The organism is Flavobacterium sp. ARAG 55.4, assembly GCF_051846875.1.
Lineage (GTDB): Bacteria > Bacteroidota > Bacteroidia > Flavobacteriales > Flavobacteriaceae > Flavobacterium > Flavobacterium plantiphilum.
In genome coordinates, this window is record NZ_JBPYCT010000008.1 from 33297 (window position 1) to 90967 (window position 57671).

The following is a 57671-nucleotide window of genomic DNA, read 5'->3' on the forward strand; positions in this document are numbered from 1 at the left end:
GAAAAGAGAAAAGAGAAAAGAGAAAAGAGAAAAGAGAAAAGAGAAAAGAGAAAAGAGAAAAGAGAAAAGAGAAAAGACGAATGACCTAATTATAATTAGTTTGTTCGTTTTTTTATTGCGATAAAGTCTGGGTAAAAAAGAAGATAGGATAAAGGGAAGGAGAAAAGAAAGAGCAAAAAAATAGACAAACCAGCTTTTTCAGTGATTTGTCTATTTTCTATATTCTTTTATTTTAAAAAAGATTATTTTTCAGAAGCAAATCTTCTGGCAACTTCAGTCCAGTTAATTACATTGAAAAAAGCTTCGATATAATCAGGTCTTCTATTTTGGTAGTTTAAGTAATAAGCATGTTCCCAAACATCCATTCCTAAAATAGGAGTTCCACCGCAACCTACACCCGGCATTAATGGGTTGTCCTGATTTGGAGTACCGCATACTTCTAATTTTCCACCTTCCTGAACACATAACCAAGCCCATCCTGAACCAAACTGAGTAGCTCCGGCTTTAGCAAACTTAGCTTTGAATTCTTCAAATGATCCAAAAGCGTCTTCGATAGCAGCAAGTAGCTCGCCAGTTGGTTGTCCTCCTCCATTTGGGCCCATAACTGTCCAGAAAAGGTTGTGATTGTAAAAACCTCCACCATTATTACGTACAGCACCATTTGACATATCAAGATTAATTAATATGTTTTCAATAGTTTTGCCTTCCATATCAGTACCGGCAATTGCAGCATTCAGGTTAGTAGTGTAAGCATTGTGATGCTTTGAATGGTGAATTTCCATTGTACGGGCATCAATATGTGGTTCTAGTGCATCATATGCATAAGGTAATTTTGGTAATTCAAAAGCCATGATATTTTTGTTTAAGATTTATAAAATAATTTATCCAAAATTAAACATTTATGTTTGGAATTGGAAATACTTGTTCGTTAAATAAATTAAATAATAGATTTTTTTGTTATTTTAATGAGTAAATAATTTTTTTTCTAAAAATTAGTGGCTTGTTTTTTTAAATATTTCTGACCCGGTAAAATTTAAGACTGAGCCATTGCCATGCAAATAATACTAATTTTAGCTCCAGGAATTTTTAGTAACGCCCTTGCAGCTGCTTCAAGTGTGGCGCCTGTTGTAATTACATCATCAATAATAATAAAGTGTTTATCATGGTCTTTCGAAGTGTAATGAACATCAAAAATGGTTTCAATGCCTTCTGTTCTTCCTAGTAAGTTTTTTTTAGATTGCGTTTTTGAATAGGTTTTTCTAAAAAGAATTTCGTCATTGTATTTTAAATTTAATTTTTCCGAAAGTGTCTGACCAAAAGTGCTTACCTGATTATAACCTCTTTTTTTTAATTTTTTCCGGTGTAATGGTACGGGAATAATTTCATCTGCATTCAGAGTCAGAATGATTTCTTTTAATTCGTCTGAATACCAGTGGCCTAAAATAATTCCAATGTCTTCATGTCCTTTGTATTTTAAATTGTGAATCAGTTTTTGAACAATTCCTTTTTTGTGAAAATATAAAAATGCGGAGGCATATTCTACAGGAATCCGACCATAAAATTTCTTGTAAGCTTCATTTTCTATTAATAAATGGTGATTTGTAAGCGGAATATTGTGCCGGCAAGGAGTGCAAACTACGCTTTCATTTGCCATTAAAATAGTATCGCAACCTGAGCAGCATTTAGGGAAAAACAGATTTAGAATACTTTGAAACATATAATAGTGTTTATTATTTCTAAAATTATAAAAATCAAGGCTTCAAACTTTAATTTTTTTCTTTTTTTTAAATTCACTTTTTATATTTTTGCACCACTATGGCAAAACAAGAAGATATATTTAAAAATGTAGTTTCGCATGCAAAAGAGTACGGATTTATTTTTCCGTCAAGCGAAGTATACGATGGTTTAAGTGCAGTATATGATTATGCACAAAACGGTGTGGAATTAAAAAAGAACATTCGTGAATACTGGTGGAAGGCGATGGTTCAGATGAATGAAAATATTGTAGGTTTAGACGCTGCAATATTAATGCATCCTACCACCTGGAAAGCTTCAGGACACGTAGATGCTTTTAATGATCCGTTAATTGATAATAAAGATTCTAAAAAAAGATACAGAGCCGATGTTTTGATTGAAGATTATGCCGAAAAGCTAAATCAAAAAGCAATCAAAGAAATTGAAAAAGCACGTACCCGTTTTGGAGATGCTTTCAATGAGCAGGAATTTGTTTCTACAAATGCCCGTGTTGTTGAGTACAAAGCCAAAGAGAGAGAAATTCTGGAAAGAATGGGGCGTTCTTTAGGGAATGAAGATTTAGGAGATGTAAAAGCATTAATTGAAGAGTTAGAAATTGCCTGTCCTGAATCAGGATCCAGAAACTGGACAGAAGTAAAACAATTTAACTTAATGTTTGGTACCAAATTAGGGGCTTCGGCTGATTCGGCAATGGATTTGTATTTGCGTCCCGAAACGGCTCAGGGAATTTTTGTGAACTTCCTGAATGTACAAAAATCAGGAAGAATGAAAGTTCCTTTTGGAATTGCACAAACAGGTAAGGCGTTTAGAAACGAAATTGTTGCAAGACAGTTTATTTTCCGTATGCGTGAGTTTGAACAAATGGAAATGCAATTTTTTGTACGTCCGGGAGAAGAGATGAAACACTATGAATTCTGGAAGGAAGCCCGTTTAAAATGGCACTTATCTTTAGGGTTAGGAAAAGAGAATTACCGTTTTCATGATCATGAAAAATTAGCGCATTATGCTAATGCAGCGGCTGATATCGAATTCAATTTTCCATTTGGGTTTAAAGAATTAGAAGGAATTCACTCTCGTACAGATTTTGATTTAAAAGCTCACGAACAATATTCCGGCAGAAAACTACAATATTTTGATGCTGAATTAAATCAGAATTATGTGCCTTATGTTGTGGAAACTTCAGTAGGTTTAGACAGAATGTTCCTGGCTGTTTTTGCTACTTCTCTGAAAGAAGAAGTTTTAGAAGATGGTTCATCAAGAACAGTTTTAAAATTACCATCAGTTTTAGCACCTACAAAAGCAGCGGTTTTACCATTAGTTAAAAAAGACGGATTACCGGAAATTGCACATCAGATTATTGCTGATTTGAAATGGGATTTCAATGTAGCTTATGATGAGAAGGATGCAGTAGGCCGTCGTTACAGAAGACAGGATGCATTAGGAACACCTTTTTGCATTACTGTAGATCATCAGACAATCGAAGATGAGACCGTTACAATTCGTCACCGAGATTCGATGAAACAGGATCGTGTTAAAATTTCAGACTTAAAATCGATTATTGAGAATGAAGTTTCGATGAAAAACTGGTTAATGAAAATGTAATTTTTTTTACAGCAAATAGCACAAGGCTCTCCAAAACGGGGAGCCTTTTTTAATTTTACACCAATCTGCGTAAGAAATGATTGTAAAATTTATACAGGTAAAAATAATGGTTTCTGTCCTTAGTCGGATTTATTTACACTTAATCAATTAGTATTTACACTTCATCGATTTATCGGCTTAACTCATGTGAAAAATAAGTTAAATGTTTATTTTTAGCTTTCAGAATGTTGATTTTTTTAAACTAAATATTCAGTACGTTTTCCCAAAACTACCTCATTAATTTTTTTGATAAATAGTTGAAGCGTGTATGTTTCGAGTGTTATAGTTGTTTATGCCTAATCATAGGGAATTGCCATATATGAATTATTCATACATTATAATTGATGATAATAAAGAAAGTGCTCAAAAGACGAAAAGCATCACAGATGGTTTTTCAGAACTTATATTTTTGGGTATTGCCAGTAATTATGATGAGGGGCTTAATTTAATTCTTGAACACAAGCCAAAATTAATTTTTCTTGAAATTGAACCAGCTGATAAAAAAAGTAATTTATCATTGGCACTTATAAGTGAATTGTATAGATATTTAAATGTAGTTCCTAAAATTATTGTAACAACTTCTAAAAAAGAATTAGCATTTGAAGCTATCCAATATGAGGTATCGGACTATTTTATCAAGCCCGTTACCCGTACTAATATGGTAAAATCACTGTTAAAAATAGGGAAATCTAATAAAACGGATCAGATAGCGCCTGTAACAATTAATCCTCAAGAAGTTGCTCCGGAGTCCGAAGAAATAATTGTTCCGAATATTGTTAGATCTGAACCTCTGGAAATTCAGGAAGAACCTCTTATACTTTGTGTTAAATCATATGGTGATTACCGGTATATAGATACCAGAGATATTGCCTATTTTCAAGCGGATAATAATTCTACTGATATACATTTAACCAATGGTGAAATAGTTACAGCGTTTAAAACTCTTAAACTTTTTGAAGGGGTTTTGCCATATCCTTTTGTTCGCATTCATAATAGTTATATTGTTAATAGCAATTGTATCTCCCGAATACACACCGGTAATGCATCGTGTTATATTAAAAACACCACAATAAAATTACCTTTCTCTAAATCCTATAAATCCAATATTGACTTAATAATTTCGGAAATTTCTAATGGAAATTATCTTGAAATATAAAAATGGGCCATTTACCCAAATTTGAGGTTCATTCACTAACAAACCACTACAATCTACCATAAACACCTGAAAACACGATAGAAACACGGGTTGAGTATGTAATTTTACTCCAAGGAAAAGCAATAAAGCATCCTTGAAAAGCAAGTAAAAAAACACAAAAATATAAAAACCCAAATTATGAAAAAATCTATCGTAACAATCGGATTATTCTCTTTAATGATGATATTAACATCTTTCACTTCTTCAACTGAAAATATTGATGGAGGAAGCAGACAAATCAAGACTGACAATATTTCTAACATAGATGGAGGAAGCAGACAAATCAAAACTGATAACATTGCTAACATAGATGGAGGAAGCAGACAAATTAAGACTGACAATATTTCCAACATAGATGGAGGAAGTAGACAAATCAAGACAGATAACTAATTATCATAAAAATATATATCTATAAAGGCTACCAATTTTGGTAGCCTTTTTTTATGCTGTTAACTTAAAATTAGTATTTTTGGCAAACAGAAAAGACTATTGGAAAAAAAGACACTTAAATTGATTCTTTCGGTTATGGTATTTGTCTATTTTGGGTGTACTCAAAAACAGACAGATAATAAATCGGTTTTAAATATTTCAAATGTTTCGAAAGATAGCCTTCCATTATATTTTTCATTAGCGAATGATTTTAATCTTTCAAGACAAAAAAGATTAGAATATATCTACAAAGCAAATGTAATAGTTACCAATAGTGAGAATGATTCACTAAACAGGGTAAACCTTTTTAAGGTAGCTAATAGATATTACAATATTAATCTTATGAAAGAATATTGTAAAACGGTAAATTTAGTTTTAGAAAATTCTGAGAAAGTAAGTGATACTGTTAGTATGGCTAAGGCTTTTACTTATCTAGGTGATTATTATCGAATAAAATTAGTTTCTGATTCTTCTTTTTTATTTTATTATAAAGCAGAAAAAATGTATGAAAAACTCAATAATAAATTTGATTTGGCTAAAACATTAATAAACAAGTCTGATTTATTATTTAGAGTTGGGGATTTTATTAGTAGTGAAAAAGAAGTCTTTAAAGCATTACGTATCATTAAAGACTATAAGAATCAAGAAGCTGTTAATGAGGTAAATTATGATGCCTATAATATATTAGGAATGGTGTATAATGGTATGAATGAATATGATAATTCGATTTCCTATCATAATAAAGCATTGAAAACACTGGAAAAGATGCAGATAATTGGAAAAAGTCAGACTATGGCAATTTCTTATCTGAATTTAGGAATGGTCTATTCTAGTTTAAATAATTATGAAATGGCTAAGGATTACTTTGAAAAAGGTATTGAACAGCAAAGGATTGATAATCAAGATTTAAAAATTGAGGCTTCATTATTAGATAATTTTGCATATGCTAAATTAAAATCCAATGATAAGGAAGGATTGCCAAATTTATTTTATGAGTCTTTAGAAATAAGAGATGGTTTAAAATCAGCATCAGGGATATTTATCAGTAAAATTCATTTATCCGAATATTATAGTGTATATCATGATACTATAAAAGCATTACAATTTTCTAAAGAAGCACTTTCTTTAGCCAGAAGTACAAATGTTACCCGGGATCTTATGAAAGCCTTAAATCAAATGGCTGTTTTAGATCCTCAAAATGCTTCTGTATATACAAAAGAATATATACGAATTAACGAACAATTACAAAGAGAAGAGCGAAAGATAGGAGAAAAATTTTCACGTATAGAATATGAGACCGATCAGATAAAAGGAGAAAACTCTGATTTAGAAGCTAAAAACAGGAAATTAGTTTATTTTTTCAGTGGTTTGACAATCTTAGGTCTTTTTATATATATTATAAAAGCACAAAAAGCTAAAAACAGAGAGCTATTGTATAAGCAACAGCAACAAAAAGCAAATGAAGATATCTATAACCTGATGATTTCTCAGCAAAATACAATAGAAGCTAACAGAGTTCAGGAAAAAAAGCGGGTTGCTCAGGAATTGCATGACGGTGTTTTAGGGAGAATGTTCGGTGTGAGAATGAACTTAGAAGGTCTGAACCGGTTTAACGACGACTTAGCCGTTACCCAACGACATGATTATTTAGCAGAATTAAAAAATATTGAACAGGATATTCGTGAAATTTCCCATGATTTGAATAGGGAAAAATCAGAATTAATTAATAACTTCGTTGCTATTGTAGATAATCTTTTTGAGGAGCAGAGAAAAACCTTTGCCTGTAAATTGATTACTAATATCGATTCAAACATAAAATGGGACTTAGCTGTCAATGCTATAAAGATTAATTTGTACCGTATTATTCAGGAATCTTTGCAAAATATTAATAAGTATGCTAATGCGACTACGGTAAAAGTGGAGTTAAAAAAGCAAGAAAATAATATTGTACTGACAATAAGTGATGATGGTGTAGGTTTCAATGTTAATTTGAAAAAGAAAGGAATTGGTCTGCAAAATATGATTTCCCGCGCTAAGGATTGTAATGGAGATTTTAATGTAAAATCTAAAAAAGGAGAAGGGACAACAATCACAGTGAGCATTCCGTTAGAATAAAACAACCAAATACCACATAATAATGACTGCTGAAACAGCTTCCACCAGGCTAAAAAAAAACATTTTAATTGTTGATGATCATCCTTTTATAATTCAGGGATATAAAAATGCTATTGCAAGATACAGCCCCGATAATTACGATTTTGAAATTTTTGAGGCTAAGGATTGTGAGTCAGCCTATCATTTGATAACTAATACCGATTCTTTATTTTTTGATATTGCCTTTTTAGATATCAGTATGCCTGCTTATGAAGAGAAAGGTCTTTTTTCCGGAGAGGATTTAGCCAAATTAATTTTAGAAAAAATGCCGGATTGCCGGATTATTTTGCTGACCATGTTCACCGAGTTTTTAAAGATAAAAACCATCATAAGTAAAATCAATCCAAATGGCTTAATCATCAAAAATGATTTGACTTTTGATGAGCTTTTATTAGCCTTTGATTGCGTAATAAAAAACGAAATATATTATAGTAAGTCGGTTAAAGAAATGCTTGAATCACATGAAAATGATATTGAGATAGATTTGTTTGACAAACAAATTCTGTTTCATTTGTCCAAAGGAACTGCTTTACAAGATATGCCCCAATATATTCCTATTTCTTTGAATGCTATTGAAGTCAGGAAATCTAATTTAAAAGAATTACTCAAGGTAAAAAGTGGTGACGACTCTGACTTGGTAATTGGAGCAAAAAAAATGGGATTGATTTTCTAAAACGGTATTTGTTTTCACAACAAAGCCAATTCAAAATATTTTGAATTGGCTTTGTTGTGAAATATTATTCACTTTCACTTAATGCATTCCAGCCTCTGGCTTTTAGTGGAATTTTTGTGTTGGCACGTGTGACTAAATGGATTCCTTCACTTTCTTCAGTCATGTGTCCTATAATGGAGAAATTCGGATTGCCTTTTATTTTATCAAAATCTTCAATCGGGATAGTGAATAATAATTCATAGTCTTCGCCACCATTGATGGCAACAGTGGTGCTGTCGATATCAAATTCCTCGCATACGTTGATAAATTGTGGATCAAGAGGCAATTTGTCTTCATATAAATTACAACCTACTTTAGATTGTTTGCACAAATGAAAAATTTCTGATGATAATCCGTCCGAAATATCAATCATCGAAGTTGGTTTTATTTCTAAAGCATGTAATAAAGTACGAACATCTTTTCGAGCCTCGGGTTTTAACTGACGTTCAATTAAGTAAGTATATAATTCTAAATCCGGTTGCGAATTTGGATTTACCTGAAAGACCTGTTTCTCTCTTTCTAAAACCTGTAACCCCATGTAAGCTGCGCCAATATCTCCTGTAACCACTAATAAATTTGTAGCTTTTGCTCCGTTTCGATACACGATTTCATCTGCATCAGCTTCTCCTAAAACTGTAATACTGATGATTAATCCTTTTTGTGAAGAAGTTGTGTCGCCTCCAATAACATCTACTTTGTACTCATTGGCAGCCAGCGTAATTCCTTGGAATAATTCTTCTAAGGCTTCCAACGGGAAACGATTAGAAACAGCGATTGAAACTGTGATTTGAGTGGCTTTGGCATTCATCGCACAAATGTCGGATACATTTGTAACAACAGCTTTGTAACCCAGATGTTTCAACGGCATATAAGCCAGGTCAAAATGAACGCCTTCAACCATAATATCAGTAGAAATAACCACTTTTTTGTCTTTGAAATCCAAAACAGCAGCGTCGTCTCCAATCCCTTTTAAGGTAGAAGCCTGATTGATTTCAAAATTTTTAGTCAAATGGTCTATCAATCCAAATTCACCCAATTGGGCTATGCTGGTACGTTGTGGGTTTTTATCTTCAATCATAGTGTGTAAGTTTCAAAGAAGCAAAGATACAATCCCAAAGCTTCGGGAGCAAAGGTTTTCATTAATTAAAAAATCAGGCATTAGAATCGCTTTAAATGGTGAATAATAAGCTATTTTTTTGCATCTTTAAGTTCAATTAAAAAGCAATAAAAATGAAATCATTAGATATAGTTACCCTGACAGTCAATCCGGCAATTGATAAAAGTACGCATTTGAAAGGTTTAGTTCCGGAGCAGAAGATAAGATGTGAAGTACCAAGATATGATGCCGGGGGAGGTGGAATAAACGTTTCGAAAGCTATTGCAAGATTGGGCGGAACTTCTCTGGCACTCTTTACAGCCGGTGGCTTTACTGGTAAATTACTTGAAGAACTGATTACTAAAGAAGGAATTGTGTCTAAATCTATAGAAGTCGAAGCCTGGACCAGAGAGAACTTTATAGCTGTTGATGATAATACAAATTCACAATACCGTTTTGGTTTTCCCGGTGGTAAAATTTTGTCTCAGGAAGCGCAAAAAATTTTGGATTTAGTTTCCAATTTAGATACTCAGTATCTAGTCTTAAGTGGAAGTTTAAATGAAGGTTTGTCTGATGATTTCTATCCTGAAATTGCTAAGACTACCACGGCTAAATTAATTGTTGACACTTCTGGCGAAGCCTTAAAAAAAGTTTTAAAAACAGGTGTTTATTTAATTAAACCAAATGTGGGCGAATTAGCCCGACTAATAGGACGGGAACTATTAGAATTAAATGAAATTGATGATGCCGCAAAACAAATCATTGCTGATGGCGGTGCCGAAATTGTAGTGGTTTCATTAGGTCCGCAAGGAGCTGCATTAATTACAAAAGACAGTTACGAACATGTTCCTGCACCCAATGTGGCCAAGAAAAGTACGGTAGGAGCCGGAGATAGTATGGTAGGAGGAATGGTTTGGGCTTTGTCTCAAAACAAAAGTTTAAAAGACGTACTTCGTTGGGGTGTGGCTTGTGGTTCGGCAGCTACGATGAATGAAGGGACGCAATTGTTTAAACAAGCCGATGCCGAACGATTATTTGAGTGGTTACAAAAAAAATAAAATACTACTGACAAACTGTTGTCACCAGCCGTATCTAATTTTGAAGAAGTAAAAAATTAAAACTTTAAAATTATGAAAACATTAGCTGCACAAGTAATTACTCCTGAAGATTTATTGCAACATTGGCAAGGACACCGCGCTTTAACACGTAGGGTGATTGAATTGTTTCCGGAGAAAGATTTCTTCGAATTTTCAATTGGAGGAATGCGCCCTTTTTCAAAATTAGCAGAAGAACTTTTAGCCATTGGTGCACCCGCTATGAAAGGAATTGTAAATCGTGATATTCAACCGTATACGGAAGGGACAGAAAAATTAATTTTCAAAGCGCAATACCTTGAAAAATGGGATGAAGCGACTGCTGAAATTAATACTTATTGGAATCAGTTGTCGATTGAAGATTTCAATGAAACCTTTAATTTGTTTGGTCAATATGAATTTCCAATAATTCAGAACATTCTCTATTTTATAGATAATGAAGTACATCACCGTGGTCAGGGCTATGTTTATTTGAGAGCATTAGGTATAGAACCTCCTTTTTTCTGGGAAAGATAAAATGATTAAAACTCCTGAAATGAATTTTTGTTTCAGGAGTTTTTATAACAGCCGTTTCTTGTTCGTTTCCAGTAATTCTAAAATTTTGGTTTTTAATCTTTCCGGTTCCAGTATCGTGGCATAATCACCAAACATTAAGTACCAGCGTGAAAATCCTTCTAAAGAATCACAGGACATGAAAGTCATTTCTATTTGATCTCCTGTTTTTTGTTCCTCAACAAATCCATAATATTTCCGTTCATGGCTTAGATACGGAGCAATTTTTTTCTCTACCCGAATTCTGATTTTGGTAGTTGAAACATCTTTGCTTTTATCTAAATAAGTTTCTAAAGCATTGTGTTCTATTGAAAAAGGGATTTCTGTTTTTTGGATTCCGTGAACCCTGTCAGCCCGAAACTGACGATAATCTTTTCGCAAATGACAATAACCTAACATATACCAATTGTTGTTGTCGTGAAAAACACCAACAGGCTCAATATGTCGCACCGTAATTCCATCTGATTGAATCGCTTCATACGAAAGAATAACTTGGGTCTTTTCGGCAATACTTTCAAAAAGAATTGCTAAAGTATCCGGCGATTTATCGTTAAAAAGCTTTTCTTCCGATTGCATTAAAACGTTTGATTCAATGCTGGAAACCCAGTCTTTATCATCACTTCTCAGTACTGCTTTGAGTTTATACATTGCCGAAATATAATGATTTCCTAAGGTTTCATCAGTGAATTTTTGCATTAGTTTTTCGGCAGCAATAAAACTGCTGGCTTCTTCCCGTGTAAACATAACAGGTGGCAATCGGTACCCTTCCATTAAAGCATAACCCACTCCGGCTTCACTGTAAATAGGAACTCCCGAAGCTTCCAGCGTGCGAATGTCCCGATAAATAGTACGTAAACTCACCTCAAAACGATTTGCCAATTCCTGTGCTTTTACAATTTTTTTAGATTGCAACTGAATCAAAATAGCAACAATGCGGTCAAATCGTTTTGGGGTTTCGTCCATTTTTTGGAGGTTCTAAGTTTGAAAGCGACTAAGTTACTAAGTTTTATCCTCCGTTTACTCCAAATTTTCTAAATGCTTGAATGGTTTGGTAAATTCCATAGGAGACAAATATTTTTGAAAGATTTAAAAATAATAAAGGAAAAAAATAACTTTCAGCTTCTTCAATCGGTGTTTTTAGAAATGAAACAGGGTTTAGAAATTTAATATAGATCACTAGAAATTCTTCGCAACTTTGAGGCAAATAACTACTATCTTTAATTCCTATGATAAATGAGATTAAATACAAAAGGTAAAACATCAAGCTCGTTTTTAATATAAAGCATATTCCTTTTGTCCAATCTAATCCAAAATAATTGGAGTTCTCGTTTAAAAATAAAATTAAGTTGTCTTTCCAGTTTTTACCTTTTTCTTTTTTATAAGCATTTAATTCATAGGCTTTAAAACGTAAATAATCAATTTGATTATGAGTATTAACTAATTCTCGTTTAATAGCTCTTAAGGTTTTTCTATCCCAATTTTCAATAACTTTTTCATTTGATTTATTTAAGTCATCAAAATAGGCAGCTTCTGCAAAAGTCACTTGATGGATTTTGAAATAGTTTGTTTCAAAATTTTCAAATGAAGCTTTTTCTTTAAATTTTGAATGGAGAATTTCAATTCTATTAAATTTGGAGTTGTCGAACAATGAATATTTTTCAAATTTACAAGCAACAAATCTTAATTCAGAATCATTTATATTATTACATTCTTCAAACCAAGATGTACTCAGAAAATCACAATTTTCAAATTGAAGTTTACACTTAAAGTTAGATTGCGAAAATGAAATTTTTTCAAAGCTGGTTTTATAAAAGCCCGGAAATTCAAAGGCAGACCCCCTTGGTTTTGAGTATTCTCTTGTGGATTTAAAAGTAACTCTTTTAAAGTGTGTAAAATTGAAAAAGGAATTGTTGCCAAATAATACATTTGTTATTGTTGAATTTTGAAATGAAGAAGCACCGTTTTTTTCTCCAAATTTATTTCCCAAAAAAAGAAGTTTTCCTTGAATGTGATTTAATTTTTCAAATAATAGAAAGTTTATGTTCGATTTTCGTATTGTGAATTCAGAAGTTAATTGAGGTTTTTCAATATCTAAATCATTAGAAAAAACTAAGTCATGTAATTCTAAGTTATTTATCTCTAAAGAATTTAGGACTTTAGTGTTTTTAAATGATAGACTTTCAAAAGTGCAATCTGAAAAGCTAATATTGCAATTAAAAGTGCAATTCTGAAATTTTAAAGTTAAATTGTTATCTGTTAGCTTTTTAAATTCTAACGTTTTACAATTAAAAGTGCAATCTTTTAAGATAATCCATCCGGACATCAAACGGTTTATGCTTACTGTTTGATCATTTAAATCAAAAGTTTCATCTTCAAAAATATTTTCATTTAATAATCTATTTTTAAAATTTGTTACTGTTGTAATCATATTGAAGCATTTCTCTCCCAAAAATAAACAAAAAAACCTGACAATTTTCATCGTCAGGTTTTCTCTTTATTCTTGTTTCTTTCTTCTTTTTTCTAAAAAAAAACTAGTCATTCAACTTCAAAACAGCCATAAACGCTTCTTGAGGAATTTCAACGTTTCCAACTTGTCTCATACGTTTTTTACCTTTTTTCTGTTTTTCTAAAAGTTTACGTTTACGGGAAATATCTCCACCATAACATTTGGCAGTAACGTCTTTCCTAAGTGCTTTAATCGTTTCACGAGCGATGATTTTTGCTCCAATTGCTGCCTGAATCGGAATGTCAAATTGCTGTCTTGGGATTAATTCACGCAATTTTTCAGTCATTTTTTTACCAATGTTGTACGCATTGTCTTCGTGAATCAAAGCAGAAAGGGCATCTACATTTTGCCCATTCAATAAAACATCCAGTTTAACCAATTTAGAAGTTCGCATTCCTATTGGTGAATAATCAAAAGAAGCGTAGCCTTTAGAAACGGTTTTCAAACGATCATAGAAATCAAATACAATTTCAGCCAGTGGCATGTCAAAATTCAATTCCACACGCTCGGTTGTTAGATAGGTTTGATTGGTAATCAATCCGCGTTTTTCAATACACAAACTCATTACGTTTCCTACGAAATCAGCTTTGGTAATAATGGTGGCTTTGATATAAGGTTCTTCCACTCTGTCCAGTTTTGATGGTTCCGGCAAGTCCGAAGGATTGTTTACAATTAAAATAGTATCCGGTTCTTTTTTAGTAAACGCATGATACGAAACGTTAGGAACCGTTGTGATTACTGTCATGTCAAATTCACGCTCTAAACGTTCCTGGATGATTTCCATATGTAACATTCCTAAGAATCCGCAACGGAAACCAAAACCTAAAGCTGCTGAACTCTCTGGTGTAAATACAAGCGAAGCATCGTTCAGTTGTAATTTTTCCATAGATGAACGTAAATCTTCATAGTCTTCAGTGTCAACAGGATATATTCCGGCAAAAACCATTGGTTTTACATCCTCAAAACCGGTAATCATATTAGTGGTAGGCACTTTGGCATCGGTAATCGTGTCACCCACTTTTACTTCTTTGGCTTCTTTAATACCAGAAATTAAATAGCCCACATCACCTGTAGAAATTACATTTTTAGGGACCTGGTTTAATTTCAATGTTCCTACTTCGTCAGCAAAATATTCATTGCCGGTAGCCATGAATTTGATTTTTTGCCCTTTTTTAATTTCTCCGTTTACCACACGGAATATAACCTCAATTCCACGGAATGGATTGTAGTGAGAGTCAAAAATCAAAGCTTGTAACGGTTCTTCTTTATTTCCTTTTGGTGGCGGAATTTTCTCGATAATAGCTGATAAAATATTTTCAACGCCAAAACCTGTTTTACCGGAAGCATGAATAATATCTTCCAGTTTGCAACCCAGCAAATCAATAATATCATCGCTAACTTCTTCCGGATTAGCCGATGGTAAGTCTACTTTATTTAAAACAGGAATAATTTCCAGATCATTTTCTAAAGCCAGATATAAATTAGAAATGGTTTGCGCCTGAATACTTTGTGCAGCATCTACAATTAAAAGTGCACCTTCACAAGCTGCAATAGAACGGGAAACTTCATAAGAGAAATCCACGTGCCCGGGAGTATCAATCAGGTTCAGAATGTATTCTTCACCTTTATATTTGTATTCCATCTGAATCGCATGGCTCTTAATTGTAATTCCACGTTCGCGTTCCAGATCCATGTTGTCCAGCAACTGTGCTTTTTCTTCACGGGCAGTAACGGTTTGAGTCGCTCCTAATAATCGGTCTGCCAATGTGCTTTTTCCGTGGTCAATATGAGCAATAATGCAAAAATTTCTTATGTGTTTCATCTTCGTAAATCCATCAATTTATAGCCAATATACATCAGCATTTCAATATGCAAATATAGTTCAAAGTTTTTAACATTTTAATTAATATTTTAAGTCATAAATAGTAAAGATTAAACAAATCATAAATGTTTGTTACTGTAAAAGATAATCTGTTTTTATTGTTAAATTTGTTACCCCATAAATGTAAAATAAGTGAATTACGATAAACTGAAAAATAAACTGGAAATTCTTGCAGATGCTGCTAAATATGATGTGTCCTGCTCTTCCAGTGGAGGGAATCGTAAAAATAAGAATAAAGGTCTCGGAGATTCCTCCGCTTCCGGAATTTGTCATACGTATACTGAAGACGGACGTTGTGTTTCACTTCTTAAAATTTTGCTGACTAATTTCTGTATTTATGATTGTGCTTATTGTGTTACAAGAAAAAGTAACGACATTGAGCGGGCTGCTTTTACCGTGGAAGAAGTGGTCGATTTAACCATCAATTTTTACAGAAGAAATTATATTGAAGGTTTATTTTTAAGTTCCGGAATTTTCAAAAATGCCGATTATACCATGGAACGTTTGGTGCGTGTTGCCAAAAAACTACGTTTGGAACATAACTTTAACGGATACATTCATCTGAAAAGTATTCCCGGAGCTTCTGATGATTTAATGCGCGAAGCCGGATTATATGCCGATAGACTGAGTATGAATCTGGAAATTCCAACAGAATCAGGTTTGAAATTACTGGCACCGGATAAAAATCATCAGGACATGATTAAGCCAATGCATTTTGTTAAAAATGAGTTGATTCAGTACAAAGAAGAAAAGAAAAAATTTAAAAGTACTCCAAAATTTGCACCGGCGGGGCAAAGCACACAAGTAATTGTGGGCGCCACACAGGAAAATGATTTTCAAATCATACATGTTGCCAATCATTTTTATACTAATTTCAATATGAAACGGGTGTATTATTCCGGTTATGTTCCCATTTCTAATGATACCCGATTGCCGGCAATAGGCACACAGGTTCCGTTAATTAGGGAAAACAGATTGTATCAGGCCGACTGGATGATGCGTTTTTATGGTTTTAAAGCCAATGAAATTCTGGAGAAAGACAATCCGTTTCTGGATTTAGATGTCGACCCAAAAATGGGTTGGGCTTTACGAAATATCACTCAGTTTCCGGTAATTATTCAAAATGCGCCTTTGGAAATGATCCTTCGGGTGCCGGGAATCGGAGTGAAATCAGCACATAAAATTGTTCATGCAAGACGATTCCAAAATCTGACAATGGAACATCTAAAAAAGATTGGAGTAGCTGTAAACAGAGCCAGATATTTTATTTCGGTCAGCAATGAAAATACGCATTTAAAATTCCTGAATGCATTGAATTTAAAGGAAATTATTCTGACGGATATGAAATCCAAATTTGAAAAACCGTTTGATAACCAATTATTGCTACTCAATGACGCTACTTTCTTACGATAGTACTTTTGAAGGTTTTTTGACAGCGGTTTTTGAAATTTATGAATTCAAATATCCGAATCCAAAAATTATTAAAAAAGACGATACGCAGCAAAATCTCTTTGCCGATGCTATTGAAATTATTACTGATAATTCAAAATCCGATCGTGTAATAAAAAAACTCAATACCCAATTAGAAAGCGATGGTGTCAGAACTCTGATTTATGCATTTCTATCTGAAAAACCAGGAATCGAAGACGTGCTTTTTAATGTGATTCATTATTCGGTAGAAAATCCTAAGCTCAATATTCTGAAAGATTTTGCTAATGATAATGTGTTGCAAGTTGTTCAGCTTACTAAAAGTGTTGGTCGCGAAAAACACCGAATGGAAGCATTTGTAAGATTCGAGCAATTAAAAGACGGAATTTATTTTGCTAAAATTGATCCCGATTTTGATGTGCTGACCTTGATAATCCGGCATTTTAAAAACCGTTATCAGGATCAAAAATGGCTCATTTATGATTTACGCAGAAAATACGGAGTGTATTATGATTTGAAAGATATTGAAATTGTTTCAATGGATTTGAATATAAAATCATTAGACGCTAAAAACAGTCAGGTATTTTCAGAAACTGAACTCAACTACCAGAAACTTTGGTGGGAATATTTTGACCATACTAATATTAAGGAAAGAAAAAACACTAAGCTTCACGTTCAGCACGTTCCAAAACGCTACTGGAAATACCTTACCGAAAAGAAAATGTTTTAGACTTGAGAACATTTCCGTAATTTTGCAGCAAATTTCAGAAGATGATAAAGATAGGCAACATAGAATTACCCGATTTTCCATTATTACTGGCTCCAATGGAGGACGTAAGTGATCCGCCATTTCGCCGTTTATGCAAAATGCACGGAGCGGATATGATGTATTCCGAGTTTATTTCTTCTGAAGGTCTAATTCGTGATGCTATCAAAAGCCGAATGAAACTGGATATTTTTGATTACGAAAGACCAGTGGGAATTCAGATTTTTGGTGGAGATGAAGAAGCAATGGCACTTTCATCTAAAATTGTTTCGACGGTAAATCCGGATTTAATTGATATTAATTTTGGTTGTCCTGTAAAGAAAGTGGTTTGCAAAGGAGCTGGAGCAGGAGTTTTAAAAGATGTCGATTTGATGATTCGTTTAACGAAGGCAGTTATTGATAGTACACATTTACCGGTAACTGTAAAAACCCGTTTGGGATGGGATGACAATTCGATTAACATCGATGAGGTTGCCGAGCGTTTGCAGGATATTGGTGTTGCTGCATTGAGCATTCATGCCCGGACTCGTGCGCAAATGTACAAAGGTCATTCGGACTGGTCACACATTGCCCGAGTAAAGAATAACCCCAGAATTACAATGCCTGTTTTTGGAAACGGAGATATTGATTCTCCTGAAAAAGCATTGCAGTATAAAAATGAATACGGTATTGACGGAATCATGATTGGTCGTGCCGCTATTGGCTATCCATGGATTTTTAACGAAATCAAACATTATTTTAAAACAGGGGAACATCTGGCAAAACCTACTGTGACCGACAGAGTAGAAGCAGTGCGTAATCACTTAATTTGGGCTATGGACTGGAAAGGCGAACGATTAGGAATTGTTGAAACCAGACCGCATTATACTAATTATTTTAAAGGAATTCATTCTTTTAAACCATATAAGCAAAAACTGGTGACTCTGGACCATCCGGAAGAATTGTTCGCCGTTTTGGATGAGATTCAGGATGCTTATTCAGGGTATGAAGTAGTATAAAAAAATGATAAAATAGTATTTGAGATTTACTCCAACAACCTTTTACTCACACGGCTACTGGCAATTAATGAAGCGATAAAGCCAAGAAAAACGATAGTTGCCATTACAATCACCACATTTTCTATCGAAAAAACTACGGGATAGGCTAATGTTGGTGTAATCATAATAAGCTGAAATTGTTGTTGTATGAGTACAATTATAATTCCTAATGTGAGTCCTATAAGTCCGCCAAAAAAGCTTAATAAAGTACCTTGAAGCAAAAATATTTTACGCAGGTTTTTAATTTCGACACCTAAATTAAATAAGGTTTTCAAATTGCTTTTTTTGTCTAAAACCATCATAATTAAGGCGCCAATTAAGTTAAAAAGAGCCACTACAATAACTAAAGTAAATATCAGATAAACCGCAATATTTTCTGTATTGAGCATTTTGTAGAGCGATTCATTAAGTTGCGCTCTGTTTTTTATTGTTACTTTTCCTTTGAAAATACTGTTCAGTTTTTGAATAATAACATTTTCGTCGGCATTGGGTTTTTCTTTTAATTCAATACCTGAAATCTGATTGCTTTTGTATTCTAATAATTCTTGCGCCAAACCTAAGTCGGCAAAAACATATTTAGAATCTAAATCCTCATTGATGGCGTAAATCCCTACGGGAAAAATTTCCTGTTTATTAAAAGCTTGTTCTGCATTTTCAATAGTGCCTTTTCCTGCTTTTGGAACTAAAACTTCCAAATGCTTATTGAAATCCATCAGACCTAAAGATAATTTTTGAACCAGACCAAAGCCTACAACCACCTGATAGGTATTTTCTTCAAGCCATTGTCCGTTGTAAATGATTTTTTTGGTGTTGTTTACCTTGCTGTAGTTCGGGTCAACACCTTTTAAGTAGGTTACTTCCTGTTTGTCGTCAAAAGTAAATAAAACACGTTCTTCAATAACTTTTGAATAAGAAACTATACCTTCAATTTTCTTAATCTGAGCCTCTTGCTCAGGAGTTATAAAAAAAGACTTTCCTATAGTGCCCGAAATTTTTAAATCGGGGTCGATGTCATTACTAAATGAAAGACTAAAAACCTTTAGTCCGCTAAAAACCGACAGTACCACAAACAATGCTAGGGCACCCACAATAATTCCCATACTCGCAATGCGATTAATAATGTTGATGGCATTATTTTTACTATTGCTACGAATGTAACGTTTGGCTATGTATAGCGGAAAATTCAAATGCTTAAAATTGTCTTCTTTTGTCTAATAAATCTCTGTTTTCAATTGGATTTTCCTGATTTTTCAAGGCATTATCTATTTTTTCTATATAATCCAATGAGTCATCTATGAAGAAAACTAAATTAGGAACTCTGCGCAATTGCTTACGTACTCTTTGTGCTAAGTCATGCTTAATCAATGGAGTATTCGATTTTATTCCTTCTAATGTTTCCTGTGCTTTTTCCTGTGGAAAAATACTCAAATATACTGTAGCCACAGATAAATCGGATGTTACCGATACTTTGGATACCGAAATAACCAAATTGCTAACGCCATTTTTTCTCACTTCACCTTGCAGAATATCCACCAAATCTTTTTGGATAACTCCGCCTATTTTTTTCTGTCTGTTTGTTTCCATAGTGCAAAAATACTACTTTTAAAGATTAAATAAGCAATTTTATAATTTCTGATTTTCAGGAGCTGTTTCCCGCTATTCGTTTCAATCTTTTCCTGTCTCAAAAAAAAGAGACAGGAAAAGGATTTCCACTGCTATCGGGGCTAGGGCATATTTAAAGTTAGTAGTTTCATTCTAAAATTAAAAAATCGTTAATCAGCAACCAAAATCCAAAATGCAAAGACACTCTTTTTCAATTTACGACGCATCAGCAGGTTCCGGTAAAACCTATACTCTGGTCAAAGAATATTTAAAAATCATTCTTACTTCTCCAAAAAATGATGCCTATCGTAATATTTTAGCTATCACTTTTACCAATAAAGCGGTGCACGAAATGAAAAGCCGGATTGTGGGGAGTTTGTCTGAATTTGCTAAGGATGAGCCTTCTAAAAAAGCACTGGATTTAATGCTGGATTTAGTTCATGATACTAAAGATTGGGAAACTAAATTATCTCTTGTTCAAATTAAAATCAAATCGCAGCAAATTATCAAGCATATTATTCATAATTATGCCGCTTTTGATATTTCAACCATTGATAAGTTTACGCATAAAGTGATTCGTGCTTTTGCTCACGATTTAAATTTACCCATGACTTTCGAAGTCACTCTGGATACCGAAAATTTATTAACAGAAGCCATTGATGCAATTATTGCTCAGGCTGGTGAAGATGAAACCCTGACCAGATTACTCATTGATTTTACAATGGAAAAAACCGATGATGATAAATCCTGGGATATTTCCAGAGAAATTCTGGAAACCGGAAAATTGGTTCTAAATGAAAATAATCGAAATGAAATTATACAATTTCATGATAAATCCATCACTGAATTTGTTGAAATAAAAAAGAAGTTAATTGCAGTTTCTAAAGAATTAGAAAAAGAAAATGCGACTTTGGCTGAAAATGCTTTATTACAAATTGAAAATAACGGAATCGATTTAAAATCGTTTCCTTATGGAACATTTCCAAAGCATTTAGATTTTATTGCTAAAAATGATGTGAAGCAAAGTAATCATAAATTTGAAACTTTTGAATCAATAAAAATTAAAAAGGGGGCTAAAGATCAGTTTTTAATTGAACAAATTATTCCTGAGTTACTTTTGTTACTTGAAAAAGTTTATGTGAATAATGAAAAAGTAAATTTCTATAAAGCTTTTCTAAAAAATATTACCCCGCTTTCGTTACTGAATACCGTAAGTAATGAATTGGCTAAAATTCAGGAAGAGCAAAATGTGCTTTCTATTTCGGAATTTAATGCCATAATTCATCGCGAAATTCAAAATCAGCCTGCTCCTTTTATATATGAACGATTGGGAGAAAGATACCGTCACTTTTTTATTGACGAATTTCAGGATACTTCAGAGATGCAATGGCAAAACCTGATTCCGCTTATTGATAATGCACTTTCCGGTCAGGACGATTATGGAAACAAAGGAACATTAATGATTGTGGGCGATCCCAAACAATCTATTTATCGATGGCGTGGAGGAAAAGCAGAGCAGTTTATCGAACTAAGTAAAGACAAGAATCCGTTTAATAATCCGGATAAAAATATTGAGCATTTAGATACCAATTATCGTTCGTATTCCGAAGTAATCGAATTCAATAATGATTTTTTTAAATTAATTTCAGCTGAATTCGAAAATGCAGATTACAAAGATTTATATGAAAATCACAGTCACCAACATTTCAATTCCAAAAAAGGAGGTTATGTAAATATTTCTTTTATCCCTAAAATAGAAGCTGCAGAAGCAGACAAAGAAGCATTGGATAAAACGGAATTGTATGTTTTAGCCACTTTAAATACCATTCAGAAAGTTTTACAAGAAGGTTTTGAATACAAAGATATTGTGATTCTGACACGTAAAAGAGATCAGGGAATTGCAGTGGCTAATTATTTGACTGAGCAGGGAATTCCTTTGTTGTCATCAGAAACATTAATGATTCAAAACGCAACCGAAGTTCGCCTAATCATTTGTCTTTTGAAATACCTTAAAAACAATGCCGATTTAGAATCAAAAGCTTATTTCTTGTATTATGTTGCGGTAAATGTTCAGGATCAATTAGCTGTTCATGATTTTATAGCCCAAGGAATGGAGCAAAAACAAGAAAAAGATTTTGAACAGTGGTTGTTGAGTTTTGACATTTCGCTGTCGTTTCAGAACATTCGAAAAAAGTCTTTATACGAAGCGGTGGAGATTATTGTGTCTAAATTCCTTTCGGATACTAGTCAAATAGGTAATGCGTATGTTCAGTATTTCTTAGATATAGTACTGGAACGTGACGTGCGAAATCAGGCAGGAATAGCTGACTTTCTTGATTTTTGGGATAAAAATGGTGCTAAATACAGTATTCCGTCGCCTGAAGGAAATAATGCAGTGCGAATTATGACCATACATAAATCAAAAGGTTTGGAGTTTCCGGTGGTAATTATGCCTTTTGCAGAAGAAGATTACAGCAGAAAACCAAAAGACAAACTTTGGCTGGATGCTCAGGAAATGGACTTAGGGATGCCTAAAGCTTTGATTGATAATAGTAGTGCTGTGGAGGGTTTTGGTAAAGAAGCAAAATCGGTATACAGTCAGAAAAAACAAGAAGAATTATTAGATAATATAAATGTGTTGTATGTGGCATTGACACGTGCCGAGGAGCAATTGTTTGTAATCTCAAATAAAAACCTGACAGCCAAAGGAGAAGTAAAATCTAATGATATGTCTGCTTTTTTTATTAATTATTTAGAAAATAAAGGGCTGTTTCAGGAAGAAATATCGGAGTATGAGTTTGGAGATAAAAAGAAAATTTCTTCAGAATCCAAATATGCTGATACTTCGAAAACAATAAAAAATGTTATGCATACATTGAATCCTAAAAATATAAAAATTGCTCAGAGAGAAGCTCTTATGTGGGGAACACATCAGCAGGAATCAATAGAATATGGTAATGTGATACATGAAATTTTGTCATTTATAAAAACAAAAAAAGATATTGATCTGGCTATTGATAAGGCAGTTGAAAACGGCTTAATTAATTTTTCTCAAAGAGAATTAGTGTGTAATACAATCCGCAATATTGTTCATCAGGAAAGATTAGCATTGTTCTTTGCTGAAGGGAATGAAGTCTTAAATGAGCAGACTGTTATTCAGAAAGAAGGAAGAATAATAAAGCCAGACCGAATGGTAATTAATAAAGATAAAGAAGTTTTTTTACTGGATTATAAGACCGGAATTCATAATGTAGAGTATCAGAAGCAATTAGAAGATTATCAAATTGCCATTGAGGGCATGGGATTAAAAGTCAGTAAGAAAGCTTTAGTCTATATCAGTGAAAAAATTGAGATAGTCTATTTTTAATGTAAGCATAATGCCACTTTGTTTTTTGAAATTTATTGATTTGTAAAATTTCCGTCCTTTTTTTATGTAATGTGTATGCGTTTGAGGTAGTTAATAGCCTGAATAATTGCTTTTTTTTAACATTCTATTTTGTAGTTAAAGAATTACGCGTTACTTTTGTTTATAATTAACTAAATTGTAATTAAAAATTTTAAGTATGAAACATCTTAGCAAACTTTTTGTTGCTGTTATAATGTTGATGGGAATTAGTTCTCACGCACAGGACATCAACAACCCATGGGCAATAGAATTTGGGGTAAATGCCGTTGATACAAGAACAAGCGCCGGGCCGGAACATGTTGGTTGGTTCCAACAACATTTTTCTCAGCCATTTGACGTGAAAGACAACTGGAATATCCTTCCTTCTGTGTCGTATTTAAGTGTGTCCCGTTACCTTGGTAGTGGTTTTTCTTTTGGACTTCAGGGGTCAGTTAACAAAATTGACAAACTTGTTGTTTTTGATCCAATGGATCCAATGAGTGATTCAAGAGGGATGGTTGTTACCAATCCTGGTGATTTAATGTATTATGGAATTGATGGAAAAGTGAAATACAGTTTCATGGAGTTAATCAATTCTAAAGTAATTGATCCAAGCTTACACGTAGGCGGAGGGTATACTTTCTTAGGAGACAGCAGTTTTGGTACTGTAAATGCAGGTGCAGGTTTAACTTTTTGGTTTACTGAAAATGTTGGTTTAGCACTTGGGTCTTCATACAAAAAAGCATTTGATGGAAGTTCTGATTTAGTTCGTTCTCACTTTCAGCATACAGCAGGTATCGTTTTCAAATTTGGTGGAAAAGATACAGACGGTGATGGAGTATACGATAAAGATGATGCTTGTCCTGAAGTTGCAGGTTTGAAAGAATTCAATGGTTGTCCTGATACTGACGGAGACGGAATCATCGACTCAGAAGATGCTTGTCCTGAAGTTGCAGGTATTGCTTCTTTAAAAGGTTGTCCTGATGCTGACGGTGACGGAGTTACTGATGCAGAAGACGAATGTCCTAATGTTGCTGGATTAGCTTCTTTAAAAGGTTGTCCGGATGCTGATAAAGACGGTGTAGCTGATAAAGATGACAAATGTCCGGATGTTGCAGGTCCAAAAGAAAATGCAGGTTGTCCTTGGCCGGATACTGATAAAGACGGTGTAGCTGATAAAGATGATAAATGTCCTGAAGTTGCTGGTCCTGCTAGTAACAATGGTTGTCCGGAAGTTTCAGAAGAGGTTATTAAAACTTTAAATAACTATGGTAAAACAATCTTGTTTGATTCTGGTAAATCTACTTTCAAAAAAGGTACATACACAGTTTTACAATCAATAACTTCAATCTTAAAAGAATATCCTAATTCAAGATTTATGATCGAAGGTCATTGTGATAGTGATGGTAGTAATGAAATGAACCAGACTTTATCTGAAAACAGAGCTGCTGCAGTTAAAAATTATTTAATTGAAAATGGAATTGCTGCTGATAGACTTAGATCTTCAGGTTTTGGAGAAACTATGCCAATTGCAACTAATAAAACTGCTGCTGGTAAAGCATTAAACAGAAGAACAGAAGTGAAATTAATCAAATAATTTCTTTCTAAATATTTATAGGAAACGCCTCGATTTATCGGGGCGTTTTTTTATTTTTATCAAATGATAAATAATACTTTCTTAGATAAAATTGCTCAGGTTTTAATAGAAAAATATGCTGATAAACTAGTCAACACTGTAGTTGTACTGCCTAATAAAAGAGCGAAGATTTTTTTAATTGAAGCATTAAAAAAACAAGTTGCAAATAACATTCTTGCTCCTCAGATTATTAGTATTGAAGATTTTATTCAGGATATTGCAGGAGTTCGTGCCGTTGACCCAATAGAATTATTATTTGAATTCTATGAAGTTTATTTATCTGTTACTGATAAGTCCAATCAACAATCGTTTGAATTGTTTGCAAATTGGGCGAAAACATTATTGCAGGATTTTAATGAGATTGATCGTTATTTATTAGATGCAAACCATGTTTTATCTTATTTAAAAGACATTGAAGATATTAAAAAGTGGGGGATAGAAGTAGAAAATAAAACTCCTTTACTGGAAAAATATATTGATTTCTGGAAATTACTTCCATTATATTATCAGTCTTTATATGCTCATTTACTTCAAAAAGGAATTGGTTATCAGGGATTAATTTACCGTGAAGCTGTGGAGAATTTAAATCATTTTTCGAATTCTATTCATCAAAAACAATTTGTTTTCGCCGGATTTAATGCGTTGAATGCTTCCGAAGAAAAAATTATCCAGCATCTTATCTCTTTGGATAAAGGCAAAATTTATTGGGATGCCGATATAACTTTTTTAAATGACCCTTATCATGATGCAGGATTGTTTCTTCGTCGGTTTAAAGAGAGCTGGAAGCATTATAAAACACATCCTTTTGAATGGATAGTGGATGATTTTTCTCAGTCAAAAAACATTCAGATTATAGGAACTCCAAAAAGCATTGGTCAGGCTAAAATTTCAGGAAGTATTATTGAGGAGATTATTGAGCAGAATCCAACAGCAACTCTGGATAAAGTAGCTGTCGTTTTAGGAGAAGAAAATTTATTAGTTCCGCTTTTATATTCTTTGCCTTCCACTGTAGGTGCTTTGAATATCACGATGGGATATTCCGGTAAAAATAATCCTGCACAAATTCTGATTGCTAAGTTATTTAAAATGCATACTAATGCATTGTCCAGAAAATCCGGTAGTTACGTACTGTATTATAAAGATGTTTTGGATGTTTTAACGCACCCTTTAGTAGAACCTTATGCTAAAGCCGGTGATTTGGTAAATGTTATCAATAAAAATAATTACACATTTGTCAGTTATCATAAATTACTCGAACTTAATCAGAATCCGAGTGATTTATTTTTGTTGCTTTTCGAAAAATGGGAATCAGGTTCTATCGCTGTATTACACTCTGTTTCTAAGCTGTTGTTGACTATTAAAGAAAATCTGAGCAATGATAATGAAGAAGAAAAAATTACCAAAGCCTTTGTTTTTGCCATTTTCAAAGTGATTAATAAGCTGATTAATTATTATTCACAGCATCAGCATATTGATAAAATTGAAACCTTACATGCTATATATAAGCAAGTGATAGACTTAGCCGAGGTTTCTTTTGAAGGAGAACCATTGAATGGCCTGCAAATTATGGGTGTATTGGAAAGCCGTGTTCTGGATTTTGATACCGTAATTGTAACGTCAATGAATGAAGGTAAATTTCCGGCCGGTAAATCGCAAAATTCCTTTATCCCTTATGATGTAAAGCGAGAATTAGGTTTGCCCACTTTTAAAGAGAAAGATGCTATTTATACCTACCATTTTTACCATTTGTTGCAACGGGCTAAGAATATTTATTTGCTGTACAATACCGAAAGCGAAGGGCTTGATGCAGGTGAAAAAAGCCGATTTATTACACAGCTTGAAGTTGAAAAACAGCATAATCATAATTTGTCGCACGAAATATACAATTCGGTTTTACCTGAAACAGCCTATACGCCAATGGTAATTGAAAAATCGCCAGCGGTAATGGAGCGATTGAAAGTAATTACCCAAGAGGGATTTTCTCCATCGGCTTTAACAAGTTATATCAGGAATCCGATTCAGTTTTATTTCCAGAAAATATTACGTATTCGTGAAGTGGAAGAGGTAGAGGAAAACATCGCTTTAAATACACTTGGAACGATAATACATGAAACTTTAAGAGTTTTATACGAACCATTTATTGGAAAATTTATTTCAGAAGCCGATATTGACAATTGTTTTAAATTGATAGATGCTGAGGTTTTAAAACAGTTTAAAATTGTTTACAAAGAAGGTGAAATCAAAAAAGGGCGTAATCTTTTGGCTTTTGAAGTCGCTAAACGCAATGTTTTTAATTTCCTGAAAGTAGAATCAGAATGCATTAAAGCCGGGGATGCAATTAAAATTATCGCTTTAGAGAAAACATTTGAACGCACTTTAAATCATCCTGATTTGCCATTTCCGGTATTGATTAAAGGAAATGTGGATCGAATTGAAGAACGCAACGGGATTATAAGAATTATTGATTATAAAACCGGAAAAGTTGAAAAAGCAAATGTGGGTCTTAAAATATGGAACGGTCTCACTCAGGAACTTAAAAATGACAAAATCATTCAGGTTTTAGCTTATGCGTTCATGTACGAGCAAGAAGCTGCCGGAAAATCCATTGAAGCTGGAATTATTTCGTTTAAAAATCTGAAATCAGGATTTTTACCTTTTAATTTGAAAGTAGAAAAAGAAGTGCAGCAAATTATTAATGCCGACATCATGAGCAATTATCTGGAACAAATTGTTTTGTTGCTACAGGAAATTTTAAATCCTGAAATTCCTTTTGAAGAAAAGATTTAATTTTTAACCATAAAGCTCACAAAGTTTTTACGCAAAGTACACGAAGAGTAATTAAACCTTAAGAGGGAAATTATACAAGGTAGAGAAAGAAATCTGTGCTGATTTGTATAATTTATTAGTTGTATTACACCTTCTTAAAAAATTCCAATAAAACCTTAGTTAATTCAGCTTCGTTTTCGATAGCACTCATGTGTCCGTCAGGAAACGTAACCAGTTGAACCGCTGTTTCTTCAATTTGTTCTTTGGTTTCCTCGTAAGGTAAAACAGGGTCTTTTTTACCCAAAATCAGCATTTTTGGATATTGTGTTAAATGCAGTAATACTTCCCTGTCCATTCTTATTTTCATTCCTTCCAGCGAAGCTACGATACCTTGTAAGGGTGTTTTTAAGGCTTCTTTTTTAACCCATTCTATTTGGTCTTTCAATCGTTCGCGGTTTTCTGGGCTAAATAAATTAGCAATAGAAAGCGAAATGAAATTGGAAAATGATTGTTTCACCGCTTTAATTGCGCGATCCCGATTTGCTTTTCTTTCTTCACTATCTGCTCGCGAAGTGGAATTCAGTAAAACCAGTCCTTTGATGTAATCCGGATACATTTCGGCGAAAGCCAGAGCCACATAACCTCCCATAGAATGTCCCACAAAAATGGCTTTTCGAATGCGTAATTCGTTTAAAACAGCATGAACAATCTCCGCATTTTTTTCCATCGAATGTACATAGCCCATACATTCCGTTTCCCCATGACCCAATAAATCAATGGTGATAATGCGGTTTTTTTTAGAAAATTCAGGAACAAAAGCATTCCACATCGATTTGTTTTCTAAAAAACCATGTAGGAGCACAATAGCTGTTCCCTTGCCGGTGTCCGTATATGAAATGCGGGTATTTTTAAACTGAATTTGTTTCAATGGAGGCGGTTTATTTAGGGCAAAATTAAAATTTTATCTATAGTAATACAAAGTTCATTTGGAAACAAATTCTTAGCAGTGCTTAATTTTAACGCTAAATAGCATATTTGTTATTTTAAATGAGTCTTAATTAGTAGCAAAATTGATTTTAATTCTATAAATTTGCACTATAATTATTTTATGAAGATGAAGCAGATAAGTGATTTAACAACCAACGTTTTATTTGAAACAGAAAAAGGTTACAGTTACCAGTGTGATGTGACTAATAGTATCATTATTAATTTTGCAGATACTTTTTCGACTTATAAAATTCAGGAATTTTTGATTTTTCAAAGAAAAGTCAACAGTGTTAATATTCTGGATATGCTTTATGATCTTTCTGATCAGTCTGATGCACAGCTGATTGAAACTACAAAAAGAAACTTCTCCCATAAACTAAATATCTGCGAGATAGTTCAGCTTAGAGAATTATTAAATGGAACTAAATTCACTTTGAATCTGCATTCCATGTTATGCGATATTTTAGCCGTTAATGAACTGGCTTGATTTTACTTAGAATAAATACAAATTTCTCGTACATTTAGTCTCTTTCTTCAGGTTTTTGTAAATTTACTATCTAAATTTAAAAGTCATGAAAGATTTACTAAGAACAAACACTTCGTTATCCGAAGGAATTGAACAAATATTAAACTTACAAGCTAAAATTGAGAGCGATGCTTCTAATAAATATTTAGCAATGGCGGCTTGGTTAGACAGAAATGGTTTTGTAAATACTGCAGAATACTTATACAAACAGGCAGAAGAAGAGCGCGAACACTTTTTAAAAGTATTCAAATATATAACTGACATGGGCGGAATTGCAATTACTCCTGCAGTTGCCGAAGTACAACAGGAATTTGCTTCCTTCAGAGAAGTATTTGAAATTGCTTTACAAAACGAAATTGCGGTTACCAAAGCAATCAATAAAATCATTGCTAAATGCAGAGCTGAAAATGATTATGCTACAGAAGATTTTATGATGTGGTACGTAGCGGAGCAAAGAGAAGAAGAGAAAAATGCACGCAGAGCTTTAGAACTTTTCGAATTAATCAACGAAAATGAAGCTACAGGAAAATTTGCATTAGATGTGCAGATTTCTAAAATTGGATAATAAAAACCAAGTAATAAAGTTGAAAATCCCTTACTGACGTAAAAGTTAGTAAGGGATTTTTGTGTTTTAGCAGCAGAAAGTTCTGGTAGTATTCATGATTTCACCCGCTTTTTGCTATATCTTTTATCTCGTTCTTAAAAAACGAGATAAAAGGATGTCGCTACAATCGGGGCTAGCAATTTCGTTTTGTTCGCTGATGATTGTTTTGAAACTTGTTGATAAGAATTTTTTTTGCGTAAATATCTAATCTCTTATTTGTACTAAAAGTAAGTATATTTGAGAAAAGTATTTTTATTTATGAGCAAAATTTTAATTACAGGAAACGGATTTGATTTATTTCATCATTTACCGACGAAATACCATCATTTTATTTCGATAATGCTGACAATTGAAGGTATTCACTACGATAAAGATGTTTCTTTTGAGGGATTATTTGGCAAAGTGTTTAAAAAAAAGTATCAGTATGAATACGATTTAATAATAGAAAATTATAATACTGAAAATATTCAATTTAGTCATGAACAATTAAATAGGATAAAGCAACTTTTAGAAACCAATCTTTGGTATAAATATTTTAAAAATGTTATGGAGATTGATACTTGGATTGATTTTGAAATAGAAATTGAGAATATTTTGAATCAATTGGAAATATTCAATAAATATCAAGATAAGAAAAAAATTGAGAGAAATGATTTTCAAGATTCTTTAATTAAGTACACCAACTTTGAGGTATTTAATATTGTTGAATTATTTGGTAATGTTGGTTATTTTAGACTTGATTGGAAATATATAAACATGAGAAAGAGTGTAATAGATTTAAAAGTAATAATTGAAGATTTGTTGAAAGAATTTGAATCTTTTATCATAATTTTTAATCATTATTTAGTTGATGTTATAAGTGTCTTTTATCCTGAACTAAAACAAAAATCATCAGTTCCTTTTCATTTAATGGATGGGATCTACACTTTTAATTATACACCTACTTTGGAAAATATATATAATGTTGATAAATCAAAAGTGGTTTATTTGCATGGAAAAATGAATGAAGATTGTCAAAGACAAAATTTAGTCCTTGGAGTTAGTGAAATAAATGATGAAATTAAAAAGAGTAAAATATATGGTTTTACAAAGTATTATCAGAAAATAAAAAAAAGGACAAATACTAAGTTTGTTAATTTACCTCATTCTAAAAATAATTTAGAAGAAACAATTTTTTATATAATTGGACATTCGCTGGATGCATCTGATAAAGAATATATTTTTGATTTATTTGAATTTTTAAAGCTTGATAATAATAAGTTTTCGAGAATTTGTGTTTTTTATTTAAATGAAGCAGATTATAATCAAAAATTGAATAATCTTTTTAGTATAATAGATAAAAATACAATCGTAAATTTTGATAAAGATGGGAGACTTTATTTTAAAGTATTGAGTAATGAAAATATTACAGAACAATTTAGGAAAAAGCTCACAGGGAAAAGGCAAACGGGTCCAGTTTGGAGTTAAACAAAGACCTTTATTTTTAAAAAAGAGAAAATTACATAAATTAATGATTTTCTCTTTTTTAATTATTTTATTAAAACCGATTATCCCCATCGAGTAAATTTCCTAAACCGCCCAGTAAACTCCCCTCTCCACGACTTTCTCCGCCAGCTTTTGGTGCTGAGGCAATAATTCTGTCGGCTAATCGGCTGAAAGGAAGTGATTGTATGTACACCGTTCCCGGACCACGTAGTGTAGCGTAAAACAAACCTTCGCCTCCAAAAACTGAATTTCTAATTCCGCCAATAAATTCTATATCATAATCGACCTCCTGCGTAAATCCTATGATGCAACCCGTGTCGACTTTCAGGATTTCACCGGCTTTTAATTCTTTCTTGGCCATGGTCCCTCCGGAATGTACAAATGCCATTCCGTCGCCTTCAATTTTTTGCATGATGAAACCTTCGCCGCCAAAGAGTCCGCGACCCAATTTTCTTGAAAATTCAATTCCTACCGCAACACCTTTGGCAGCACATAAAAACGAACTTTTCTGGCAAATGAATTTTCCGTTGAATTGGGTTAAATCAATCGGGAGAATTTTACCGGGATAAGGTGAGGCAAAAGAGACTTTGGCTTTGCCATAATTTTGATTGATAAAAGCGGTCATAAAAAGACTTTCACCTGTAAGGACTCTTTTTCCGGCACTTAAAAGTTTGCCAAAAATTCCCGATTGTTCCTGAGAACCATCGCCAAAAATAGTTTGCATCCGGATGTTGTTGTCCATCATCATAAAGCTTCCTGCTTCGGCAATGACTATTTCCTGTGGGTCGAGTTCGATTTCGACATATTGCATTTCTTCGCCAAAAATCTGGTAATCTATTTCGTGTGCCTGCATTGTAGTAGTTGTTGATTAATGAAGGTTAAAGTTACAAAAAAGTAAATTAATTTTTAGCGAACCTTTTTGCGCAAGGGATAGCAGCGGCATCCTTTTATGAATCTCGTTTTTTAACGAGATTCATAAAAGATACAGCGGATAGCCCGACCCGTAGGGATGCGCCATGATTATTGTTTAATCGTTAGTAGGTTATTTGTTTAATCGAATTTTGATACAAAAAAAACGGTTCACATTACTGCAAACCGTCTTTTCTCTTGTTTCTTTCTTCTTTTATCTAAATCAGGAATTCATTAAACTCTCGATTTCTTCGATTTCAATTGGAATGTTTTTCATTAGGTTGAAAGGTTCTCCTTTTTCCTGAATGACCACATCGTCCTCAATACGAATCCCGAAACCTTCGGCCGGAATGTAGATTCCCGGTTCTACGGTAAAAACCATATTGGCTTGCATTGGTTCAGTTAAAATGCCGTAATCGTGCGTGTCCAATCCCATATGATGGGAAGTACCGTGCATGAAATATTTTTTGTAAGCCGGCCATTCAGGATTTTCATTTTGTACATCGGCTTTGTCTAAAAGTCCCAATCCTAATAATTCCGAAGTCATGATTTTGCCTACTTCTGCGTGGTATTGTTTCCAGTTTGTCCCCGGAGTCAGCATTTTAGTAGCTTCGTTTTTTACTCTTAAAACGGCATTGTAAACTGCTTTTTGTCGGTCAGAATAACGTCCCGATACCGGAATGGTACGGGTTAAATCGCTGGAATAATTCCCGTATTCGGCAGCAACGTCAAGCAATATCAAATCACCTGCTTTGCATTGCTGGTTGTTTTCTATATAATGTAACACATTGGCATTATTCCCTGAGGCAATAATAGGAGTGTAGGCAAAGCCTTTGGAACGATTGCGAATGAATTCGTGAATCAATTCAGCTTCGATTTCGTATTCCATGACATTTGGTTTTACAAACTCCAGAAGGCGTCTGAATCCTTTTTCCGTAATATTACAGGCATGCTGAATCAAATCGATTTCTTCGCTTTCCTTTACGGAACGCAGCCTTTGTAAAATAGGATTGCTTTTGGCTACCTGATGTGCAGGGTATTTTTCTTTCCACCATTTTACAAATCGGGCTTCGCGGGTTTCAGTTTCAATTGTGGCACGATAATGTTCGTTAGTATTGATATAAATAATTTCAGAATAAGACATTAATTCAGCCAATACTTTTTCAAAATCTTGCAACCAGTGTACGGTTTTTATTCCTGAAATTTCAAAAGCACGTTTTTTTGTTAGTTTTTCACCTTCCCAAATGGCGATTAATTCACTGGTTTCTTTTAGAAACAATATTTCTTTCTGATGTTCATATGGTGCATCAGGAAAAAGCAGCAAAATACTTTCTTCCTGATCGATTCCGCTTAAATAAAAAATATCTCGATGTTGCGCAAACGGCAACGTACTGTCGGCACTTACAGGATAAACATCGTTTGAATTGAAAATAGCAACACTTTTAGGTTTCATCTGAGCCGTAAATTTTTTACGGTTTTTAATAAAAAGGCTGTTGCTGATTTGATGATATTTCATATTGGTATGGATTCTGGATTTACAACATCTAAATTAGTAATTTTTGGGAAGCTTGCGGGTTTAGAATTCTTAAAGTTTTGCTATAAAAAAAGGCCGGAGTAAATAAATACTCCGGCCGGATAGTTTAGGTATGAAAGTTTAATCAATCCATTTATAATAACGTGCACCTAATAAATTTGGATTTATGTTTTCGATTCGCTCCAGTATCCATTCTTTTTTCGGCGTTTGGATACTCTGTTTCTGCTCTTTTTTATGCAGTTTCTCATACGTTTCAAAATCAATTTCAAAGCTTTTGTTCAGGGTTTCGAAAAGATTAACAACGGATACCGCTAATTTCCATTGATCCTGAATAATTCCTTCGAATACTTTCGATTTGGAACCACTTCCGTAAGCAAGAAATCCAAAAGTGTTGCCTGCGATTTCTTTTTCTGAATCATAAAAATGCGCTAAAGTCGAAAGGAATCCCATAAAAATCGAACCGGTGTATAAATTACCAATTAGTGAAGAAGCTAATTCAGCGGGCACTAATTTTTCTGCCACAAAATTTTTGTACTCAGGTGTTTTGCTGGTTTCTTTCAGTTTAGTCTGGTATTCTGCCGGAGTTTCATTGCCGGATATAACAGTGTTTTTAGCGTCTAAAGCATATATCTCTGAGAGCATTCTGCGGCCTTGGAACGCATAAGGCAAGTGCATAATGATGCTGCTCCAGGAATTATAAAGTGTTTCGGAGGTATTTTTTAGTTTTTTAAATGAAAAATATGCATTTCGGGTTCTGTCCATATAGCATTGATTCGAATATTGTCCGTCAAAAACAGGCTGGTCTTTGTGGATTTCGATTTCGGCTTCCAGATTATCAAACCAGACCTCGTTATTTTTATTTCCTGTAATGGCTTCTTTAGAAATAGTTCTGTGGGGTTTGAAGAAGTCAAAAACACCTTTGGTGTTGGTTGCCCAATTGTTTTCGAAAGCTATAATTCGGGGATTTACAGTTATTAGCATTGCTGTTGCACCTGCGCCCTGAGTATACTCTCCTGTGGAATTTAAATCATATTTAGCAAAATCAGTAGTGACAACAATTGCTTTTTTATCGGGATTTAGTTTGATAAAGTCAAGGCAGTTTTGCATCGCATCTACCCCACCGATACAGGCAAAGGTAAAATCGACAACGTCGCATCCGGCTAAAGTATTTTCGCCAAATTTTTGTTCCATTAAATCTACCAGAAAGGAACCTATAGGTTTAGCATTATCGATGCTGCTTTCAGTTCCTACATAAATTCGGGCAATTTCATCTAAATTAACAGAGTGGTCTTCAATTAGTCTTGTTAAAGCGTTTGCAGCAAAAACTACACTGTCCTGATGCACGTCCGGCAGGGTCATTTTAATAAGTCCTAATCCCTTTTCCAGTTTTTCAGGCTCTATGTTTCTGGCTTCAGCCAATGTTTTTATAGGTAAATGTATTTTAGCTACATCAAAAGATAGTGCGTCGATTCCTGTTTTCATGTTCCTTTTTTTATGAAGAAGCAAAGATAAAATCCCCTATTGGAAAAGCAGTTTTTTTAACTACACAAAATAGTGTGTTTTTGTGTTTTTTGTTGATTTTAAAAGGATGTATGGTAAAAATTATCAAATATGTATTTTTTTGGCTTTTGAATAATAATTATTAATCGGTTTTTGAGGATTTTTTTAAGTGGAGTTATGTTTTAAATTTTTTAAACTTCTGAAATACAGTAATTTGTGGTTTTGTTTTTGTAAATGGACAGTTGTTTTTGTTGAAAACTTTATAATGTTTCTAAATAAGAACGAAAAGGTTGTAGTTCGTTACTAATTGATTTATTTTTGTGTACTTTTTAAATTATATTCTAAAATATTATGGCAAAATCTGGATTATTGAAATCGTCAATAGCAAAAAAAGCAGCTATGGGCCTTTCAGGACTTTTTTTGATGTTGTTTCTAGCACAGCATTTTTTTATTAATATGATGTCAGTTTTCAGTTCTGATGTTTTTAATTCGATTTCTCATTTTATGGGATTGAATCCTTTGGTTCAGTTTGTTATTCAGCCCATTCTTATTGTAGGTGTTGTTTTTCACTTTATCATGGGATTTGTATTGGATATTCAAAACAAAAAAGCAAGACCTGTAGGTTACGCAAGCTTTAATGGTGCTGCTAATGCAAGTTGGGCATCACGTAACATGATTATTTCCGGGTCTGTTATTTTAGCTTTTTTAGCATTGCACTTTTATGATTTCTGGTTTCCGGAAATGATATATAAGTATGTAGAATTTAATCCGGCTGATGAAACAAGATATGCTCATGAATTAGCTGAAAAATTTGTTGATCCGGTGCGTACTGCTTTGTATTGCCTGTCATTTATATTGTTGTCATTACACTTACGTCACGGATTTAGTTCTTCTTTTCAATCAGTAGGAGCAAATAATAAATACACAAAAGGGATGAGGAATTTTGGATTATGGTTTTCTGTAGTCGTTCCTTTAGGATTCGTATTTATTGCATTATTTCATCATTTCAATCATTAATATTCAATTATAATGGCATTAGATTCAAAAATCCCAAATGGTCCAATTGCGGACAAATGGACAAATTATAAAGATCATATTAATTTAGTAAACCCGGCTAACAAACGTAATTTAGATATTATTGTTGTTGGAACAGGATTAGCTGGAGGTTCTGCAGCTGCTACTTTAGCAGAATTAGGATATAACGTAAAAGCATTTTGTTTCCAAGATTCACCACGTCGTGCGCACTCTATTGCTGCACAAGGAGGAATCAACGCGGCAAAAAATTATAAAGGTGACGGTGACTCAGTTTACAGATTATTCTACGATACTGTAAAAGGAGGAGATTACCGTGCACGTGAGGCAAACGTACACCGTTTGGCTGAAGTTTCATCAAATATTATTGACCAGTGTGTGGCTCAAGGGGTGCCATTGGCTCGTGAATATGGTGGATTATTAGACAACCGTTCTTTTGGAGGAACTTTGGTTTCCCGTACATTTTATGCGCAAGGTCAAACAGGACAACAATTATTGTTAGGAGCTTATTCGGCAATGAACCGTCAGATTGGTCGTGGAAAAATTAAAATGTACAACCGTCATGAAATGCTAGAATTAGTAATTATTGATGGAAAAGCAAGAGGAATTATCGCCCGTAACCTGATTACAGGTGAAATTGAAAGACATTCAGCTCACGCTGTTGTTATTGCTTCCGGAGGATACGGAAACGTTTTCTTCTTGTCAACTAATGCAATGGGTTCTAATGCTACTGCAGCATGGAAAATCCACAAAAAAGGAGCTTTCTTTGCAAACCCTTGTTATACACAAATTCATCCAACCTGTATTCCGGTTTCAGGAGATCACCAATCCAAATTAACGTTGATGTCTGAATCGCTTCGTAATGACGGACGTATCTGGGTTCCTGCAAAATTAGAAGATGCTCAGGCTATTCGTGAAGGAAAGAAAAAAGCAACTGATATTGCTGAAGCAGACAGAGATTATTTCTTAGAAAGAAGATATCCTGCTTTTGGTAACTTAGTGCCTCGTGACGTAGCATCTCGTGCTGCTAAAGAAAGATGTGATGCCGGTTTTGGTGTAAACAAAACGGGAGAAGCTGTTTACTTGGATTTTGCAGCAGCCATTCAACGATACGGAAAAGAGCAAGCTCACGTAAAAGGATTAGACGAAAACGATAAACAATTAGTAACTAAATTAGGTACTGATATTGTTAGAAGTAAATACGGGAACTTATTCCAAATGTATTATAAAATTGTTGATGAGGATCCATATACTTCGCCAATGATGATTTACCCAGCGGTTCACTATACTATGGGTGGAACATGGGTTGATTATAATCTGATGACTACAATTCCGGGTTGTTTCTCTATTGGAGAGTCTAATTTCTCTGATCACGGAGCAAACCGTTTAGGAGCTTCTGCTTTAATGCAGGGGTTGGCTGATGGATACTTTGTATTGCCTTATACTATTGGAGATTATTTAGCACCGGATATCAAAATGGGACCTATCTCTACAGACCGACCTGAATTTGCTGAAGCTGAAAATAATGTAAAAGAATTGATTGCTAAATTTATGAATAATAAAGGAACGCATTCAGTAGACCATTTCCACAAAAAATTAGGTAAAATTATGTGGGATAAAGTAGGTATGGCTCGTAACGAAAAAGGATTAAACGAGGCTATCGTTGAAATCGCTGCTTTACGTGAAGAGTTTTATAAAGATGTAAGAGTTCCCGGAACTGATAAAGGATTCAACCAGGAATTAGAAAAAGCAATTCGTGTTGCCGATTTCTTAGAATTAGGAGAATTGTTTGCGAAAGATGCTTTACACCGTAATGAATCCTGTGGTGGTCACTTCCGTGAGGAATACCAAACAGAAGAAGGAGAAGCATTGCGTGATGATGAGAACTTTGCTTATGTTGCTGCTTGGGAATACAAAGGAAAACCAAGTGACGCAGTATTACACAAAGAACCTCTGGTTTACGAAAACATTAAATTAGTTCAAAGAAGTTACAAATAGAATTTTGTCAAAAGTCGAAAGTCAAAAGTCTTAAAGTAAAGATTTCGACTTTTGATTTTAAGACTTTCAAACTAAAAAGATATGAAACTTACATTAAAAATATGGCGTCAGAAAAACGCCCAGGATAAAGGAGCAATGGTTGATTATAAAATCGACGGAATTGAGCCTGATATGTCATTCCTTGAAATGCTTGACGTATTCAATGAACAACAAATCAATGCTGGTGAAGAACCGGTAGCTTTTGACCACGATTGTCGCGAAGGAATTTGCGGAATGTGTTCTTTATTCATCAACGGTGAAGCGCACGGTCCTGACAGAGGCGTAACCACTTGTCAATTGCACATGCGTATGTTCAAAGATGGAGATACCATTACTATCGAGCCATTCCGTGCAGCAGCTTTCCCGGTTGTGAAAGATTTAGTGGTTGACAGGAGTTCTTTTGACAGAATCCAGCATGCAGGAGGATTTATCTCAGTTAACACATCTGGAAACACTATTGATGCGAATACCATTCCTGTAAACAAAGATGATGCAGACAAAGCTTTTGATGCAGCAACTTGTATTGGTTGCGGAGCTTGTGTAGCGAGTTGTAAAAACTCTTCAGCTATGTTATTCGTTTCAGCCAAGGTTTCTCAATATGCTTTGTTACCACAAGGTAGAGTAGAAGCTACTGACCGTGTATTGAACATGGTAAAACAAATGGACGAAGAAGGTTTTGGTAACTGTACAAATACCGGAGCCTGCGAAATTGAATGTCCAAAAGGAATTTCTCTTGAGAATATTGCTCGTATGAACAGAGAATATCTGGCGGCAAGTATCAAAGGATAATAACTAGTTATAAAGTCAAATGTCTTAAAGTCAAATGTCTTAAAGTCGAAAGCTTAAAGACAAATAGTTTTAAAAAAAACGCATTCATTCATTTGGATGCGTTTTTTTGTTTTTGCCCATTTGTTACTAATCTTTTTTATCTTTCCGTAACTTTGTGAAACAACTTTTTTATGAAAATCGCACTTATTCAATCTTCTTTAGTTTGGGAAAACCCAAAAGCTAATCGGAATTCCTTCGAAGAAAAAATCAATGGAATTAATGAATCAGTTGATTTGATTGTGCTTCCTGAAATGTTTTCTACGGGCTTTACGATGAATCCTAGTGTTGTTGCTGAAACGATGCAAGGCGAAACTGTGGCTTGGATGCAATCCTTGGCGAAAGCCAGAAATACAGCCATAACAGGCAGTGTAGTGATTGAAGAAGCGGGGAGTTTTTATAACAGAATGTTGTTTGTATATCCTACGGGCGAAATTCAGTTTTATGATAAAAAACATTTGTTTACACTAGCCGGAGAAGACAAAGTGTACACGGCTGGCAGACAGAAATTAATTGTGGAGTTTCTGGGTTGGAAAATTTGTCCTATGGTATGTTATGATTTGCGTTTTCCGGTATTTTCCAGAAATACAGAGAATTATGATTTGCTTTTGTATGTTGCCAGTTGGCCTGAAAAAAGAGTGAATGCCTGGGATGCTTTATTAAAAGCGCGTGCTATTGAAAATATGAGTTATGTTGCGGCTGTAAACAGAGTGGGTATTGATGGAAATGCGCATCCGTATTCAGGACATTCTCAGTTGTTGGATTCGTTGGGAGATTATATAATAAAGCCACAAGAAACAGAGGCTGTTTTTGTGGCTACTTTAGATAAAGACAAACTAATTGAAACGCGTCAAAGATTTGGTTTCTTAAACGATAAAGATTCGTTTCAATTGACTTAATTTGTCGTTTTCTTTTTCGTTAAATCTTTTTTAGGTGGGGTATAAGGAATGCTCAGATCAAAAGTCTGCTCGACATCCCAATTAGCCCGTACATCAATTTCTCCAGAGAAATAAATCACTTCTTCAGCATATCTTTTTTCCAGAAAATTTCCCGGATCATAACGCCTATTTTTATTAGTGTCATATATAGCACGAAGGGAAAATTGTGCGGGATCTAAAAGTTTGAAATTTATTGTGGTATTTTCATTAACATATTCGCTGGTAACAACGTCACCGGTGGATTTTAATAATTCTATAATAACAGGAAATGATTTTACGTTTTCTAATTTTACTTTCAGATTTCCATAATCTTCGAGGGATTTAGTGCTTATTTGATAATTCAAAGTGTCATTGGTCTGGTCAAAAAAATCAGTTAATGCACCTGGAAGGATGTTGAAACTGTATTTTTGAGCCACTTCTTTTTGAAAGTCAAAGAACAATTTTTGATTGAATTCATCATAATTGGTGGTGAATTTCACCTCAGTTGAATCGGTATTGATTAATTTGATTTTTGTTTCATCAAACTGAACTAACGGAGTGGAAGATTCTAAAGCAAAACGGTCGTTAAAACCTGCTGGATTTATTGAACTGATGGTTAAACTGTCCTTTTTAGGATTTCTTATTTTTACAATAAAATCTCTATTGTAGTTTTCCTGTGAGACTTCTACTTTTAAAGAATCTGTTTTAATGGGTTTAAACCAAATTTGGAGTGAATCTTTCTTTGGGAGTTTTGTCACAATATTGGATAGTATCTGGTTTTTGTTTTTCAGAACCACTTTTGGCCTCATTTCCGTTTGTGTAACGGCTCCTTCATACCTCATTAACAATCTGTTTGCTGTTTCCTGTGTGGGTTTAAAGGCTTTAAAAGCATTGTTCTCCTGAAAAAGCTCTAACTCAAATATGGTGTCGTTGGGAACCGTAATGAAATCTTTAAAAAAACCAATTTTTTCAGTTTTTGGGTCAAATTTATTATTGTTGTTCAGGTCTTTTATAGCAATTAATTTATATTTTCCCGCTTTTAAGTTCTCTAAACGAAAGGTTTTTAAACTATCTAAAGTATTGGTAATATATCTGGGGCTTTCTTTATAAATAACAGAATCATTATAGGTATCATTTATTTCATAAAGCATTACCGAAATAAAAGATTCAGGCTCTTTTTCATAAGCATATTTTACTTTTCCGTTAAGTGCCAGAGAGTCGATGTAAGTTCCTGTAGAAAACACATATTTAAACTGGTTTAGAGGATTTCCTTCGTTGTTGTCGGTTACACTTTGTCCAAAATTAAAACTATAGGTAGTGTTTGGTTTTAAAGTGTCTTTTAATTTTATTATAATTGTTCTGCTGGCAGTGGTAGGAATAATAAGTGGTTCGTATTTCATAGGCGGCGAAATCACCAATTGTTTTCGGATTCCTTTCAGGATAACAATTTCATCAAACTCTAATTTGATTTGTTTTTCTTTGAAATTGGTGCTGTAGTTCGCAGGGAAACTAGTGCTTAAGGCAGGGGGAATAGTGTCTTTTAAGCCGCCGGTGATACTTCCTCTTTTGGCACAGCTTGCCATAATTATTGCCAGTATTATCAGGATGTATTTTAATTTGTTTTGCAACATGAATTTCAGAATTTAGAATTTACAAAATAACGATTATATTTACTGTAATTGAAATTTTTTGGCTAATTATTAAGGAAAGCATTTGGGATAAAAAAACGTTTTTTTATGTTTTTAATAACATATATTTTCTTTTCTCCTGAGCACTATTTCTTAGTTTAGCAATCGCTAAATGAACTTTTTTTGAAAAAAAATATTTTATATCTCTTTTTACTGTTGGTGTTGTTTTCCTGTGATAAAAAAGAAGAACCTTTAATTTCTTTTTACTATTGGAAAACCAACTATGAATTAACAGCCACGGAACAAAAAGCAATAAAGGAAAACAACGTACAAAAAATATACATTCGTTATTTTGATATTGACTTGGATACTAAAACAAAAAAAGCTTTCCCAAGAAGTCCAATTCATTTTATTCAAAAACCCACAATCAGCAATATTGTTCCGGTTGTTTATATCAAAAATAGTGTGATGCTATCGACAGAAGTGACGGATAGCTTAGCTCAAAAAGCATTTGATTTTATTCAGATTATCAATAAGACCAATGACTTAAGCTGTAACGAAATTCAAATTGATTGTGATTGGACGCTGAAAAGCAGCCCGGCTTATATGGCATTTATTGAAAGCTTTAAACGTATTTCACATAAAAAAATATCGGCTACCATTCGTTTACATCAAGTGAAATATTTTAAAAAAACTAAAGTTCCAAATGTAGATTCCGCCGTTTTAATGTATTACAATATGGGAACTATTGGCATTAAATCATTGAATTCGATATATGACAGAACCACTGCCGCGCATTATATTTCCAGTTTAAAAAAATATCCGTTATCTTTAAATGTGGCTTTGCCGGTATATGCCTGGGGAATTCATAGCCGAGATAACCGGATTTTGGGATTGCGGAGTAAATTAACCGTTAATGATTTACAACTGGATACTAATTTTGTCGCAACAGCTAAAAAAACATTTAGCGTAATACACTCCAATTACCGAAAAGGAGTATTTTATAAAAAAGGAGATGTTGTGAAAATTGAAGCAATAAGCGCCGGCGATTTAAAAGAAATGGCTACTGATTTAACAGCTAATTTGCCTCAGAAACCAAAAGAAATTATATTTTACGACTTAGACGAAGACAATTTAAAAAATTATGAAAAAAACATTTTTAAGCAAATTACTAATCACTTTTAGTAGTATTCTTTTGTTCGGGTATGGAATAATTTACGCTTGCGGTGGCGGAGATTGGTTTGATAACTGGTATTACAATTCTAATTTCACACCTGAAACCTTTGCTGATGAATCTTATGTGCCGTTATTTTTATCAGGAGATGTTTTTTACGGAATTGGTTTTGATGATCAGCATAATTCCCGTTTTAATGATCAAATTACTGCTGACTGGCAATCGTTTTTAAAAGGAAAAATGAATCCGGAAGAGGTGAAGGCTTTTTTATTAGATAATGACCGAAAAATTAAGGTCGAGGAGCTGTATTTCTTTTTCAAAACCGGTAAAAAAAATGAATCTTCGATAGGTTTTGCTTCGAAAATAAATTTGAAAGAACCAAAAGTAAAAGAGTTTATCACCTTTTTATATTTAGCTCAGCATATTGAATCGGTTTCTGTTGTCGAGAAAAACTGGAGTTATGATCCTGTGGTTTATAAGAGTTTTACCGATGCAGCAATAATTAAAGAAATTGAAAATAAATACTCTGCCATAAAAGATACTTTTTTAAAAAACCGGTATTGGTTTCAAACGGTTAAAGCTTATTTTTATAGTGATAATAAGCAAAAAGCAATCGAATTCTTTAATAAAACAGCTTCTGAAGTTCCTCAGAACACCTTGTATTACAGAGCGGTCAGTTATATAGCCGGAATTCATTATAAGCAAAAAAACTATGCGGTTTCTAATTATTTGTACAGCCGGGTTTTTGATAAATGCCCTGAAATGCGGGTTGTAGCGGCTTACAACTTTCATCCGCAGGAAAATAATGATTGGAAAGAATCCTTAGAAATGGCAAGTACAAATCAGGAAAAAGCAGCACTTTGGGCTATCCGGGGTTATTATAATGATGAACAGGAAGTCATTGCCGCTATTTTTGAGCTAGATCCTTCCAGTTCGCATCTGAATTATCTTTTAACGCGATTAATAAACAATCAGGAAAATAAAATAAGTGCTGATTATCAAAAAAATACTGTTGCCGAAAATAAAAAACAACAAAAGGCAAAACTAAATCAGTCTGTACTGGCATTAGTGGATACAATAGCAAATTCTGATACGGTTGATAAACCTTATTCGTGGAAAATGGCGTTAGGTTATCTGCTATCTCTGAACGGAGATTATGATAAAGCCGACAAAATGTATGCAGCATCTGAAAAAGATTTGCCTGAAACCGTTTTGGCCTCAAGTCAGTTACGATTGCTTCGTTTTGTCAATAATCTGAATAAAATCAGTAAAATCGACAGTAAATCAGAGCAAACTATTTTGAATGATTTGAAATGGCTGTACGAAGAACTTCCTGCTAAAAATATTGAAAATTTAAGATTTTATAACGCCTCTAATTGGAGCAGACAGTATTTGTCAGCATTGTATAAAGCACAAAATAATGTTGTTATGGCAGAGTTGTTTTCGCAGTCCACAGCATATTATTCCGGTAATGCGGGGAATTCATTTTATGATGATGAAAAAAATCTCTTGGCTATGAAAAGCTTTTTACAAAAATCAGATAAAACACAAATGGAGCAAATAGCCGAAAAAATCTATAACTTAAAGTGGAGGGATATTTCTAATTTTCAGGCTGTCAAAGCTACTTTCGAAAATAAAATTCCTCAGGCAATTGCTTATATGAAAGAAACCGATAGCATACAGCATTATGTTTTATTAGGGAATCCGTTTAACGGAAACATAAAAGATTGCCATGATTGTGAGCATGCAGCTTATCAAAAAAGAAAATTTACTCAAATGGAATTTCTGAATTTAATAAACGAAATGCAGTATAAAGTAGCAAACAATGAAGATGTTTATAATAATAGTCTGCTGCTGGGAAATGCATTTTATAATATATCTCATTTTGGAAATGCGCGAACTTTTTATGAAATCAGCATTGTAGGTTATGGCTCGAGCCCCACTTATTTTAGAGAGGCTATGAAACGAATGATAATAGATGGTTCAGTGTCTAAAATGTATTACCAAAAAGCACTTTTGGCAGCGACAACTAAAGAGCAAAAAGCAAAATGTACCTATATGTTAGCAAAATGCGAGCGAAATGATTTTTACAATCAGCGATATTATTTTCAGAACAAAAATTATTGGGAAGTGTATGGTGATAAAATTAATTTTCAGGAGTGGAACGGATTTAAAACATTAGAAAAAGACTATTCAGATACTAAATATTATCAGGATGTAATTAGAGAATGTGGTTATTTTAATACTTATGTGAATCAGTGATAGTGTAACTTTAGAATAAATATTTTGCAAATGAAAAAAATCGATCATATAGGTATTGCGGTAAAAGATCTGACTGTTTCGAATGTATTATTCGAAAAATTATTAGGCGTTTCACCCTATAAGCAGGAAGAAGTAGAGAGTGAAGGGGTAATTACTTCTTTTTTTAAAAGCGATACGAATAAAATAGAACTTCTGGCTTCTGCTCATGCAGACAGTGTTATTGCTAAATTTATAGAAAAAAAAGGAGAAGGCATACATCATATTGCTATTGAGGTAGATGATATTCAGCATGAAATGGAAAGATTGAAAAAAGAAGGTTTTCATGTTTTGAATGAAAATCCTAAGAAAGGTGCCGATAATAAACTAGTGGTTTTTTTGCATCCTAAGAGTACAAACGGTGTTTTAATTGAATTGTGTCAAAGTATTAAAGAATTATAACATCTTTATGTTTCTAATAATCAGCTCTTTTCTGATGTGTTTTTTTTAATGTCGGTATATGCTAAAAAACTAAGTCAAAAATATTTGGAGCAAACAAAAAATAGTAGTAATATTGCAAACTCTTAACCGGTCCTATAGCTCAGCTGGTTAGAGCACCTGACTCATAATCAGGTGGTCCCTGGTTCGAGCCCAGGTGGGACCACTCTATAAATCAAGCCTTTACAGCAATGTAGAGGCTTTTTTTATTGAATAAATTTGGTAAAGATTGATAAGTGTAAACAAGAAGAAATACTTGAAAACGAGTTAAGAATAAAAACTTTTTGGTTTTTTTGTAATTTTATTTTTTGAATCGGGCTATTAAATTAGGTTTAAATCACTTAAAAAATCGATAAAAACCCTTTAAAATTAACGATTTTTAAAAAGTTCCTTTGGTGTTAAATTCGTTTTATTGGTCTATCTTTGTTGTTTCTTCGATCTGTTGGGATTGTTTTTTTTAAGAAATGCTATGTTGGTGTTTTAATGATTTGTCTTAGAATGAAAAAAATACGGTATAAATATTTTGTTATAGCTCTTTTGCTTGTGGGGCTTAGAGTTGTTGCTCAGCCTCCTTCTCCGGTGGGATTAGGGTGTTGCAAAGATTATGAGCCAGAAGGTACGGATCCTCCTTCTCAACAATATTTAGATTGTATTGAAGCGGAGACAGAAGAGCCTGGTTCATATTGTAATCCTATAGTGCCAATTGATAACTCAATTTATGTTTTAATAACTGGTTTGGCTGGAGGGGTATTAGTTTTATTAGTTGTATATAGAGGAATAAAACGAAAAAAAACTCCAATGTAAATCGGAGTTTTTTTATGGGTTATCTCAATTGATTCAGTCGAGAAACATATTTCCCTATAACATCAAACTCCAGATTTATTTTAGAACCAACTACGAAATTTTTAAAATTAGTGTGTTCGTGAGTGTAAGGGATGATTGCTACGCTAAATTGATTTTTTTGAGAATTTACAACCGTTAAACTTACTCCGTTGACGGTAATAGAGCCTTTTTCAATGGTGAGATTATTTAGTTTTTCGTCATATTCAAAGGTGTAAAGCCAGCTTCCGTTTGTTTCCTGAATAGAAATACAATTACCCGTCTGGTCTACATGACCCTGAACAATATGTCCGTCTAAGCGGTCTCCCAGTTTCATGGCTCTTTCAAGATTCACAAGATTGCCGACTTTCCATTCACCTAAATTTGTTTTTTTTATGGTCTCGTCAATAGCGGTTACTGTGTAACTGTTCTCCTTTATCGCTACAACAGTAAGGCATATTCCGTTATGGGCTACACTTTGGTCTATTTTGAGTTCGTTAGTAATGGTTGCATCTATTGTTACGTGGATATTGTCTTTTTCTTTTTTTATTTCCTGGATGGTTCCAAGGGTTTCTATGATTCCTGTAAACATTCTTGTTTTATTTTACTAAATTTGCACTTCAAAATTAGCAATAAAAAACTTGTGGATATGATTAAAAATGCAGAAAATATTATCATAGGAATTTCAATTGGGGATTTAAATGGTATTGGAAGCGAGGTTGTTCTGAAAACATTTGAAGATATTCGGATGTTAGAGTTTTGTACGCCTGTTATTTTTGCAAATGTAAAAATCCTGTCTTTTATAAAAAGAAATTTAGAATCTGCTGTTGTTCTTCATGGAATTGATAAATTAGATCAAATTGTTCCCGGAAAAATTAATGTGCTGAATGTTTGGAAAGAAAGTGTGGATTTAAATTTAGGTGTGAATGATGATAAAGTAGGTGAATATGCGATAAAATCTTTTGTTGCGGCTACTAAAGCTTTAAAAGATGGCCTGGTAGATGTTTTAGTGACAGCTCCTATAAATAAGTACAATATACAATCGGAAGATTTTAAATTTCCGGGACATACGGATTATTTGGATCAGGAATTAGAAGGAGATGCTTTGATGTTTATGGTGCAGGATAATTTAAGAGTAGGTTTGTTGACGGATCATGTGCCTATTAATGAAGTAGCCTCGCGATTGACAGAAGAATTGATTGTAAAAAAAATAGAAACTGTAAAAAAATCACTGATACGTGATTTTAGTATTGCTACTCCTAAAATTGCCGTTTTAGGACTAAATCCGCATTGTGGTGACGGAGGAGTTATCGGGAAAGAAGATGAGGAGCTGATTAAGCCGGTTTTGAAAAAAATGTTTGATAAAGGAACAGCGGTGTTTGGACCTTTTGCAGCTGATGGTTTTTTTGGTAGCGGTCATTATGAAAAATTTGATGCTGTTATTGCTGCTTATCACGATCAGGGATTGGTTCCTTTTAAAACATTATCTTTTGGAAAAGGGGTTAATTTTACTGCAGGATTGAGTAAGGTAAGGACTTCTCCGGATCATGGAACGGCATATGATATCGCCGGAAAAGGGGTTGCTGATTTTAATTCGTTTAAAGAAGCAGTCTATTTGGCGATAGATGTCTATCGTTCAAGGATTCAGTATGAAGAAATGACTGAAAAGCCGCTAAAAGTTAGAGAAAAATAAATGTAAATAAAAAAAGATTAATAACGTTATTGGATTTATAATAATTTTATATCTTTGCACCCCGTTCTGAAGCTTCAGAATTGGGCAAAATTATGTTGAAATGAACAGGACAAAAGAATTTTTAATTCCTTTCGTGGGTTTAAAACTGGGGAAACATCATTTTGAATATCAGATAAATAATGCGTTCTTTGAGAACTTTGAGTATGATGAATTTCAAAATTCAGAGGTCAAAGTTTCAGTAGTGTTAGAGAAAAAAAGCAACATGCTTGAGTTGAGTTTTAAGCACAAAGGGACAGTAAATGTGCCTTGCGACTTAACGGGTGAAGATTTTGATTTGCCAATTAAAGGTAAAATGAAATTGATAGTCCGTTTTGGTGAAGAGTTTAATAATGATAATGAAGAGTTGCTGATTTTGCCTTTCGGTGAATTTGAAATAGATATTATACAGTATATCTATGAGATGATTGTGCTGTCAGTGCCTATAAAGCGGGTTCATCCGGGAGTGAAAGACGGAAGTTTAAAAACCGATGCTTTAGAAAAACTGAATGAATTGCAAATTAAAGAGGCAGATAAAAAAGAGAATAAAGAAGAAGATATAGACCCGCGCTGGGACAAATTAAAGCAACTATTAACGGATAAATAATATAGTAAAATGGCACATCCTAAAAGAAAAATCTCGAAAACAAGAAGAGATAAGAGAAGAACACATTATAAAGCTACAGTAGCACAAATCGCTACTTGTCCTATTACAGGTGAAGCACATTTATACCACAGAGCTTACTGGCATGAAGGGAAAATGTACTATAGAGGACAAGTGGTTATTGATAAGTCAGAAGCTACTTTTGCATAATACGTTTTTATAGATAATACGAGAACTCTCACACTATGTGAGAGTTTTTTATTGTTTGCAATTTTCGTTAAATAAGAGGTTTTTAAAGATAAAGGGTTTAGATTTTTTTTGTATTTTTAACCCCTTTTTAAACGTTTCTTTTTGTGTACTCACAAAAAGGAAAATATCCGAATAAAATGAATAAAATTACAGCCGCAATTACTGCAGTTGGAGCTTATGTTCCAGATTTTGTGCTTTCAAACCAGATTCTTGAAACCATGGTGGACACAAACGATGAATGGATTACATCGCGTACAGGAATAAAAGAAAGAAGAATTTTGAAAGATGCTGATAAAGGAACTTCTTACTTAGCCATAAAAGCAGCTGAGGATTTAATAACTAAAGCCAATATAAATCCGTTAGAAATTGATTTGGTTTTAATGGCAACAGCCACTCCGGATATGCAGGTTTCGGCAACTGGAGCTTATGTTGCCACTCAAATAGGTGCTACAAACGCCTTTGCTTATGACTTACAGGCAGCCTGTTCCAGTTTTTTATACGGAATGTCTACAGCTGCAGCCTATATAGAATCAGGAAGATATAAAAAAGTCTTACTTATAGGTGCTGATAAAATGTCATCTATAGTAGATTATACAGACAGAACTACGTGCATTATTTTTGGAGACGGAGCGGGAGCAGTTTTATTTGAACCTAATCATGAAGGTTTAGGATTGCAGGATGAGTATTTAAGAAGTGATGGTGTAGGTCGTGATTTTCTGAAAATTGATGCCGGAGGCTCTCTTCACCCGACAACTATTCAAACAATAGAAGAAAAAAGACACAGTATAAGACAAGATGGAAAAACGGTGTTTAAGTATGCTGTTACTAACATGGCCGATGCCAGTGAACAAATCCTTAAAAGAAATAATCTGACTAATGAAGATGTGAGTTTCTTAGTGCCACATCAGGCAAACAAGCGTATTATCGATGCTACTGCCAGCAGGATGAATCTGGAAGAATCTAAGGTTTTGATGAATATTGAAAAATACGGAAACACTACATCAGCAACTTTACCACTTGTTTTAAATGATTTTGAACATTTGTTTAAAAAAGGAGATACTATTATTTTTGCAGCATTCGGAGGAGGTTTTACCTGGGGTTCTATCTACCTGAAATGGGCGTATAACAAACAATAAATTTAAACTAAAATCACAAATATTATGGATTTAAAAGAAATTCAGAACCTAATCAAATTTGTATCTAATTCTGGTGTTGCCGAAGTAAAACTGGAAATGGATGATGTTAAAATTACCATTCGAACTACATTAGAAACAACAGCTCCAGAGCCAACTTATGTGCAGCAATTACCTGCTCAGGCTCCGGTACAACAAATTATAGCAACACCTGCAGCTCCGGCTTCAGCACCTGTTGCAGCCGCTCCAGTAGCTGAAGATTCTAAATTTGTTACTATAAAATCACCAATGATTGGTACTTTTTATAGAAAACCATCTCCGGATAAACCTATGTTTGTTGAAGTAGGAACTTCTATCTCAAAAGGAGATGTACTTTGTGTTGTGGAAGCGATGAAATTATTCAACGAAATCGAGTCTGAAATTTCTGGAAAAATCGTTAAAATTTTAGTTGATGATATGTCTCCGGTTGAATTTGATCAGCCATTATTTTTAGTAGATCCATCTTAATTAATTATGAATTATAAATTATGAAGTGATTTTGTAATCGATCATAATTTTAAAAACTCATAACTCATAAATCATAACTCAAAAGAGATGTTTAAAAAAATATTAATTGCAAATAGAGGGGAGATTGCACTTCGTGTAATCAGAACTTGTAAAGAAATGGGTATTAAGACAGTAGCCGTTTACTCTACTGCCGATGCAGAAAGTTTACACGTAAAATTTGCTGATGAAGCTGTTTGTATCGGGCCTGCACCAAGTAACCTTTCTTATTTGAAAATGTCAAATATTATTGCAGCAGCCGAAATTACTAATGCTGATGCAATACATCCGGGATATGGATTCCTTTCTGAAAATTCCAAATTCTCTAAAATCTGTCAGGAACATGGTATTAAGTTTATTGGAGCTGCACCAGAAATGATTGACAGAATGGGAGATAAAGCTTCTGCTAAATCTACTATGATTGAAGCTGGTGTTCCTTGTGTTCCTGGTTCCGAAGGAATTTTAGAATCTTTTGAACAAGCACAAAAAGTAGCCAAAGAAATAGGATATCCTGTTATGATGAAAGCTACTGCCGGTGGTGGCGGAAAAGGAATGCGTGCCATCTGGAAAGAAGAAGAACTTCATAAAGCATGGGAAAGTGCACGTCAGGAAGCAGCAGCTGCTTTTGGAAATGACGGAATGTACATGGAGAAATTAATTGAAGAACCCCGTCATATTGAAATTCAGGTCGTAGGAGATGCTTACGGAAAAGCCTGCCACCTTTCTGAAAGAGATTGCTCGGTTCAAAGACGTCACCAAAAATTAACAGAAGAAACTCCTTCTCCGTTTATGACTGACGAATTGCGTCAGAAAATGGGGGAAGCTGCCGTAAAAGCTGCCGAATATATTAAGTATGAAGGTGCCGGAACGGTTGAATTTCTGGTTGATAAACACCGCAACTTCTATTTCATGGAAATGAATACCCGTATTCAGGTAGAACATCCTATTACAGAACAGGTAATTGATTACGATTTAATTCGTGAACAAATTATGGTAGCAGCCGGAATTCCGATTTCAGGTAAAAATTATTTGCCGCAATTGCATGCTATCGAATGTCGTATCAATGCCGAAGATCCATATAATGATTTTAGACCTTCACCAGGAAAAATCACTACATTACATATGCCAGGTGGTCATGGAGTGCGTTTAGATACTCATGTGTATTCAGGATATACTATTCCGCCAAATTATGATTCGATGATTGCTAAATTGATTACTACTGCACAATCTCGCGAAGAAGCAATTAGTAAAATGAGAAGAGCATTAGACGAATTTGTAATTGAAGGAATCAAAACTACAATTCCTTTCCACAGACAATTAATGGATGATCCGCGTTATATTGCAGGTGATTATACTACTGCTTTTATGGATACTTTTAAAATGAATGATCCGGAATAAAAAGTCTTTGTCGATATAATATGAGAAGCCGTACAGTGATGTGCGGCTTTTTTTATGCAATAAAGTGTGTAAAAAAGATACAGTTCGCTCCGATTTTACACACTATTACCCAAAACGTAAAAACACTCTGTTTTTGTAAATCATTGTAAATCATAGGTTTTATTGTTTTTTTTACCTCTTTATAAATTGTTGGTATAATAATTTCAATGTTCTAAGTGTAAAACAATAATAATATTAAAATATACACATCATGAAAAAATTAATTTTAGCAACAGCGATCGTATTAGGAGGTTTGTCAACAATGAATGCACAGGCACAAGAAACTACAACTCCTGCTCAAACGCAACAAGCAGCTCCTGCAACAGATGAATTTAAAGAAATCAAAGTGGAAGAAGTTCCAGCAGCAGTGACTGAATCTCTAAAAAAAGCATATCCGGATGCAGTAATCAATAAAGCCCATATGAACGGTAAAAATGAATACCAGTTAGACGTTAAAGTTGGCGATAAAGAAGGTGCTTTGTATGCTGACAAAACAGGAAAATGGATTCAAAAATAAAAACACCCTTTTAATAAAACTCAAATAACAACAAAATAATAATTTTTAAAAAACATATATCATGAAAAAATTAATCTTATCAGCAGCAATCGTATTAGGAAGTTTAACAACCATGTCAGCTCAGGATCAGGCTCCTGCCGAAGATCAAAATGCCGCTCCTACAGAACAGACAGCGCCGGCAACGGATCAGGCTACACCGGCAGAAGAAGCCACTGTAGCGCAGGAAGTAAATGCATACAACGAAATTAAAACAGAAGAAGTTCCTGCAGCAGTAACCGATGCTTTAAAGAAAGCATATCCGGATGCAGTACTGAACAAAGCTTCTGTAAACGATAAAAAAGAGTATGAATTACAAGTTAAAGTTGGCGATAAAGAAGGACTTTTATATGCTGATGAAACAGGTAAATGGATTGAAAAAAACTAAAATCACAACATAAATAAGTAATAATAACATATTTAAAAAAACATATATCATGAAAAAATTAATCTTATCAGCAGCAATCGTATTGGGAAGTTTAACAACAATGTCAGCTCAGGAAACTCCGGCTCAGGATCAAAACGCAACTCCTACAGAGCAAACAACTCCGGCGGCAGATCAGGCAGCTCCTGCAACTGAAGAGGCAACTCAGACAACCGGTGTTTACAATGAAATAAAATCAGAAGATGTTCCTTCTGCGGTGTCTGAATCTTTAAAGAAAGCGTATCCGGATGCTGAACTGACTAAAGCGTATGTAAACGATAAAAAAGAGTATAAGTTAGAAGTGAAAATGGGGGATAAAGAAGGTGCTTTATACATGGATGAAACAGGGAAATGGATTCAGAAATAATCCTGAAAAAGTTATTCACATCAACAGTAAATTATACTGGGAAGTATAATGGTTTTAATACTCACACTTAGGAAGAGGCAAGTCCTGCAGAGCAAACAGCTCCGGAAACTGAAATTTTTAAAAAACCGTATCCGGATGCTGTTTTATCTGAATCCTATGTAAATTATAAAAAGAGTATAAGTTAGAAATGACAGTTAAAGACCAATCGGCTACTGTTTTTACAGATGTCGATGGGAACTGGTAAAAAATAAGTTGGTGAATTAACTTATTGTTTATTGAAAAGGAGGTTGTAATTTACAACCTCTTTTTTTTTGCATAATTTTATGAAATTCCAATAATATAAATCTTATTTTAGCATAAAATGTGCTAATAATGCTGAAGATTTTAATTATTGAAGATGATATTTCGTTTTGCAAACTTTTAGAAAAGTTTCTAATCAAAAATAATTATGCAGTTAGTATTGCTTTTTCGGCAACAGAAGCACGTTTGCTGACTCAAAACGCAGTATTTGATCTGATATTAACTGATTTACGATTGCCTGATGCAGACGGTATTGAGTTACTGGCAGAATTTAAAACTAAATATCCTGAGACTCCGGTAATTTTAATGACAGGCTATTCAGAAGTGAGCACTGCCGTAAAAGCTATTAAAAATGGCGCCTCTGATTATATTTCAAAACCCTTCAATCCTGATGAGGTCCTGGTAGTTATAAGTAATGCATTAGCTAAAGATAAGACTAGTGATAAGCCAACAAAACAAACTCAAAAACAACCGGTTAAAGAAAAGCTTTCTAAAGAGTATGTGCAGGGAATTTCTACAGCTTCAAAAAAACTTTCAGAACATATTAAACTGGTAAGTCCTACGGATATGTCCGTTTTAATTATTGGTGAAAGCGGAACAGGGAAAGAAGTAATAGCACAAAGCATTCATCAACAAAGTCACCGCAAACAGAATAATTTTATTGCTGTTGATTGTGGAGCAATTCCAAAAGAACTGGCAGCAAGCGAATTTTTCGGACATCTGAAAGGTTCTTTTACAGGAGCTATTTCTGATAAAACAGGCTACTTTGAAGCAGCAAGTGGCGGAACTCTTTTTCTGGATGAAATAGGAAATTTATCTTATGAAAATCAAATCCAGTTGTTGCGTGCTTTACAGGAACGGAAAATTAAACCTGTAGGCAGCAATAAAGAAATTGAAGTAGATATCCGGATTATTACAGCTACCAATGAAGATTTGCGTGAAGCAGTCAAAAATGGTGATTTCAGGGAAGATTTATACCATCGGATTAATGAATTTTCAATTCACTCGCCTTCGCTTGCAGAACGTGAAGAAGATCTGATTTTATTTGCAGAATTTTTTCTTGAAAAAGCCAATGCGCAATTGCACAAAGAAGTCATCGGGTTTTCAAAAGAAGTGGTTGCGATTTTTCAAAATTACAACTGGCCCGGAAATTTAAGAGAATTACAAAATTGTGTTAAACGCGCTACTTTATTAACGCAGGGCGATTTTATTGAAAGTGCTGTATTGCCTGTTGAATTTTTTACTCAAAATGAAACCAGAAAGGCTTCTTTTTCTTTGTCCGAAAATGAAAAAGAAGCCATTGAAAATGCTTTGTTCAAAACAAAAAATAACAAATCAGAAGCGGCAAAACTTTTAAAAATTACCCGAAAAACTTTGTACAATAAACTCAAGTTGTACGATATCCATTAAATAGATTTTTCCAGATCCAGGAGCAATACTTTTATTTTTGATTTTAAATCAGTAAAAAGTGTTTTTAATTCCGCATCATTATAATCTAATGATTCAAGATTGTTTAAAATTCTGGCGATTTCTAAGGCTTCAATCTGTTTGAACATAGGTGCCATTTTATGTGCTACCTGTTTAATCCTGTCATAATCAGCTGTTTTTATACTGTTTTCCAGCATAAAAAGATTGGAATTAGTTGATGAAATAAATGATTGAACTACTGTTTTTATCGCTTCGTTGTCCTCTTTTAAGAATAGTTTTAGTGAATCCAAAGAAAATAACTGATTCTCATTTTTTATTTTTTTTATTTCGTTTTCCTGAACAGGAAGAGGTTCTTTATTAAAAATAGCATTTATAGTTTGTAAAAGGATAGACGGAGTAAAGGGTTTTTTGAGAACTGCGGTGAAACCTGCTTTTTTGTATATTTCTTCTGCCAGATCTGTTCTTCCGGTTACTGCTATAACGGGCTGTTTATGATATGATTTTTTCTTCTTTTTTAATTTTTTAATCAGTTCAAACCCGTCTGTTACTGGCATTTGTATATCGGTAATAAGCATGTCAAAAGGTTCAGAGATTAAATTTTGTAAGGCTTGCTCAGCATTAGAGAATGAAATTACGGTATAGAACTCCTTTAAAACTTCGGTAGTGAGCTGTAGTAAATCAGCATCATCGTCCACTACTACAATAGTTTTGTTTGACTGAGCAGGTGTAAAAACTACAGGATTTTTCTCTTCAGTTAGCTGTTGCCCGTCAAAAGTTACAGGCAGGACTATTTCAAAACAGCTTCCTTTTTTAGAACTGTTTTTCAGATATAAGTCTCCGCCTAAAAGTGTGATTATTTTTCTTGAAATGGCTAATCCCAGACCGGTTCCGCCATATTTTTTTTCGATAGTTTCATTGGCCTGTGCAAATTCTTCAAATATCAGATTCTGACTTTCTTTTTCAATCCCTATTCCCGAATCTTCAATGATTATAAATGCTTTTTGAGATTTAGAGTCAAAAATAACCGCTATTCTGATAAAGCCCTCTTCAGTGAATTTATAGGCATTACCAATGATATTAATTAAAACCTGTTTCAATCGGAAAGCATCACCAATTATTGGTTTTTTGAGTTTTTCATCAATGGAAATTTGTAGCTCAATATTTTTTTGTGAATATACCGACTGCAAATTTGCGGTGACTTCCTGTATGGTTTGGAATAAGGAAAATGATTTTTTTTCAAGATTAATTTTCCCTGCTTCAATTTGTGAAAAATCCAGTAAATCCTGAACCAGTCTGGAAATATATTCCGAAGAGTTTTTGATATTACTCGTAAAATAAGACTGCTTGCTGCTTAAGGTTGATTTTCCTAATAATTCAGCATAGCCCATAATGGTGCTTAATGGTGTTTTTAAATCATGGCTGACGGTAGAAATGAGTTGTTCCCTGCTTCTGAGTAAATTTTGAGTTTTAAAATTGGCAATTTCCAATTGTTTTTTATACGATTGTGTTTTTGAAAAATCACTGGCAATTAGTATCGAGAAAACAATAGTGAGCAACAAACCTAATATAGCAGCATAGGTCACGATCTGGTTGATTTTTTTTAAGGATTTTTCTTTTTCATTGTTGTTTTTTACTGAGGAAGTAATGATTTCCTGTTCGATGACACGAAGTACTTTTCTTAACTGATCTGAAATTAAAATTTCATTAGTAAGCAATTTACTTTCCTGAATACTTAAGGATTCTTTTTTCTTTTCGGTTTCCCGTTTTACTTTGCTCAATAATCGTTTAGAAGCTGCTAAAATTGAATCCGTTTCTTTTTTGGTGAGGGTATTGCTGGTATCATCGGGAATATTCTGATTGAGATAATCAATATAATTTTGTAAAATGTTCCGTTGATGGCTGTTTAATTTTTCAGGATTTCTGGTGAAATCCTGTAGTTTTAATTTGCTGAGTGATAATTCAAGTTGGGTTAATTCCTGAATAGCGTCATTTACAGAAGCTTCATCAGAAGTTTTATTTTTGATTGCTTTGAGATGTTTGATATTTTGTGTTTTTTCGGTAAGCAATACCATTACACTATCCAGTAATTTTATTTGATATTCGCTGGAGAGTGTTTTTTTTAAAGAACCAATCCGCTTCTGTAAAGCATTAGTTTCCTGAATGTATTCTTTATAATCGGTCTCAGAATTAGACTGAATTGTTTTTCGTGCTAAACTTTCTGTTTTATATACATTAGAAAAAAGCTGACTTACTTTTAAAACTTTATTTTTTTCAAAAGCTATTTTGTTTTCAATTTTAGAATAATCCATATTTTCAGTGTATAAAATCCAGCCTACACCTGCAACAAGCGCTACTAGAATCATATAACTGATAAATACTTTTACAGGAATGTTACTGTTTTTGTTTCCCATTTTAATACTCTGATTATTATTTTCTATAAAGTTTCTTTTAACCATTTAAAAAATTCTCTTTGCCAGATTTGTGCATTTTGCGGTTGTAATACCCAATGGTTTTCTTCCGGAAAATAGAGCAATCGGCTTTTAATTCCGCGCAAT

50 protein-coding genes and 1 tRNA gene (1 of these 51 only partly in view) are annotated in these 57671 nt (G+C 33.7%); 35 read left to right on the forward strand and 16 right to left on the reverse strand.

Annotated features, from left to right (window positions below; all coding sequences use genetic code 11):
* Positions 1-242: 242 nt before the first annotated feature.
* Positions 243-851: a superoxide dismutase gene (locus tag ACSV4D_RS10290; RefSeq protein WP_408079990.1), complete on the reverse strand. Its 609-nt coding sequence runs from the start codon at positions 849-851 to the stop codon at positions 243-245.
* Between the two features lie 182 nt (positions 852-1033).
* Positions 1034-1717, reverse strand: coding sequence for a ComF family protein (locus ACSV4D_RS10295; RefSeq protein ID WP_439228215.1), 684 nt, complete (start codon positions 1715-1717; stop codon positions 1034-1036).
* A gap of 98 nt (positions 1718-1815) precedes the next feature.
* Between ACSV4D_RS10295 and ACSV4D_RS10300 the strand changes: the two genes are divergently transcribed.
* The 5 genes from ACSV4D_RS10300 to ACSV4D_RS10320 all read left to right on the forward strand — a co-directional run bounded on the left by ACSV4D_RS10300 (position 1816) and on the right by ACSV4D_RS10320 (position 7847).
* A complete protein-coding gene (locus tag ACSV4D_RS10300) occupies positions 1816-3357 on the forward strand; it encodes a glycine--tRNA ligase (RefSeq protein WP_439228216.1) in 1542 nt (513 codons plus the stop codon).
* 358 nt (positions 3358-3715) lie between these two features.
* The gene (locus ACSV4D_RS10305; protein ID WP_439228217.1) at positions 3716-4552 is read left to right on the forward strand and encodes a LytR/AlgR family response regulator transcription factor; all 837 of its coding nucleotides are present in this window, start codon (positions 3716-3718) and stop codon (positions 4550-4552) included.
* A 177-nt stretch (positions 4553-4729) separates the two neighbouring features.
* The gene (locus tag ACSV4D_RS10310; protein ID WP_439228218.1) at positions 4730-4981 is read left to right on the forward strand and encodes a hypothetical protein; all 252 of its coding nucleotides are present in this window, start codon (positions 4730-4732) and stop codon (positions 4979-4981) included.
* Between the two features lie 99 nt (positions 4982-5080).
* Positions 5081-7135: a tetratricopeptide repeat-containing sensor histidine kinase gene (locus ACSV4D_RS10315; RefSeq protein WP_439228219.1), complete on the forward strand. Its 2055-nt coding sequence runs from the start codon at positions 5081-5083 to the stop codon at positions 7133-7135.
* A gap of 22 nt (positions 7136-7157) precedes the next feature.
* Entirely contained in the window at positions 7158-7847 is a 690-nt protein-coding gene (locus ACSV4D_RS10320) for a response regulator (RefSeq protein ID WP_408079978.1), read from the forward strand.
* 64 nt (positions 7848-7911) lie between these two features.
* Here ACSV4D_RS10320 and thiL read toward each other — a convergent pair whose 3' ends face one another.
* Positions 7912-8964, reverse strand: a complete 1053-nt coding sequence (gene thiL / locus ACSV4D_RS10325) for a thiamine-phosphate kinase (protein WP_439228220.1) — start codon at positions 8962-8964, stop codon at positions 7912-7914.
* 152 nt (positions 8965-9116) lie between these two features.
* Here thiL and ACSV4D_RS10330 point away from each other — a divergent pair, with 152 nt between their 5' ends.
* Complete coding sequence (locus ACSV4D_RS10330) at positions 9117-10040, forward strand: 1-phosphofructokinase family hexose kinase (RefSeq protein ID WP_439228221.1); 924 nt, start codon at positions 9117-9119, stop codon at positions 10038-10040.
* 72 nt (positions 10041-10112) lie between these two features.
* Positions 10113-10592 carry a DinB family protein gene (locus tag ACSV4D_RS10335; protein WP_408079974.1) on the forward strand — a complete coding sequence of 160 codons (480 nt, stop codon included), beginning with the start codon at positions 10113-10115 and terminating at the stop codon, positions 10590-10592.
* Between the two features lie 42 nt (positions 10593-10634).
* On the opposite strand, the gene ACSV4D_RS10340 is transcribed toward ACSV4D_RS10335, so the two are convergent.
* The 3 genes from ACSV4D_RS10340 to lepA form a co-directional block, all read right to left on the reverse strand.
* The gene (locus tag ACSV4D_RS10340) at positions 10635-11591 is read right to left on the reverse strand and encodes a helix-turn-helix transcriptional regulator (RefSeq protein ID WP_439228222.1); all 957 of its coding nucleotides are present in this window, start codon (positions 11589-11591) and stop codon (positions 10635-10637) included.
* 43 nt (positions 11592-11634) lie between these two features.
* Positions 11635-13056 (reverse strand): hypothetical protein, encoded by a 1422-nt coding sequence (locus ACSV4D_RS10345; protein WP_439228223.1) that lies wholly within the window; start codon positions 13054-13056, stop codon positions 11635-11637.
* A gap of 103 nt (positions 13057-13159) precedes the next feature.
* Positions 13160-14956 carry a translation elongation factor 4 gene (lepA, locus tag ACSV4D_RS10350; RefSeq protein WP_408079970.1) on the reverse strand — a complete coding sequence of 599 codons (1797 nt, stop codon included), beginning with the start codon at positions 14954-14956 and terminating at the stop codon, positions 13160-13162.
* A 192-nt stretch (positions 14957-15148) separates the two neighbouring features.
* On the opposite strand from lepA, the gene ACSV4D_RS10355 reads away from it, so the two are divergent.
* Genes ACSV4D_RS10355 through dusB form a run of 3 tightly spaced genes read left to right on the forward strand, consistent with a single transcriptional unit; the run spans position 15149 to position 18208 of the window.
* Positions 15149-16429 (forward strand): putative DNA modification/repair radical SAM protein, encoded by a 1281-nt coding sequence (locus ACSV4D_RS10355; protein WP_439228224.1) that lies wholly within the window; start codon positions 15149-15151, stop codon positions 16427-16429.
* Positions 16407-17174: a TIGR03915 family putative DNA repair protein gene (locus tag ACSV4D_RS10360; RefSeq protein ID WP_439228225.1), complete on the forward strand. Its 768-nt coding sequence runs from the start codon at positions 16407-16409 to the stop codon at positions 17172-17174. The genes ACSV4D_RS10355 and ACSV4D_RS10360 overlap by 23 nt, the downstream gene beginning before the upstream one ends.
* 41 nt (positions 17175-17215) lie before the next feature.
* A complete protein-coding gene (dusB, locus tag ACSV4D_RS10365) occupies positions 17216-18208 on the forward strand; it encodes a tRNA dihydrouridine synthase DusB (protein ID WP_439228226.1) in 993 nt (330 codons plus the stop codon).
* Positions 18209-18234: 26 nt separating this feature from the next.
* Here the strand turns inward: dusB and ACSV4D_RS10370 are convergent, their stop codons facing one another.
* Positions 18235-19434: an ABC transporter permease gene (locus ACSV4D_RS10370; RefSeq protein ID WP_439228227.1), complete on the reverse strand. Its 1200-nt coding sequence runs from the start codon at positions 19432-19434 to the stop codon at positions 18235-18237.
* A 4-nt stretch (positions 19435-19438) separates the two neighbouring features.
* On the reverse strand, positions 19439-19831 hold the full coding sequence (gene rbfA / locus ACSV4D_RS10375; protein ID WP_408079962.1) for a 30S ribosome-binding factor RbfA: 393 nt from the start codon (positions 19829-19831) through the stop codon (positions 19439-19441).
* 211 nt (positions 19832-20042) lie between these two features.
* Here rbfA and ACSV4D_RS10380 point away from each other — a divergent pair, with 211 nt between their 5' ends.
* From ACSV4D_RS10380 to ACSV4D_RS10390, 3 genes are all read left to right on the forward strand, one after another.
* Positions 20043-23216 (forward strand): UvrD-helicase domain-containing protein, encoded by a 3174-nt coding sequence (locus tag ACSV4D_RS10380; protein ID WP_439228228.1) that lies wholly within the window; start codon positions 20043-20045, stop codon positions 23214-23216.
* Between the two features lie 196 nt (positions 23217-23412).
* A complete protein-coding gene (locus ACSV4D_RS10385) occupies positions 23413-24831 on the forward strand; it encodes an OmpA family protein (RefSeq protein WP_439228229.1) in 1419 nt (472 codons plus the stop codon).
* Positions 24832-24894: 63 nt separating this feature from the next.
* Positions 24895-27657, forward strand: a complete 2763-nt coding sequence (locus tag ACSV4D_RS10390; protein WP_439228230.1) for a PD-(D/E)XK nuclease family protein — start codon at positions 24895-24897, stop codon at positions 27655-27657.
* A gap of 124 nt (positions 27658-27781) precedes the next feature.
* On the opposite strand, the gene ACSV4D_RS10395 is transcribed toward ACSV4D_RS10390, so the two are convergent.
* Positions 27782-28564 carry an alpha/beta fold hydrolase gene (locus ACSV4D_RS10395; protein WP_439228231.1) on the reverse strand — a complete coding sequence of 261 codons (783 nt, stop codon included), beginning with the start codon at positions 28562-28564 and terminating at the stop codon, positions 27782-27784.
* A 186-nt stretch (positions 28565-28750) separates the two neighbouring features.
* Between ACSV4D_RS10395 and ACSV4D_RS10400 the strand changes: the two genes are divergently transcribed.
* From ACSV4D_RS10400 to ACSV4D_RS10410, 3 genes are all read left to right on the forward strand, one after another.
* A complete protein-coding gene (locus tag ACSV4D_RS10400; protein WP_408079952.1) occupies positions 28751-29110 on the forward strand; it encodes a hypothetical protein in 360 nt (119 codons plus the stop codon).
* Between the two features lie 85 nt (positions 29111-29195).
* On the forward strand, positions 29196-29714 hold the full coding sequence (locus tag ACSV4D_RS10405) for a ferritin (protein ID WP_408079950.1): 519 nt from the start codon (positions 29196-29198) through the stop codon (positions 29712-29714).
* 276 nt (positions 29715-29990) lie between these two features.
* Positions 29991-31220: an AbiH family protein gene (locus ACSV4D_RS10410; protein WP_439228232.1), complete on the forward strand. Its 1230-nt coding sequence runs from the start codon at positions 29991-29993 to the stop codon at positions 31218-31220.
* 70 nt (positions 31221-31290) lie between these two features.
* On the opposite strand, the gene ACSV4D_RS10415 is transcribed toward ACSV4D_RS10410, so the two are convergent.
* The 3 genes from ACSV4D_RS10415 to ACSV4D_RS10425 form a co-directional block, all read right to left on the reverse strand.
* Complete coding sequence (locus ACSV4D_RS10415) at positions 31291-32091, reverse strand: TIGR00266 family protein (protein ID WP_439228233.1); 801 nt, start codon at positions 32089-32091, stop codon at positions 31291-31293.
* A gap of 279 nt (positions 32092-32370) precedes the next feature.
* Positions 32371-33663, reverse strand: coding sequence for an aminopeptidase P family protein (locus ACSV4D_RS10420; RefSeq protein WP_439228234.1), 1293 nt, complete (start codon positions 33661-33663; stop codon positions 32371-32373).
* 138 nt (positions 33664-33801) lie between these two features.
* Positions 33802-35163, reverse strand: a complete 1362-nt coding sequence (locus tag ACSV4D_RS10425) for a hydroxymethylglutaryl-CoA synthase family protein (protein ID WP_439228235.1) — start codon at positions 35161-35163, stop codon at positions 33802-33804.
* 369 nt (positions 35164-35532) lie between these two features.
* Here ACSV4D_RS10425 and ACSV4D_RS10430 point away from each other — a divergent pair, with 369 nt between their 5' ends.
* The 4 genes from ACSV4D_RS10430 to ACSV4D_RS10445 all read left to right on the forward strand — a co-directional run bounded on the left by ACSV4D_RS10430 (position 35533) and on the right by ACSV4D_RS10445 (position 39974).
* On the forward strand, positions 35533-36198 hold the full coding sequence (locus ACSV4D_RS10430; RefSeq protein WP_408079942.1) for a succinate dehydrogenase cytochrome b subunit: 666 nt from the start codon (positions 35533-35535) through the stop codon (positions 36196-36198).
* Positions 36199-36210: 12 nt separating this feature from the next.
* Positions 36211-38211: a fumarate reductase/succinate dehydrogenase flavoprotein subunit gene (locus ACSV4D_RS10435; protein WP_408079940.1), complete on the forward strand. Its 2001-nt coding sequence runs from the start codon at positions 36211-36213 to the stop codon at positions 38209-38211.
* A gap of 81 nt (positions 38212-38292) precedes the next feature.
* Positions 38293-39039 (forward strand): succinate dehydrogenase/fumarate reductase iron-sulfur subunit, encoded by a 747-nt coding sequence (locus ACSV4D_RS10440; protein ID WP_408079938.1) that lies wholly within the window; start codon positions 38293-38295, stop codon positions 39037-39039.
* A gap of 170 nt (positions 39040-39209) precedes the next feature.
* Positions 39210-39974, forward strand: coding sequence for an amidohydrolase (locus ACSV4D_RS10445; protein WP_439228236.1), 765 nt, complete (start codon positions 39210-39212; stop codon positions 39972-39974).
* On the opposite strand, the gene ACSV4D_RS10450 is transcribed toward ACSV4D_RS10445, so the two are convergent.
* On the reverse strand, positions 39971-41623 hold the full coding sequence (locus ACSV4D_RS10450; RefSeq protein WP_439228237.1) for an Ig-like domain-containing protein: 1653 nt from the start codon (positions 41621-41623) through the stop codon (positions 39971-39973). The genes ACSV4D_RS10445 and ACSV4D_RS10450 overlap by 4 nt on opposite strands.
* A gap of 180 nt (positions 41624-41803) precedes the next feature.
* On the opposite strand from ACSV4D_RS10450, the gene ACSV4D_RS10455 reads away from it, so the two are divergent.
* The 5 genes from ACSV4D_RS10455 (at position 41804) to ACSV4D_RS10475 (ending at position 46334) form a co-directional block, all read left to right on the forward strand.
* The gene (locus ACSV4D_RS10455; RefSeq protein WP_439228238.1) at positions 41804-42805 is read left to right on the forward strand and encodes a hypothetical protein; all 1002 of its coding nucleotides are present in this window, start codon (positions 41804-41806) and stop codon (positions 42803-42805) included.
* Positions 42765-45056: a hypothetical protein gene (locus ACSV4D_RS10460; RefSeq protein ID WP_439228239.1), complete on the forward strand. Its 2292-nt coding sequence runs from the start codon at positions 42765-42767 to the stop codon at positions 45054-45056. Before ACSV4D_RS10455 ends, ACSV4D_RS10460 begins: the two co-directional genes overlap by 41 nt.
* Before the next feature lie 30 nt (positions 45057-45086).
* The gene (gene mce, locus ACSV4D_RS10465) at positions 45087-45494 is read left to right on the forward strand and encodes a methylmalonyl-CoA epimerase (protein ID WP_439228240.1); all 408 of its coding nucleotides are present in this window, start codon (positions 45087-45089) and stop codon (positions 45492-45494) included.
* Positions 45495-45622: 128 nt separating this feature from the next.
* Positions 45623-45696 (forward strand) — tRNA-Ile (locus ACSV4D_RS10470).
* Positions 45697-46028: 332 nt separating this feature from the next.
* Positions 46029-46334, forward strand: a complete 306-nt coding sequence (locus tag ACSV4D_RS10475; protein ID WP_439228241.1) for a hypothetical protein — start codon at positions 46029-46031, stop codon at positions 46332-46334.
* Positions 46335-46353: 19 nt separating this feature from the next.
* On the opposite strand, the gene ACSV4D_RS10480 is transcribed toward ACSV4D_RS10475, so the two are convergent.
* Positions 46354-46941 carry a riboflavin synthase gene (locus tag ACSV4D_RS10480; RefSeq protein ID WP_439228242.1) on the reverse strand — a complete coding sequence of 196 codons (588 nt, stop codon included), beginning with the start codon at positions 46939-46941 and terminating at the stop codon, positions 46354-46356.
* A 57-nt stretch (positions 46942-46998) separates the two neighbouring features.
* On the opposite strand from ACSV4D_RS10480, the gene pdxA reads away from it, so the two are divergent.
* From pdxA to ACSV4D_RS10530, 10 genes are all read left to right on the forward strand, one after another.
* On the forward strand, positions 46999-48042 hold the full coding sequence (gene pdxA / locus ACSV4D_RS10485; protein WP_439228243.1) for a 4-hydroxythreonine-4-phosphate dehydrogenase PdxA: 1044 nt from the start codon (positions 46999-47001) through the stop codon (positions 48040-48042).
* 100 nt (positions 48043-48142) lie between these two features.
* On the forward strand, positions 48143-48685 hold the full coding sequence (locus tag ACSV4D_RS10490; RefSeq protein ID WP_439228244.1) for a YceD family protein: 543 nt from the start codon (positions 48143-48145) through the stop codon (positions 48683-48685).
* Positions 48686-48694: 9 nt separating this feature from the next.
* Positions 48695-48892, forward strand: a complete 198-nt coding sequence (rpmF, locus tag ACSV4D_RS10495; RefSeq protein ID WP_073242095.1) for a 50S ribosomal protein L32 — start codon at positions 48695-48697, stop codon at positions 48890-48892.
* 176 nt (positions 48893-49068) lie between these two features.
* Complete coding sequence (locus tag ACSV4D_RS10500) at positions 49069-50067, forward strand: beta-ketoacyl-ACP synthase III (protein ID WP_439228245.1); 999 nt, start codon at positions 49069-49071, stop codon at positions 50065-50067.
* A gap of 24 nt (positions 50068-50091) precedes the next feature.
* Positions 50092-50571, forward strand: coding sequence for an acetyl-CoA carboxylase biotin carboxyl carrier protein (gene accB, locus ACSV4D_RS10505; protein WP_408079916.1), 480 nt, complete (start codon positions 50092-50094; stop codon positions 50569-50571).
* A gap of 87 nt (positions 50572-50658) precedes the next feature.
* Entirely contained in the window at positions 50659-52005 is a 1347-nt protein-coding gene (accC, locus tag ACSV4D_RS10510; RefSeq protein WP_439228246.1) for an acetyl-CoA carboxylase biotin carboxylase subunit, read from the forward strand.
* A gap of 250 nt (positions 52006-52255) precedes the next feature.
* Positions 52256-52561: a hypothetical protein gene (locus ACSV4D_RS10515; RefSeq protein ID WP_408079912.1), complete on the forward strand. Its 306-nt coding sequence runs from the start codon at positions 52256-52258 to the stop codon at positions 52559-52561.
* A 61-nt stretch (positions 52562-52622) separates the two neighbouring features.
* Positions 52623-52985, forward strand: coding sequence for a hypothetical protein (locus tag ACSV4D_RS10520; RefSeq protein WP_439228247.1), 363 nt, complete (start codon positions 52623-52625; stop codon positions 52983-52985).
* Positions 52986-53034: 49 nt separating this feature from the next.
* A complete protein-coding gene (locus ACSV4D_RS10525; protein ID WP_408079908.1) occupies positions 53035-53388 on the forward strand; it encodes a hypothetical protein in 354 nt (117 codons plus the stop codon).
* Positions 53389-53760: 372 nt separating this feature from the next.
* Positions 53761-55098 carry a sigma-54-dependent transcriptional regulator gene (locus tag ACSV4D_RS10530; RefSeq protein WP_439228248.1) on the forward strand — a complete coding sequence of 446 codons (1338 nt, stop codon included), beginning with the start codon at positions 53761-53763 and terminating at the stop codon, positions 55096-55098.
* Here the strand turns inward: ACSV4D_RS10530 and ACSV4D_RS10535 are convergent.
* Positions 55095-57527 (reverse strand): ATP-binding response regulator, encoded by a 2433-nt coding sequence (locus ACSV4D_RS10535; protein WP_439228249.1) that lies wholly within the window; start codon positions 57525-57527, stop codon positions 55095-55097. The two genes, ACSV4D_RS10530 and ACSV4D_RS10535, sit on opposite strands and share 4 nt — an antisense overlap.
* A gap of 23 nt (positions 57528-57550) precedes the next feature.
* Positions 57551-57671, reverse strand: the end of a protein-coding gene (locus tag ACSV4D_RS10540; protein ID WP_439228250.1) for a prolyl oligopeptidase family serine peptidase. 1733 nt of this gene lie beyond the right edge of the window; only the last 121 of its 1854 coding nucleotides appear in the window; the start codon falls outside the window, past its right edge; the stop codon is at positions 57551-57553.

Bases quoted from the DNA above. Each gene is read 5' to 3' on its own strand.
- ACSV4D_RS10290 (WP_408079990.1), bottom strand. From the start codon at position 851: ATGGCTTTTGAATTACCAAAATTACCTTATGCATATGATGCACTAGAA.
- ACSV4D_RS10295 (WP_439228215.1), bottom strand. From the start codon at position 1,717: ATGTTTCAAAGTATTCTAAATCTGTTTTTCCCTAAATGCTGCTCAGGT.
- ACSV4D_RS10300 (WP_439228216.1), top strand. From the start codon at position 1,816: ATGGCAAAACAAGAAGATATATTTAAAAATGTAGTTTCGCATGCAAAA.
- ACSV4D_RS10305 (WP_439228217.1), top strand. From the start codon at position 3,716: ATGAATTATTCATACATTATAATTGATGATAATAAAGAAAGTGCTCAA.
- ACSV4D_RS10310 (WP_439228218.1), top strand. From the start codon at position 4,730: ATGAAAAAATCTATCGTAACAATCGGATTATTCTCTTTAATGATGATA.
- ACSV4D_RS10320 (WP_408079978.1), top strand. From the start codon at position 7,158: ATGACTGCTGAAACAGCTTCCACCAGGCTAAAAAAAAACATTTTAATT.
- thiL (WP_439228220.1), bottom strand. From the start codon at position 8,964: ATGATTGAAGATAAAAACCCACAACGTACCAGCATAGCCCAATTGGGT.
- ACSV4D_RS10330 (WP_439228221.1), top strand. From the start codon at position 9,117: ATGAAATCATTAGATATAGTTACCCTGACAGTCAATCCGGCAATTGAT.
- ACSV4D_RS10335 (WP_408079974.1), top strand. From the start codon at position 10,113: ATGAAAACATTAGCTGCACAAGTAATTACTCCTGAAGATTTATTGCAA.
- ACSV4D_RS10340 (WP_439228222.1), bottom strand. From the start codon at position 11,591: ATGGACGAAACCCCAAAACGATTTGACCGCATTGTTGCTATTTTGATT.
- ACSV4D_RS10345 (WP_439228223.1), bottom strand. From the start codon at position 13,056: ATGATTACAACAGTAACAAATTTTAAAAATAGATTATTAAATGAAAAT.
- lepA (WP_408079970.1), bottom strand. From the start codon at position 14,956: ATGAAACACATAAGAAATTTTTGCATTATTGCTCATATTGACCACGGA.
- ACSV4D_RS10360 (WP_439228225.1), top strand. From the start codon at position 16,407: ATGACGCTACTTTCTTACGATAGTACTTTTGAAGGTTTTTTGACAGCG.
- dusB (WP_439228226.1), top strand. From the start codon at position 17,216: ATGATAAAGATAGGCAACATAGAATTACCCGATTTTCCATTATTACTG.
- rbfA (WP_408079962.1), bottom strand. From the start codon at position 19,831: ATGGAAACAAACAGACAGAAAAAAATAGGCGGAGTTATCCAAAAAGAT.
- ACSV4D_RS10380 (WP_439228228.1), top strand. From the start codon at position 20,043: ATGCAAAGACACTCTTTTTCAATTTACGACGCATCAGCAGGTTCCGGT.
- ACSV4D_RS10385 (WP_439228229.1), top strand. From the start codon at position 23,413: ATGAAACATCTTAGCAAACTTTTTGTTGCTGTTATAATGTTGATGGGA.
- ACSV4D_RS10390 (WP_439228230.1), top strand. From the start codon at position 24,895: ATGATAAATAATACTTTCTTAGATAAAATTGCTCAGGTTTTAATAGAA.
- ACSV4D_RS10400 (WP_408079952.1), top strand. From the start codon at position 28,751: ATGAAGCAGATAAGTGATTTAACAACCAACGTTTTATTTGAAACAGAA.
- ACSV4D_RS10405 (WP_408079950.1), top strand. From the start codon at position 29,196: ATGAAAGATTTACTAAGAACAAACACTTCGTTATCCGAAGGAATTGAA.
- ACSV4D_RS10415 (WP_439228233.1), bottom strand. From the start codon at position 32,091: ATGCAGGCACACGAAATAGATTACCAGATTTTTGGCGAAGAAATGCAA.
- ACSV4D_RS10420 (WP_439228234.1), bottom strand. From the start codon at position 33,663: ATGAAATATCATCAAATCAGCAACAGCCTTTTTATTAAAAACCGTAAA.
- ACSV4D_RS10425 (WP_439228235.1), bottom strand. From the start codon at position 35,163: ATGAAAACAGGAATCGACGCACTATCTTTTGATGTAGCTAAAATACAT.
- ACSV4D_RS10430 (WP_408079942.1), top strand. From the start codon at position 35,533: ATGGCAAAATCTGGATTATTGAAATCGTCAATAGCAAAAAAAGCAGCT.
- ACSV4D_RS10435 (WP_408079940.1), top strand. From the start codon at position 36,211: ATGGCATTAGATTCAAAAATCCCAAATGGTCCAATTGCGGACAAATGG.
- ACSV4D_RS10440 (WP_408079938.1), top strand. From the start codon at position 38,293: ATGAAACTTACATTAAAAATATGGCGTCAGAAAAACGCCCAGGATAAA.
- ACSV4D_RS10445 (WP_439228236.1), top strand. From the start codon at position 39,210: ATGAAAATCGCACTTATTCAATCTTCTTTAGTTTGGGAAAACCCAAAA.
- ACSV4D_RS10450 (WP_439228237.1), bottom strand. From the start codon at position 41,623: ATGTTGCAAAACAAATTAAAATACATCCTGATAATACTGGCAATAATT.
- ACSV4D_RS10460 (WP_439228239.1), top strand. From the start codon at position 42,765: ATGAAAAAAACATTTTTAAGCAAATTACTAATCACTTTTAGTAGTATT.
- mce (WP_439228240.1), top strand. From the start codon at position 45,087: ATGAAAAAAATCGATCATATAGGTATTGCGGTAAAAGATCTGACTGTT.
- ACSV4D_RS10475 (WP_439228241.1), top strand. From the start codon at position 46,029: ATGAAAAAAATACGGTATAAATATTTTGTTATAGCTCTTTTGCTTGTG.
- ACSV4D_RS10480 (WP_439228242.1), bottom strand. From the start codon at position 46,941: ATGTTTACAGGAATCATAGAAACCCTTGGAACCATCCAGGAAATAAAA.
- pdxA (WP_439228243.1), top strand. From the start codon at position 46,999: ATGATTAAAAATGCAGAAAATATTATCATAGGAATTTCAATTGGGGAT.
- ACSV4D_RS10490 (WP_439228244.1), top strand. From the start codon at position 48,143: ATGAACAGGACAAAAGAATTTTTAATTCCTTTCGTGGGTTTAAAACTG.
- rpmF (WP_073242095.1), top strand. From the start codon at position 48,695: ATGGCACATCCTAAAAGAAAAATCTCGAAAACAAGAAGAGATAAGAGA.
- ACSV4D_RS10500 (WP_439228245.1), top strand. From the start codon at position 49,069: ATGAATAAAATTACAGCCGCAATTACTGCAGTTGGAGCTTATGTTCCA.
- accB (WP_408079916.1), top strand. From the start codon at position 50,092: ATGGATTTAAAAGAAATTCAGAACCTAATCAAATTTGTATCTAATTCT.
- accC (WP_439228246.1), top strand. From the start codon at position 50,659: ATGTTTAAAAAAATATTAATTGCAAATAGAGGGGAGATTGCACTTCGT.
- ACSV4D_RS10515 (WP_408079912.1), top strand. From the start codon at position 52,256: ATGAAAAAATTAATTTTAGCAACAGCGATCGTATTAGGAGGTTTGTCA.
- ACSV4D_RS10520 (WP_439228247.1), top strand. From the start codon at position 52,623: ATGAAAAAATTAATCTTATCAGCAGCAATCGTATTAGGAAGTTTAACA.
- ACSV4D_RS10525 (WP_408079908.1), top strand. From the start codon at position 53,035: ATGAAAAAATTAATCTTATCAGCAGCAATCGTATTGGGAAGTTTAACA.
- ACSV4D_RS10530 (WP_439228248.1), top strand. From the start codon at position 53,761: ATGCTGAAGATTTTAATTATTGAAGATGATATTTCGTTTTGCAAACTT.
- ACSV4D_RS10535 (WP_439228249.1), bottom strand. From the start codon at position 57,527: ATGGGAAACAAAAACAGTAACATTCCTGTAAAAGTATTTATCAGTTAT.